General features: G+C 32.7%; 46 protein-coding genes. 14 read left to right on the top strand and 32 right to left on the bottom strand.

From position 1 onward, the window contains the following. Positions 1–752 (bottom strand): peptidylprolyl isomerase (locus tag AB8B52_RS01645; RefSeq protein WP_406024590.1); only part of this gene is annotated, 752 nt, incomplete at its 3' end. Between the two features lie 115 nt (positions 753–867). Here AB8B52_RS01645 and AB8B52_RS01650 point away from each other — a divergent pair. Continuing rightward, the gene (locus tag AB8B52_RS01650; protein WP_406024592.1) at positions 868–1317 is read left to right on the top strand and encodes a hypothetical protein; all 450 of its coding nucleotides are present in this window, start codon (positions 868–870) and stop codon (positions 1315–1317) included. Between the two features lie 249 nt (positions 1318–1566). Here AB8B52_RS01650 and AB8B52_RS01655 read toward each other — a convergent pair whose 3' ends face one another. Then, a complete protein-coding gene (locus AB8B52_RS01655; RefSeq protein ID WP_406024594.1) occupies positions 1567–3768 on the bottom strand; it encodes a RecQ family ATP-dependent DNA helicase in 2202 nt (733 codons plus the stop codon). Positions 3769–3856: 88 nt separating this feature from the next. Here AB8B52_RS01655 and AB8B52_RS01660 point away from each other — a divergent pair, with 88 nt between their 5' ends. From AB8B52_RS01660 to lptB, 4 genes are all read left to right on the top strand, one after another. Then, positions 3857–4822 carry an SIS domain-containing protein gene (locus tag AB8B52_RS01660; RefSeq protein WP_406024596.1) on the top strand — a complete coding sequence of 322 codons (966 nt, stop codon included), beginning with the start codon at positions 3857–3859 and terminating at the stop codon, positions 4820–4822. Beyond that, positions 4822–5670: a twin-arginine translocase subunit TatC gene (tatC, locus tag AB8B52_RS01665; protein WP_406024598.1), complete on the top strand. Its 849-nt coding sequence runs from the start codon at positions 4822–4824 to the stop codon at positions 5668–5670. Before AB8B52_RS01660 ends, tatC begins: the two co-directional genes overlap by 1 nt. A gap of 3 nt (positions 5671–5673) precedes the next feature. Then, the gene (locus AB8B52_RS01670) at positions 5674–6027 is read left to right on the top strand and encodes a carboxymuconolactone decarboxylase family protein (protein WP_406024600.1); all 354 of its coding nucleotides are present in this window, start codon (positions 5674–5676) and stop codon (positions 6025–6027) included. A gap of 76 nt (positions 6028–6103) precedes the next feature. Beyond that, positions 6104–6844, top strand: coding sequence for an LPS export ABC transporter ATP-binding protein (gene lptB, locus AB8B52_RS01675; protein ID WP_406024601.1), 741 nt, complete (start codon positions 6104–6106; stop codon positions 6842–6844). 463 nt (positions 6845–7307) lie between these two features. Here lptB and AB8B52_RS01680 read toward each other — a convergent pair whose 3' ends face one another. Both AB8B52_RS01680 and AB8B52_RS01685 read right to left on the bottom strand, forming a co-directional pair. Further along, complete coding sequence (locus AB8B52_RS01680; RefSeq protein ID WP_406024603.1) at positions 7308–8186, bottom strand: DUF808 domain-containing protein; 879 nt, start codon at positions 8184–8186, stop codon at positions 7308–7310. A 32-nt stretch (positions 8187–8218) separates the two neighbouring features. Then, positions 8219–8974 carry a CDP-alcohol phosphatidyltransferase family protein gene (locus tag AB8B52_RS01685; protein ID WP_406024605.1) on the bottom strand — a complete coding sequence of 252 codons (756 nt, stop codon included), beginning with the start codon at positions 8972–8974 and terminating at the stop codon, positions 8219–8221. A gap of 193 nt (positions 8975–9167) precedes the next feature. Here AB8B52_RS01685 and AB8B52_RS01690 point away from each other — a divergent pair, with 193 nt between their 5' ends. Both AB8B52_RS01690 and AB8B52_RS01695 read left to right on the top strand, forming a co-directional pair. Then, on the top strand, positions 9168–10238 hold the full coding sequence (locus tag AB8B52_RS01690) for a PorV/PorQ family protein (protein WP_406024607.1): 1071 nt from the start codon (positions 9168–9170) through the stop codon (positions 10236–10238). 8 nt (positions 10239–10246) lie between these two features. After that, positions 10247–11416: a DUF4105 domain-containing protein gene (locus AB8B52_RS01695; RefSeq protein ID WP_406024610.1), complete on the top strand. Its 1170-nt coding sequence runs from the start codon at positions 10247–10249 to the stop codon at positions 11414–11416. 17 nt (positions 11417–11433) lie between these two features. Here the strand turns inward: AB8B52_RS01695 and AB8B52_RS01700 are convergent, their stop codons facing one another. The 28 genes from AB8B52_RS01700 to AB8B52_RS01835 all read right to left on the bottom strand — a co-directional run bounded on the left by AB8B52_RS01700 (position 11434) and on the right by AB8B52_RS01835 (position 44283). Beyond that, a complete protein-coding gene (locus AB8B52_RS01700; protein WP_406024612.1) occupies positions 11434–12828 on the bottom strand; it encodes an exopolysaccharide biosynthesis polyprenyl glycosylphosphotransferase in 1395 nt (464 codons plus the stop codon). 57 nt (positions 12829–12885) lie between these two features. Further along, complete coding sequence (locus AB8B52_RS01705) at positions 12886–13893, bottom strand: glycosyltransferase family 4 protein (protein ID WP_406024614.1); 1008 nt, start codon at positions 13891–13893, stop codon at positions 12886–12888. Beyond that, a complete protein-coding gene (locus AB8B52_RS01710) occupies positions 13853–15208 on the bottom strand; it encodes an O-antigen ligase family protein (RefSeq protein WP_406024616.1) in 1356 nt (451 codons plus the stop codon). Before AB8B52_RS01710 ends, AB8B52_RS01705 begins: the two co-directional genes overlap by 41 nt. Before the next feature lie 77 nt (positions 15209–15285). Next, positions 15286–16092 (bottom strand): transglutaminase domain-containing protein, encoded by an 807-nt coding sequence (locus AB8B52_RS01715; protein WP_406024618.1) that lies wholly within the window; start codon positions 16090–16092, stop codon positions 15286–15288. 154 nt (positions 16093–16246) lie between these two features. Then, positions 16247–17380: a glycosyltransferase family 4 protein gene (locus AB8B52_RS01720; protein WP_406024620.1), complete on the bottom strand. Its 1134-nt coding sequence runs from the start codon at positions 17378–17380 to the stop codon at positions 16247–16249. A gap of 58 nt (positions 17381–17438) precedes the next feature. Further along, positions 17439–18392 carry a hypothetical protein gene (locus AB8B52_RS01725; RefSeq protein WP_406024622.1) on the bottom strand — a complete coding sequence of 318 codons (954 nt, stop codon included), beginning with the start codon at positions 18390–18392 and terminating at the stop codon, positions 17439–17441. Next, positions 18392–19837 (bottom strand): MBOAT family O-acyltransferase, encoded by a 1446-nt coding sequence (locus AB8B52_RS01730; RefSeq protein ID WP_406024624.1) that lies wholly within the window; start codon positions 19835–19837, stop codon positions 18392–18394. The genes AB8B52_RS01725 and AB8B52_RS01730 overlap by 1 nt, the downstream gene beginning before the upstream one ends. A gap of 25 nt (positions 19838–19862) precedes the next feature. Continuing rightward, positions 19863–20960: a glycosyltransferase family 4 protein gene (locus AB8B52_RS01735; protein WP_406024626.1), complete on the bottom strand. Its 1098-nt coding sequence runs from the start codon at positions 20958–20960 to the stop codon at positions 19863–19865. After that, positions 20957–22285 (bottom strand): glycosyltransferase family 2 protein, encoded by a 1329-nt coding sequence (locus AB8B52_RS01740; protein ID WP_406024628.1) that lies wholly within the window; start codon positions 22283–22285, stop codon positions 20957–20959. The genes AB8B52_RS01735 and AB8B52_RS01740 overlap by 4 nt, the downstream gene beginning before the upstream one ends. Beyond that, complete coding sequence (locus AB8B52_RS01745; protein WP_406024630.1) at positions 22285–23118, bottom strand: FkbM family methyltransferase; 834 nt, start codon at positions 23116–23118, stop codon at positions 22285–22287. Before AB8B52_RS01745 ends, AB8B52_RS01740 begins: the two co-directional genes overlap by 1 nt. A 93-nt stretch (positions 23119–23211) precedes the next feature. After that, complete coding sequence (locus tag AB8B52_RS01750; protein ID WP_406024632.1) at positions 23212–24111, bottom strand: hypothetical protein; 900 nt, start codon at positions 24109–24111, stop codon at positions 23212–23214. Continuing rightward, positions 24111–25538 (bottom strand): MBOAT family O-acyltransferase, encoded by a 1428-nt coding sequence (locus AB8B52_RS01755; protein ID WP_406024634.1) that lies wholly within the window; start codon positions 25536–25538, stop codon positions 24111–24113. The genes AB8B52_RS01750 and AB8B52_RS01755 overlap by 1 nt, the downstream gene beginning before the upstream one ends. A gap of 24 nt (positions 25539–25562) precedes the next feature. Then, positions 25563–26741, bottom strand: a complete 1179-nt coding sequence (locus tag AB8B52_RS01760; RefSeq protein ID WP_406024636.1) for a glycosyltransferase family 4 protein — start codon at positions 26739–26741, stop codon at positions 25563–25565. A 25-nt stretch (positions 26742–26766) separates the two neighbouring features. Then, positions 26767–27666, bottom strand: a complete 900-nt coding sequence (locus AB8B52_RS01765; protein ID WP_406024637.1) for a glycosyltransferase family 4 protein — start codon at positions 27664–27666, stop codon at positions 26767–26769. Between the two features lie 329 nt (positions 27667–27995). Next, positions 27996–29222 carry a glycosyltransferase family 4 protein gene (locus tag AB8B52_RS01770; protein WP_406024639.1) on the bottom strand — a complete coding sequence of 409 codons (1227 nt, stop codon included), beginning with the start codon at positions 29220–29222 and terminating at the stop codon, positions 27996–27998. Then, positions 29215–30453 (bottom strand): glycosyltransferase family 4 protein, encoded by a 1239-nt coding sequence (locus tag AB8B52_RS01775; RefSeq protein ID WP_406024641.1) that lies wholly within the window; start codon positions 30451–30453, stop codon positions 29215–29217. The genes AB8B52_RS01770 and AB8B52_RS01775 overlap by 8 nt, the downstream gene beginning before the upstream one ends. A 2-nt stretch (positions 30454–30455) precedes the next feature. Then, positions 30456–31247, bottom strand: coding sequence for a glycosyltransferase family 32 protein (locus tag AB8B52_RS01780; protein WP_406024643.1), 792 nt, complete (start codon positions 31245–31247; stop codon positions 30456–30458). Then, positions 31244–32473: a glycosyltransferase family 4 protein gene (locus AB8B52_RS01785; RefSeq protein WP_406024645.1), complete on the bottom strand. Its 1230-nt coding sequence runs from the start codon at positions 32471–32473 to the stop codon at positions 31244–31246. Before AB8B52_RS01785 ends, AB8B52_RS01780 begins: the two co-directional genes overlap by 4 nt. A gap of 6 nt (positions 32474–32479) precedes the next feature. Then, complete coding sequence (locus AB8B52_RS01790; protein ID WP_406024647.1) at positions 32480–33244, bottom strand: hypothetical protein; 765 nt, start codon at positions 33242–33244, stop codon at positions 32480–32482. A gap of 64 nt (positions 33245–33308) precedes the next feature. Further along, the gene (locus tag AB8B52_RS01795; protein WP_406024649.1) at positions 33309–34226 is read right to left on the bottom strand and encodes a glycosyltransferase family 2 protein; all 918 of its coding nucleotides are present in this window, start codon (positions 34224–34226) and stop codon (positions 33309–33311) included. Between the two features lie 5 nt (positions 34227–34231). Further along, the gene (locus AB8B52_RS01800) at positions 34232–35926 is read right to left on the bottom strand and encodes a class I SAM-dependent methyltransferase (RefSeq protein WP_406024651.1); all 1695 of its coding nucleotides are present in this window, start codon (positions 35924–35926) and stop codon (positions 34232–34234) included. Then, on the bottom strand, positions 35916–37181 hold the full coding sequence (locus AB8B52_RS01805) for an ABC transporter ATP-binding protein (protein ID WP_406024653.1): 1266 nt from the start codon (positions 37179–37181) through the stop codon (positions 35916–35918). The genes AB8B52_RS01800 and AB8B52_RS01805 overlap by 11 nt, the downstream gene beginning before the upstream one ends. Before the next feature lie 2 nt (positions 37182–37183). After that, positions 37184–38050: an ABC transporter permease gene (locus AB8B52_RS01810; RefSeq protein ID WP_406024655.1), complete on the bottom strand. Its 867-nt coding sequence runs from the start codon at positions 38048–38050 to the stop codon at positions 37184–37186. Positions 38051–38123: 73 nt separating this feature from the next. Next, positions 38124–39101 (bottom strand): SDR family oxidoreductase, encoded by a 978-nt coding sequence (locus tag AB8B52_RS01815; RefSeq protein WP_406024657.1) that lies wholly within the window; start codon positions 39099–39101, stop codon positions 38124–38126. After that, positions 39101–40396: a nucleotide sugar dehydrogenase gene (locus tag AB8B52_RS01820; RefSeq protein WP_406024659.1), complete on the bottom strand. Its 1296-nt coding sequence runs from the start codon at positions 40394–40396 to the stop codon at positions 39101–39103. The genes AB8B52_RS01815 and AB8B52_RS01820 overlap by 1 nt, the downstream gene beginning before the upstream one ends. Continuing rightward, positions 40393–40983, bottom strand: a complete 591-nt coding sequence (locus AB8B52_RS01825) for a sugar transferase (RefSeq protein ID WP_406024661.1) — start codon at positions 40981–40983, stop codon at positions 40393–40395. Before AB8B52_RS01825 ends, AB8B52_RS01820 begins: the two co-directional genes overlap by 4 nt. A 20-nt stretch (positions 40984–41003) precedes the next feature. Further along, positions 41004–43475: a polysaccharide biosynthesis tyrosine autokinase gene (locus AB8B52_RS01830; RefSeq protein WP_406024662.1), complete on the bottom strand. Its 2472-nt coding sequence runs from the start codon at positions 43473–43475 to the stop codon at positions 41004–41006. Between the two features lies 1 nt (position 43476). Then, complete coding sequence (locus AB8B52_RS01835; protein ID WP_406024664.1) at positions 43477–44283, bottom strand: polysaccharide biosynthesis/export family protein; 807 nt, start codon at positions 44281–44283, stop codon at positions 43477–43479. Between the two features lie 104 nt (positions 44284–44387). On the opposite strand from AB8B52_RS01835, the gene AB8B52_RS01840 reads away from it, so the two are divergent. The 7 genes from AB8B52_RS01840 (at position 44388) to AB8B52_RS01870 (ending at position 54000) form a co-directional block, all read left to right on the top strand. Beyond that, the gene (locus tag AB8B52_RS01840) at positions 44388–46250 is read left to right on the top strand and encodes an ABC-F family ATP-binding cassette domain-containing protein (RefSeq protein WP_406024666.1); all 1863 of its coding nucleotides are present in this window, start codon (positions 44388–44390) and stop codon (positions 46248–46250) included. Positions 46251–46368: 118 nt separating this feature from the next. Then, on the top strand, positions 46369–47139 hold the full coding sequence (locus AB8B52_RS01845) for an O-methyltransferase (protein WP_406024668.1): 771 nt from the start codon (positions 46369–46371) through the stop codon (positions 47137–47139). 149 nt (positions 47140–47288) lie between these two features. Further along, a complete protein-coding gene (locus tag AB8B52_RS01850) occupies positions 47289–47978 on the top strand; it encodes an ABC transporter ATP-binding protein (protein WP_406024670.1) in 690 nt (229 codons plus the stop codon). 409 nt (positions 47979–48387) lie between these two features. Continuing rightward, positions 48388–48963 carry a cob(I)yrinic acid a,c-diamide adenosyltransferase gene (locus AB8B52_RS01855; RefSeq protein WP_406024672.1) on the top strand — a complete coding sequence of 192 codons (576 nt, stop codon included), beginning with the start codon at positions 48388–48390 and terminating at the stop codon, positions 48961–48963. A 282-nt stretch (positions 48964–49245) separates the two neighbouring features. Continuing rightward, the gene (locus AB8B52_RS01860; RefSeq protein ID WP_008272287.1) at positions 49246–49467 is read left to right on the top strand and encodes a DUF2795 domain-containing protein; all 222 of its coding nucleotides are present in this window, start codon (positions 49246–49248) and stop codon (positions 49465–49467) included. A gap of 188 nt (positions 49468–49655) precedes the next feature. Next, complete coding sequence (gene secA, locus AB8B52_RS01865) at positions 49656–53012, top strand: preprotein translocase subunit SecA (protein WP_406024675.1); 3357 nt, start codon at positions 49656–49658, stop codon at positions 53010–53012. Between the two features lie 307 nt (positions 53013–53319). Beyond that, positions 53320–54000 (top strand): hypothetical protein, encoded by a 681-nt coding sequence (locus AB8B52_RS01870; protein WP_406024677.1) that lies wholly within the window; start codon positions 53320–53322, stop codon positions 53998–54000. Positions 54001–54134 lie beyond the last annotated feature (134 nt).

Consider the following 54134-nt stretch of genomic DNA (forward strand, 5'->3'; position numbering starts at 1 on the left):
AAATCTAGAGGCGAATTACGCTTGTATGACGAATCGAAAACCGTTCCATCAGCTAATTGCCCTTTATAATGTACGGATACGGTATTTCCTTTTTCAGCCTTTTTACCACTTCCTTTTTGAATAATTTGGTAACGTAAACCAGAAGCTGTTTCATCAAAACCTACAGCTAGTTTATCTAATTCTGCTCTTGCCGCTTCGCGCTCTGCTGCAATGCGCTTTTCGCGTGAACCTTCAAAAGTTCTAAATGCTTCAATTGCATTAAATTGTTCTGCAGCTGATCCTTCTTTTATAATTTCTATACTGTCTATAGTATCGCCTTGTGCTACAGCATCTACAATATCTTGGCCTTCAATAACTTTACCAAAAACCGTATGTTTATTATCTAACCAATCTGTTGCAATGTGTGTAATGTAAAACTGACTTCCGTTTGTACCAGGACCAGAATTTGCCATCGCCAATACACCAGGACCATCGTGTTTTAAATCAGGATGAAATTCATCATCAAATTTATAACCTGGATTTCCTGTTCCTGTGCCTTGAGGACATCCACCTTGAATCATAAAATCTGGAATCACTCTATGGAATTTTAAGCCATTATAATAAGGAGTGCCTTGTGGCTTTGCTGAATTTTCTAAATTCCCTTCTGCTAATGCCACGAAGTTACCAACTGTTCCTGGAGCTTTTTCGAATTCTAAATTTACTAATATTTCACCTTTTGAAGTGTTGAACTTTGCGTATATACCGTCTTGCATTGTATCTATTTTTGTTTGAAGGTGCAAAGATAAACAATGATTTACGATATACGAATTTAGATTGAAGATTTGAGAATTAGTTTAATAGCGTTAGATTTGTCAAAACTTAAATTTTATGGCATTTTCATTATCTAAACTTTTTGGTTCAAAAGATTCAAAATCACCATCTGGAGATACTATTGAAGCAATTATTACTGATGTTGAAAACCAACCTTTTGGAGTTTCTGACCATAATGTACTTTTTGCTGGTTTAAATGAATTAGGAGGTTATTTCTTTTTTCAAACCGTTATTGTTGGCCAGCTGAATGTAAAGTGTAAAAATGGTGCGCAATTATTTTTTATTGGCGATGATTTTAAACTACAATTAGAAGCCGATATGCCAGAATTTGAATCTGAAAGCTCACCTGTTAAAGGACGATACGTCACAAAGATTGATTTTCAGATTGAAGAAAGTGATGTCAAAAAATTAGAAAGTGCTGCACTTAAAACAATTCAGATTAAGGTTAAGAAACAAGAACTAATATTTGGTAAGTATGTTTCTGATGTTTTGGATGAAGAGGAATGATAATTATAGTACGTTCTCTATGAAAAGTGACACTAACTTTATTGCATATAACGCATGCTTCGCTCGATAAATTTGACACGGATTTCACGGATTTACACAGATTCTATGCAGTTTTGATACTTTTTGTAAAAACGCACTGCATCATATAATTCAATAAACAACGCCTAACAGTCTTGCTATTAATTTTGAATACCTGTATACAAACTTTTTCCCTCTGGGGAAACGTCTGCAAGACAAAGGGGCTTCTTTCTAATTAGCAACCTCACTCATAAACTTAATACGATACAAGCGAAGTTCTTCGTCATCATAATCACCATCAAACTCTTCAATAGCATCGTCTATTTTATCGCTTTCAGATTCCATGAAATAATCGTGAATTTCTTCCTGTTGATCTTCGTCTAAAAGGTCATCAATCCAATAATTGATATTTAATTTTGTTCCGGAGAACACAATCGATTCCATTTCCTTTATAAAAGCTGGCATTTCCATCCCTTTAGAAGAAGCAATATCTGTTAATGGTAATTTTCTATCGACATTCTGAATGATATATAATTTGATTGCTGAGTTCGTTCCTGTAGACTTCACAATCATGTCGTCTGGTCGCATAATGTCGTTTTCCTCAACATAATCTGCAATTAAGCCCACAAAATCTTTACCATATTTCTTCGCCTTACCTTCTCCTACTCCATGCACATTAGATAGTTCATCGATAGTAATCGGATATTTTAAAGCCATATCCTCTAATGAAGGATCTTGAAAAATAACAAATGGCGGCACTCCTAATTTTTTGGCATTACGTTTACGCAGATCTTTCAGCATTTTCATCAAATTCTCATCTGCAACAGCTCCACCTCCTTTTGCATTGGTGATAATATTGTCATTAGAATCTATATCAAATACATGGTCTTCAGCCATCATAAACGATTCTGGTTTACCTATAAAATCTTTACCAGTATTGCTGAGGCGCAAAACTCCATAAGTTTCAATATCTTTCTTTAAATAACGTGCAACGATGACTTGGCGAATTAAAGCCATCCAATATCTTGGATCCTTAGCTTTACCAACACCAAAAAAGTCTTGTAAATCGGTTTTGTGTGAAGAAATAAGCGCATTTGGATTACCTACCATCACTTGTACTAAATCCTTCGCTTTATATTTTTCATTTGTTTTTTCAACAACATCTAATAAAATCTGAACATCGTCTTTGGCTTCCACCTGCTTTTTAGGATAACGCACATTATCGTCCATGTCGCCACCTTCGCCAGTTTCATTATCAAACTCTTCACCAAAATAATGAAGAATAAATTTTCGCCTTGATACCGACGTTTCAGAAAACGCGACCACTTCTTGTAATAAGGCATGCCCAATTTCTTGCTCTGCAACGGGTTTACCTGCCATAAATTTTTCGAGCTTCTCTATGTCTTTATAAGCGTAGTAAGCTAAACAGTGACCTTCACCACCATCACGACCTGCACGACCTGTTTCCTGATAGTAACTTTCAATACTTTTAGGAATATCATGATGAATTACAAAACGTACATCTGGTTTATCGATTCCCATTCCGAAGGCTATCGTAGCCACTACAACATCTGTATCTTCCATAAGAAACATATCTTGATGTTTGACGCGTGTTTTTGCATCGAGACCAGCATGATAAGGAACAGCCTTTACACCATTAACTTGCAGTACTTGCGATAATTCTTCAACTCGTTTTCGGCTTAAACAGTAAATAATACCTGATTTTCCATCATTTTGTTTTACAAAACGCGTAATATCTGAATCTACATTTTTTGTTTTTGGGCGTACTTCGTAATATAAGTTTGGTCTATTAAATGAAGCCTTAAACGTAACTGCTTTTGGCATCCCTAAACTCTTCAAAATATCTTCTTGAACTTTAGGAGTTGCGGTTGCTGTCAATCCTACAATAGGAATGTCGTCACCGATACGTTTTATAATCGTTTTAAGATTTCTGTATTCTGGTCTAAAATCGTGTCCCCATTCACTAATACAGTGTGCCTCATCTACAGCCATAAAAGAAATTTTTACGGTTCTTAGAAAGTCCACATACTCTTCTTTAGTTAAAGATTCTGGAGCAACATAGAGTAATTTGGTTATACCACTGGTAATATCTGCTTTAACTCTTGCCACTTCTGTCTTATTTAAAGACGAATTGAGAACATGTGCCACACCTTCGTGCTCAGACACCGCTCTTATAGCATCTACCTGATTTTTCATCAAAGCAATAAGCGGAGATACTACAATGGCAGTTCCCTCTTTAATTAAAGCTGGTAGTTGGTAACATAACGATTTTCCGCCTCCTGTTGGCATAATAACAAACGTGTTGTTACCTGCTACGACGTTTTTAATAACTTCTTCTTGTAGACCTTTGAATTCTGAAAATCCAAAGTATTTTTTTAGTGAAGCGTGTAAGTCAATTTCTGCAATACTCATTAATCCCTATTGGTATTTTATATACATTTGCAACAAGTTTAAAGATAACAAATTCTTTATATCTAAGAAACTCAATAAATAATAAGTTTTGAACACTAAACAATCTATCTTAAAAACTGCGGCAACAACGATAAAATTAGAAAGTAAAGCTATTGATAATTTATCAGATTTGCTAACCGAAGATTTTGCAGATGCTGTAGAGTTGATATATCAATCTAAAGGCCGTGTTATCATTACAGGCATTGGTAAAAGTGCTATTATTGCCAATAAAATTGTTGCGACGTTAAATTCCACTGGTACACCTTCTGTTTTTATGCATGCTGCGGATGCGATCCATGGTGATTTAGGATTGATGCTAGAAGATGATATTGTAATTTGTATTTCAAAAAGTGGCAACACACCCGAAATTAAAGTCTTAGTCCCACTTATTAAGAATGCGAAGAATAAAATGATAGCCATCACTGGTAACACAGCATCTTTTTTAGGTCAGCAGGCCGATTATATTCTCAATGCCTATGTGGCACAAGAAGCTTGCCCTAATAATTTAGCACCTACCACAAGTACCACAGCACAATTAGTTATGGGAGATGCTTTAGCGGTTTGTTTGTTAGAGTTACGTGGATTTTCTAGCAATGACTTTGCGAAATATCATCCTGGTGGAGCCCTTGGAAAACGACTGTATTTAAGAGTTAACGATTTATCATCGCAAAATCAGAAACCACAAGTCGGACTCGACACCTCATTAAAAGAGGTGATTGTTGAAATTACGGAGAAAATGCTAGGAGTTACTGCTGTTGTTGAAAATGATAAAATTGTAGGTATTATTACTGATGGTGATTTAAGACGTATGCTAAGCAAGAGTGATGTGATTACGAGTTTAAAAGCTAAGGATATTATGAGTGATAATCCAAGACGCATCCAAGAAGAAGCCATGGCTGTTGACGCTAAAGAAATTATGGAAGCGTTTGGCATTTCTCAATTGTTAGTTGAACACAACGGCAACTATGCTGGTGTGGTACATCTGCACGATTTAATAAAAGAAGGCATTATATAATGGCAAAAACTAACATAGATGAGATGTCTTTTTTAGATCATCTCGAAGATTTAAGATGGCATTTAGTTAGAGCAACCGTCAGTATCGGAATTGCTGGCGTTATAGCCTTCATTTTTAAAACATTTATTTTTGAGGTCATCATTTTTGGACCAACGCATATGGATTTTCCCACGTATGCCGGACTTTGTAAAGTCTCGCAATTTCTGGGCATGACAGACACCACGTTTTGTGCTGAAGAATTTCCTTTTATCATTCAGAGTAGAACCTTTGCTGGTCAGTTTTCTGCGCACATTTGGACCTCTATTTATGCCGGTTTTATTGTTTCATTTCCGTATGTACTTTATCAGTTATGGAGCTTTATAAGTCCTGGTTTAAAGGTAAACGAGCGTAAAAACTCTAGAGGATTTATAATTATCGCTTCTATTTTATTCTTTTTAGGAGTGCTTTTTGGCTATTACATTATTACACCATTATCTATTAATTTCTTGGCTAATTATCAAATTAGTGATCAGATTCAAAATGAGTTTGATATTAGTTCCGTGATCGCATTGGTAAGATCTTCGTCTCTAGCCTCTGGCTTTGTATTTGAGTTACCTATAATTATTTACTTTTTAACTAAGGTTGGTCTGGTAACTCCAGAAATTTTAAAGAAATACAGAAAATTTGCCCTTGTTATCGTCTTAATCTTATCCGCAATTATTACACCTCCAGACATTGCAAGTCAGGTTATTGTAGCGATTCCGATATTAATATTGTACCAAGTGAGTATTTATATTTCGAAGATTGTCGTTAGAAATCAAAATCGAAAAACAGCAAGAGAAAACAAAAAACAACACGTTAAGCCCTAATTTATGTCTGATATTGTAGAAGAATTCAATGATTATCGTGCTAAAATGAACGATAAAATATTAGCCGATAATAACAAAATTATAAAGCGTATTTTTAATTTAGATACAAATGCCTTTCAGGAAGGAGTCTTAGATAAAAAGACGAAAGAACTTCTAGGTTTGGTCGCTTCCGCGGTGTTACGTTGCGATGATTGCGTAAAGTACCATTTAGAATCGTCTTACAACGAAGGCTTATCTAAAGAAGAAATAAGCGAGGCTCTTGGCATTGCAACCCTTGTTGGTGGCACTATTGTAATTCCACATTTAAGACGTGCGCACGAGTATTGGGAAGCTTTAGAGCAGCACCACTCTGACTAATAAACCTTTTATAAAAGCGTGTTAAAGCCTATGGAATCTATATGATTTTCTTAATTTTAACGTTCTTAGATATGATATGAAGTTACGAGCAGAACATTTAATGAAGTCCTACAGCGGACGAAAAGTAGTAAAGGATGTCTCACTTGAGGTTAATCAAGGAGAGATTGTGGGTTTATTAGGTCCGAATGGAGCAGGTAAAACCACCTCTTTTTATATGATTGTTGGGATCATTAAACCTAATGGTGGTAGCATTTATTTAGATGACACTAACATTACAAAATACCCAATGTACAAACGTGCTCAAAACGGCATTGGTTATTTGGCACAAGAACCTTCTGTTTTTAGAAAATTAAGCATTGAAGATAATATTTTAAGTGTGCTGCAACTTACCAAGTTGAGTAAGAAAGAGCAACATCTTAAAATGGAATCGCTAATAGAAGAATTTGGTTTAGGCCATATTAGAACCAATAGAGGTGATTTACTTTCTGGTGGTGAGCGCAGACGAACAGAAATTGCGCGAGCTTTAGCAACCGACCCTAATTTTATTCTACTCGATGAGCCTTTTGCAGGAGTTGATCCTGTGGCTGTAGAAGATATTCAACGTATTATAGCCAAACTGACAAAAAAGAACATTGGTATTCTTATTACCGATCATAACGTACAAGAAACTCTAGCGATTACTGATAGAACGTATTTAATGTTTGAAGGTAACATTCTTAAAGCTGGTAAACCTGAAGAATTGGCTAGCGATGAAATGGTACGAAAAGTGTATCTCGGTCAGAATTTTGAATTGCGTAAAAAGAAATTGGAGTTTTAGAGCTCTAATTCCTCCTTGTAGATAACTTAATTCGATTTTATCCTATTTCGTACTAATCATTTTTTTAATTACGACCAATACAAGGTAGACAAAAACAGCCTGTATAAGTACGTTTACAATCCAGTAAATTCCTATCATTACTAAATTATCTGACACATAGAATGGCAGATTAGTATTAATTAAACTCATAGGGAAACTGCAAATTACGAGAAGCACAGATGTCACTGAAGATAAATCCACCTCTGCCAACGATGATAAAATTTCAGTTAAAATAACAATAACTTGACCAACCATCACGAACAAGAAGACCTTGATAAAGTCTTTAAGCTTAAACTTTTTCATTCTATTTACTCATTTTAATTTAAAACTGCAAACCTTAAACGATTTATCAGTTTTTACCGATTACTGCTATTAATCAATTTAAATTCAATAAGTTGTTACAAATAAACGTTTATATTTTGTATTAATTTACGTTTTTCGATGAAAATATCATTTTAAGGGTTTTAACAATTAATAAACAAGCAAATCCAGCTGCTAAACCAGTTAAAAAATCCCTTAAAATCGATGGTATCTGTTCTAAAAAATGATGTAAGAATTCTATATTATGTACAAAAATACCACCTGCTACTAAAAGTAACGCAATGGTTCCGATAACCGATAAACTTTTAATTACCTTAGGTAAGGCTTGCACTAAAAAATTACCGACTAAGAATAAAAATCCTTTTTTACCACGACTTTTTTGAATCAATTTCAGTCCGAAATCATCCATTCTTACAATAAGTGCCACGATACCGTAAACGCCAATGGTAGACACTAAAGCAACAATAGATACTACAATAATTTGTGTCGTTAATAGTTCGTTAACAACAGAACCTAAGGCGATAATCACAATTTCTACAGATAGAATAAAGTCTGTGACTATGGCAGATTTTATTTTAGTTTTTTCTAAATCCAGCAATTGTTCTTCAGAGTAATCTTTTTTTAAATCAATCGTTATCTCTTTTGGATGTGGTACAAAAAATTCATAAATTTTTTCAGCACCTTCATAAGCCAAATACAAACCTCCTAGAACTAAAACTACAATAACTGCCCATGGTAAAAATGCGCTTAACAAAAATGCTAATGGCAAAATAATCAACTTGTTTAAAAATGAACCTTTGGTGATCGCCCACAACACAGGAATTTCGCGAGACGATACAAAACCTGAAGCTTTTTCAGCATTTACAGCCAAATCATCTCCTAAAATACCAGCTGTTTTTTTTGTGGCGATTTTGGTCATTGCGGCCACGTCGTCCATTAAAACTGCGATATCATCTAATAATGCAAAAAATCCTGAGGCCATGACTTAAAATTGAATGGTAAACATAAACAATGTTACTTAATTTGAGCACGAGTTAAAAGTGAAAGTATAATATACAACCCTATAATTATTGGTATTGCTGCAAATTGAAGTACTATTAAACAGACAACGCTAAGCACCAGAAAGATGTAACGTACCGCATTATCCTTGAAACCCCAATTTTTAAATTTTAATGCAAACAATTTGATCTTAGAATTTAATAAATAACAACTTAGTAAGGTGATACCAATTAAGAACCATTTATTTATTATAATAGCATTCATAATATCGCTATTCTGATATTCTAAAATTAGTGGTAAAGATAATATCACTAAAGTATTGGCTGGCACTGGCAAACCTTTAAAGTAGCTTTGCTGATCTTCATCTAAATTAAACTTGGCTAAGCGATAAGCAGAAGCTAATGCTATAAATAAGCCTATTAAAGGTAAAAGTGGCATTTTAAAGGCATCCCATTGCATGCCTGTACTCCAATCATTAGCGTAACTAAAATCTGAGGTGTCCGTCGCTAAGGCAATTAATTTAAACATTATAACACCTGGCACTACTCCACTAGTCAACAAATCTGCTAACGAATCTAATTGAATTCCTAGTGGACTTTGCACATTTAATTTTCGTGCTAAGAGACCATCAAAAAAGTCGAAAAATATACCTAAAAAAACAAAAAACGCAGCGGCAACAAAGTTGCTGTTCACTGCAAAAATTAAAGCGATACAACCCGAAAATAAATTGAGAAGTGTGACTAGATTAGGAATATGTCGTTTTATACTCATTGACTTAGTTTTTGTAAAAATATAAAAGTATTTGAGTCTATTCTTATATTTTCTTCAAATTGCAACAAACCAAAACAATAAGAACCTCTTTTTGCAGTTAAATAGAGTAAAGTTGTTTAAACTTTTCCCTTGGAAATAGGAAGTATAAACCACTTCAGAAAAATAATGTGCATCTTTGTAAAAAAAACTGTTGTTGAAAAGTTACGCTGTAATTCTATTAACATTTATAACGCTTATTTCTTCGGCACAAGCGACTCGAAAGTATTCGAATGAATTTATGAATATTGGCGTCGATGCTGCTGCATTAGGCATGAGTAATGCTGTTGTATCACAAACTGGCGATGTTAATTCTGGTTATTGGAATCCAGCAGGATTAGTGCACGTTGAAGACAACCAGTTAGCCTTAATGCACTCCAGTTATTTTGCAAATATTGCTAACTACAATTACTTGGCTTTTGCCATGCCTTTAGATACCCAAAGTGCCTTAGGTGTTTCTCTTATTCGGTTTGGTGTTGACGATATTTTAGATACCACGCAATTAATAGATGACCAAGGCAATATTAATTACGATAGAATTAGTACGTTTTCTACTGCTGATTATGGTCTTACATTTTCGTACGCGCGCAAATTACCCTTAGATGGTTTAAATTTTGGAATAAATGCTAAAATAATCCGCAGAATTATAGGCGATTTTGCCTCTTCTTGGGGTTTTGGCTTAGATGCAGGCATTCAATTTGAAAGTAAAACAAATTGGAAGTTTGGTATTATGGCAAGAGATATCACCACAACCTATAATGCTTGGTCCATTAATGAAGATCGATTTGAAGCTATTAGAGGTGCTGTTGAAGGAGAAAATCAAGATTTGCCAGAAACTACAGAAATCACCATCCCTAAGTTAGAATTAGGCATGTCTAAAAGATGGCTTTTCCGTTATGATTATTCGTTTTTGGCAGCAGCGAATTTAAATATGCGTTTTGCTCAGAATAATGATATTATTTCAACCTCTTTTGCAAGTATTAATCCTGCTTTAGGGTTCGAATTTGGATATACAGGTTTGGTATTTTTACGCGCTGGAGTTGGTAATTTTCAAAATGAACTTCAGATCGATAATTCTGAACAAGTTTCGTTTCAACCCAACTTTGGAGTTGGTTTTAACTACAAAGGCATTCAAATTGATTACGCTTTTACTGATATTGGAGACCAAAGTGCCGCTTTATATTCAAATGTATTTTCTTTAAAAATTGATTTCGGCTTCTTTAGATAATTATACCTATGAAATTAAGACTATTACTTTTTGTTTTCTTTTTTACAGCATATACAAGTGTTGCGCAACAATTTCAACTTTCACCTGAAGCAGAAGTTTCCGTCATTACCATTGGTCCTGGTACCTTATTGAATGATGCTTTTGGTCATAATGGATTCAGAATAAAAGATAAAAGCAGAGGAATTGATGCCGTTTACGGTTATGGAGCTTATGATTTTAAAGCCCCTAATTTCTATTTAAAATTTGCACAAGGGAAATTAAATTATCTTATCAGTAGGCATAACTTTACTGACTTTTATAACAGTTACAAAAGCAGTAATCGTACCATTAAAGAGCAGGTTTTAAATCTTAGTGCGACTGAGCGTCAGGAAATTTTCAATTATTTAGAAAACAACTACAAACCAGAAAACAGACGCTATTTATATGACTTTTTCTATGACAACTGCGCCACACGAATTAGAGATGTCACCACAAAAACTAAGGATGGCAAAATTATTTTTAATGTACCAGAAGGCTTAGAACCAGAAACGTTTAGAACACTTATTCACGACCATGTGGGCTTAAATACTTGGGGTAGTTTTGGGATTGATATTGCTTTGGGTTCTGTTATAGACAGACAAGCTTCTGTTTATGAACACATGTTTTTACCAGAATATATCCATACCTTTTTTGAAGATGCCACATTTAACGATGGGAATAATTTAGTTAAAACGTCTGCTACACTTTATGAAAAGAAAGCTACAAATTCTTCATCGAATTTTCTTTTTAGCCCTTTAATGGTGATGGGATTAATTGGAGCTATCATTTTATACATCACTTACAAAGATCATAAAAATAATACACGCAGCACATGGTTAGACCTTGCTATATTCAGTATTACAGGACTCATAGGGATTTTTGTTTTGTTACTATGGACTGCAACTGATCATTCTGCTACGGCTCAAAACTACAATTTACTTTGGGCTTTTCCACTTAATATTTTTATGATTGGTCAGTTATTAAGACCTCAAATAAAAAACTGGTTTAAAGGCTATTTGAAGCTGCTCGTGATATTATTAACACTTTTGACTTTACACTGGCTGATTGGAATACAGGTTTTTGCCATTGGCTTAATTCCTTTGCTCTTAGCCTTATTATTACGCTATATATTTTTGGTGAGATTTTTTAATCAGAAATAATTAGGTATCCAACACTTTTACTGACCTCTATAGTAAAGAATTGTACTTAGTGTTTTTATAGTAATGCTAAAGTCTAAAAATATACTTCTGTGCTTAATGTAATACAAATCGTATTGTAACTTGGTAAGACTGTCGTCTACTGAAGAACCATATCGTGTGCTTACTTGTGCCCAACCTGTTAAACCTGGTTTTATGATATGACGTGTTTCATAAAAGGGAATTATTCGAGATAGTTCGTTCACAAAAAACGGACGCTCTGGTCTTGGTCCAATAATACTCATTTCGCCTTTAAGTACATTGTAAAACTGTGGGATTTCGTCTAATCGCGATCGTCTTAAAAACATACCAAATCTCGTTATTCGATTGTCGTTCTTTTTAGCCCATTTTACACCATCTTTTTCAGCATTGACGATCATTGTCCTGAGTTTTATAATTTTAAAACTCTTACTATTTTTACCTATGCGCTCTTGAAAATAGAACAAAGGCCCTCTATTTGCAATAAGATTACCTAATAAAACAAGTGGTAATAATAGCGTTCCTAAAACTAAACCAATTATAGAAAATATAATATCAAAAGCACGCTGAAAAAACATATAAAGCTTGTTTTCATTACTTCGACTAAACGGAAAATATTTGTAAAAATCTTTACCGACGTATTGAATCGGTACTTTTTGAAGTAACTCTTCATAAACCTGAGTATAATCCCTTATTTTAAAACCACGCTCTAATAATAACATTAAATCGCGATAAACTTCTGAGGTTATAGCTTCTGTATTGAAGCTGGCAACTAGAATTTCTGAGATTCTTTCACGATCAATAATTTGCAAAAAATCAGTAGGTTCAAATTCTTTTAAACCTGTAAACTTGATCGCTTCAGGCATTGAACGTTCACTGTTTATAAAACCGATTATTTTATAGTTCGGATCTGACGCATCCAAGGCTTTGACTATACCTTCAATATTAGAAACTTCACCAACTAAAAGGACACGTTTATAAAAACGAGGCGATTCAACTAAATTTATATAAACAAGTCGCCACAAAAAGATTGATACAATAATTGTTAAGTATAGATAGACAATTTGCATCCGCTCTAAAGGTAAAAAGGGAGATAAAACTGGCGTTAATAAATAAAACAAAACTACTATTGAAGCCGTTATTACAATGTTTTGAAAAGTACTGTCTAATCTACTTGCTTTTTGTAAATCGTACAGCTCAAAAATACTTCCAAAAACGGCCACATACGCACCTAACAAAATTAACGCAACACTATTGTCCCAGCTAACAACGATATATTCGAAATCAAAGCAAAGACTTAAGGCATAAACTCCTAGGTACACCATAACCAAGTCTAAAATTCTGAGAAGAATTTTACGTTCAGAAACTTCGAAATGAATACCTTTTTTCGTTGCCATTATTAAATAATAATTGAGGGTAAAGATAATAAGTGTCGTGGATTTTTTAACAATATTTTAGGATAAAAGCTCGACCCATTTTGGCTTTACTGCCTTCCAAGCGAAACTTTCTGCCTTAAGACGTGCGTTGTGCACTAATTTAGTTCTAAGGTCTTCGTTTGATTTTAATTTAATTACAGCATCGACCATTTCATCTACATTTTTAGGCGCTACAAGTATACCATCTTCATTATCTGTAATTAGAAAAGGAAGACCACCTACATTTGTAGAAACTATTGGTAATCCCAGTGCCATCGCCTCTATAACGCTAACAGGTGTATTATCTAAATTGGTGGTGTTGATAAAAATATTGGATTCTTTAGAGAGCGCTAACCAATCTTTTTTTGACAGTTTCCCGGTAAAGTTTACTTTTAACTTCTTTGAGTTTGCTAATATTTGCACCTTCTCTAATGAACCATCCGTATCTGGTCCGATCATAGTGAGTTCGGCTTTATAATTTCGCTGTAATAATTGTTCTAAAACTAAAACGGCGAGCGAAGGATTATATATAGACGAAAAAGATCTTACCCACAATAATTTAATAGCAGTAATACGCCTATTATTAAATTCATAATTTTCAATTTGTATAGAATTTGGAATAAAGATCACGTTTGTATAGCCATATTTTTCAAACACGGTTTTTAAAAAATAAGATGGTGCCACTAGCTCATAGGCATTGTTAAAAATAAGATGGCTTAATTTAGGGCTATGTTTTAATCTGCTTTCAAGATTCCCTCCATGAAGGATATTTATATATTTTATATTTAAAAATCTACATAATTGACTTATTATTAGTGCATAATAAAAATTTATAGTACTATAAGTGTCGATTAGTACCATGTCTGCTTTTATTCTATTTTTTACAACTAACTTTATCATATCTAACAAACGCAAAATTTTATTAGATTTTATGGATGCAACTTTTACCTGATATAACGCACTTAAATGAGAACTTAAAGTTTCAATTACAGTAGTTGTACTTACTTTATTGGATAGCGCGTTTCCTATGTATAGGATATTTTTCATTAGTTACATTTAAAAGAGCTAAAGCGTAGATGAATGCTGGTGCTGCTATACGCATTGATGAATGATTAATTGTCGCAAACCAAAAACATAAGAACGCATAAAAATAATAATTGTTTTTATTTTTTGATCTCAAATCTAATGGCTTTAAAATTAGGATAACTAAAATAATAACACCCAACATTCCGTGCTCAGCCAAAATTCTACTTACTTCATTATGTGATGTGACCCCCTGCCCATCTTGCTCTATACGCTCATCTTTTGCTCTACTCGATCCTATTCCAAAAAATGGATTTGTAATAAATCCTTCAATTTCTTTTTGAAATAATTCACCTCTCCCAGTTGATATATCTTGCTTCTCTCTTCCGAGATGATCTTTATTTGCATATCTCAAATCAATAAAGCCATTGGTTTGATTTGAACTCACAAACCAAGTTATTGATAAGCTTACACAAAAAAGAAAAAATAAAGTCACAATATTATTCTTTTTCTTCCTTGAAACTACAGAGTAATAAATAACTAAAAATGCCAATATCGTAATCATAGCTGTTATGACACCTCCGCGACTAAATGTTACAAATGCTCGAAAACCTATTGCAGAAAAAATAACTACATTTAATATTTTTAAGCCAATTGTAGGTGATTTTGAGAACAGTCTTGCTGCAAAAATAAACATCCCAATTCCCAAAACTGTTGCTACTTGATTTGCACCCCAACCCCCTGATGTTGCCCTATTTGATCCTGTGTTAGACAATACTTCCTTAACACTAGGGTTATAAAAAAAAATATAAACTGTGTGCGATATTATAGGTAAAGCCATATATAACAATAGAGAATGCAATTCTTTAATACTCACTTTTTTATCGTAACAAAATAGAGCGGCTATCCCTAAACAGATAGGACCACTCAATACAAAAGCGATATTTGTTCTAAAATTAGCATCAAAACTTAACGTTGTAGAAGCTACAAAAATTGAAGGTATTAAAAGTAATATATAGATAAAATAAGGGTAACTATTTCCCGATAAGCCTTTATAAAACATTCCTATTAACGAAAAAAGAATTATTAAATACTTTATACCTTCATAAGAAAACGAACCACCTGTCATTCTTAAAAGCACCTCAGCGCCCACAAAATATGAACATGCATATAAAACCTGAATAGTTTTCTTGTTTTTTGGGGCAAGAATTATACGATACAAAAAATATGCAAAAACTATAAAAAAATATATTTTAGAAAGACTTTCGTTAAAAAAAATGAGTATTCCAATGATCACATGTAATACTAAAGCACTTATATATGTAATATTAGTTTTCAATTATTGAGGAAAAATATTGTTAAAAATTCAAGAAATCGATATTAAGATTTCATTTACAAGAAATAAACTAATATTGTTTAAGAAAATATTCTTTTGTAATCATCTAAAGGAAACTTATAATTATAACTTTTAGCAACTAAATAGATTACAAAATGAATAATAAAAATAGGTAATACAGATCCTAAAACCTTCAAAAAAGAATCATACGTTTTATTAGAATAGTTGTCAATGAGAAATGGCACATTATTAGGGTTTAGATAATTCTTTTCAATGCTTTTGTCATAAACTTGTTTTGTTCCATTAAAAAATTTATAACTAATATTTTTACCTTCTCTAAGAAATTTATAAAATTCCATTGTAGATAATGGTTCATCTGTTTCAGAGTAAAATAAAGAACAATAAGACACATCAATCATAATCCACTTATTTAATTCGTTAATAAAAACCTCATTGTAAGAGTGACCACCATAAATTTTATTGAATGGTGCTCTAGTTACTCCCCATTCACGTACCTTAATATCATTAATAACACAAAAATTATTAAAAACCTGCACCATATCACTACACACGCCCCCTTTTCCTGCGAGCATAATTTTCAAAGCTTCTTCTGATGCAACACTTAGACCTTTTCCTCCCTTAATATTATTTATTAGCCAACTGCACAGTTGTTTAACTAAATCAGAATCAGAATTAGGTCTACCATCTTTAAATATTAGAGCATTAATCTTATTAAAATGAAGAGGTATGTCTTGTTTACAATTTACTAAATTATAATAATAATCGTTTATTTCATTTTCGTTAGAATTCTTAGACAATAGTCTAAATCTAGCCAAATACAAGGAAGGATGGCGCTTTAGCGTCCAAAGTATTTTTTTAAAAATCATAAAAGATTATCGCATTTCGACATATATAGGCTAAAAATAGTATTTTTTTTATTTACACCTAATAAATCAGTCTATTCCATGAAAAAAGATTAATTAAAAGTCACTAGCAGATCAATTATTTATAGTATGTATTGATTATAAACAAACCAAATTCTTACCTTCCTATTAATTCATTAATAACTCTTTTATTGTAGTAATTGAAAGTGAATTTTTCGATACTATCTCTTCTAAAATTCAACATTTTCGTATAATCTTCTAAAGATAAATTCAATACAATTTGTAATTTAACATCTATACCCTCAACCGAAATAGTATCTAATAAAAAACCATTTTTGCCATCTTTAACGTAATTAGAAATTCCTGAAACATTGGATACAATCGGCAAGCACCCAAAATTTAAAGCTTCAGCAATGACCTTAGGAAAACCCTCTGAAGCAGAGGGCAAAACAATCACATGAGATTTAATATATATATTATGAACTGCTTCTCTTGATAAAAAGCCATGAAACTGAAAATTTAACTGCGACTCATTTACTTTGGCTTTGTATTTATTTATACTTATCCCATCACCGACAATATGAACATCTCCAACTTTAGACATTTCATTTTTACTTAAATTTTTAAACGCATCTATGAGCAAACCAATTCCCTTCTCTTCTTCAAGCCTGCCTACAAAACAAAAATTGATACCATTGTTACTAATGTTTTTATCTTTAATTATAAGATTTCCTTCTTCTATATCATTTGTACTCAAACAAGGATTTTCAAAGGTTAAACATTGCTTTGGTTGGTCTGTCCACAAACCATTAATGGTAACATATCGTTTTTGATTTTTTAATAGCCACTTTTGAAATCGGTAAGCGAAAGGTGCATTATTCTGATTCCAATTTCCTGCATATTTAAACCAGCCCTTTTTAGAACTAAAAAACATTAAATATGGAATTACATAAACTCCGATACCTGTAGGTGCTCTAAACTGAAAATAATCACTTCGTTTTAATGCTTTCCTTACCACATTGAGCACTTTTGGTGCTTGTGATATAACTGAAAACTTATCAACCAACTTTTGACCTCCTACTGCCTTAATAGGAATAAGTTCTATACGTTCTGAAACATAAGGCAAAGCATTCGCAGGAGCGCCTATTGTGTGTAGCATTGCTACATGATAAATTTTATCGAAAATACTTAAAAGATGGTTTAATTCCGTTACAGTAGAACCCAAACCAACAATGGCTCCGTTAGGCAACTTATAATGTTCTGTATGTGAAATTATGGTTAGTGTTTGCATTGGTTACTTAGCAATTATCTTAAGGGATATTAAAAGGCGTTTTCAAATTTATGTCTTATTATTTTAACATTTCGGCTTTAATTTTTGAGGCCAACTTACTTGTAAAAAGCTCAGAACCTTTTTTATTCATGTGCCTTGCGTTATAAAAATAATCTTTATTATGACAGATGTCATCATTTGTAAAATCGAAAAATTTAAAATTAAAAGTTTCGGCAAAATTGATATACGTCTGTTTTACCGCCTCTTCATTCTTTATAAATTCCTGGCCTTTAATATAAACAGGTGCATAAACTAAGACGACTTGAATACCATCAGCTTTACAGGCTTTAAGGTAGTTATCAAATCTTTGTTCGAGGTCTTTATCAATACTCACATTATAGCTTTTCATCCTTTTTTTAGCCGTATCAAAATCTTTATTCCATGTTCTGTCTTGCCCTTGATAACCTCTCACTCTATTCTTTTTACTATTCTGAGACTGAAAACTCATTTTAAATGCAGTTGAAATTGCTGCTGTTTTACTATAATACCTTAATAGCGGAAGCTTATAATCTAGGAAGCTATAAGACGTATAATTTGAAGTGAATTTTTTAAAATCGGCATTCCAAAGCATATAGGGTAAAATCTGTTCTGAATTAAAGAAATTTCCCTTTTGTAAAGTTGTAGCATCGACAGAATGAATCACCATTTTAGGTTTTTTATTATATTTTAATGCCAACTGATGTCGCAATTGCTGCATATTAAAAGTATGTCCATCAACTCCTAAATTGAAAGCTGATAATTTCAAGCTATCTTGTAAAATTTGAGGGTCAAAATGCACCCAAGCCCTAGAACTTCCATGAATTAAAATTTCAGCATCTAAGTTACCTTCTAAAATATCATTCCAAATAGGATATTCTTGATGAGCAAATGTATTTGATTTTCTTAGATTAGTCGATAAATAAATATCAAGGCCATAAGCCAATACTATGATTGGAATTGTAAAAATTATTATTTTATAAAAGAACCTCTTCATTAAAATTGAAAGTAAATAAACTCTTGATTAGAACCTGCAAAAACAAAAATTAAAATCACGATAAGATAATAAAGAAACCATTTTAGTATGTTGTGTTTATAAAACATAGATTCAATTGCATATTTATCTTGTCTTCCAAACCATTCAATAATTAAGAAAAACACAACTAATACGGCTGTTGGTAGCGCTAAAGTACCATTTTCAAAGTATGGCATGGAAAAAAGTGACTTTGAAAAAATTTTCGACGTATAACTGAACGCATGTTCTATGGTTTCTGCTCTAAAAAAAATCCAAGCAAATACGGTTAATATAAATGTACCACTCATTAATGTAAACTCTTTAAAACTCGGCAAATATTTACCTTTTGCTATTATTTCTATATGATTTCGATTATTTTTAGTTAGTAATATAGGTAAAAAGTAAAGCGCATTTAATAGTCCCCAAATAATAAATGTCCAGTTGGCCCCATGCCAAAAGCCACTGACAATAAAAATGATAAAAACATTTCTAATAGTTTTTAATATTCTACCTCTACTTCCACCTAATGGAATATAGAGATAATCTCTAAACCACGTTGATAATGAGATATGCCAGCGTCGCCAAAACTCAGCAATATCTCTTGAAAAATAAGGAAACGCAAAGTTCTGCTTTAAATTAAATCCGAACAATCGCGAAGCACCTATAGCAATATCTGAATACCCAGAAAAATCACCATAAATTTGAAACGTAAAAAAAACAGCACCTAAAACCAACGTACTTCCGTTTAAATCGGCGGAATTATCAAAAATATAATTGGCGTATTTAGCACAATTATCTGCAATCACTACTTTTTTAAATAAACCCCAAAGTATCTGTTTTAGACCATCAATTGCGTCTGAATATTTAAATCGTCTACGCTTATAAAACTGAGGCAGTAAATTAGTGGCTCTCTCTATAGGGCCTGCAACAAGCTGAGGAAAGAAACTTACAAAAGCGGAAAACGCAACAAAATCTTTGGTTGGCTCTAACTTGCGTTTATACACATCAATAGTATAACTAAGCGTCTGAAAGGTGTAAAAACTAATACCTACTGGTAAAATGACATGAAGTGAATTAAGATTAATAACTTGTCCTAAAAATGAAAAAGCTGACACAAAATTCTCTAAGAAGAAATTGTAATATTTAAAAAAACCAAGAAACCCCAGATTCACCAAAATACTTATCCATAATAACAAACGTCTTTTTAGAATTATGGTTTCATGTGCTAATGCTCTACCAACCGCATAATCTACAAGTGTACTAAAAAGTATTAGAGATAAAAAACGCCAATCCCACCATCCATAAAAGATATAGCTTGACACCGCCAACAATGCATTTTGAAGCTTTAAACATTTATTGGTTACAAACCAATACAGCACAAAAACGATTGGCAGGAAAACAGCAAAATCTAATGAGTTAAAAAACATTAATTATAAGTACTTAATAATTATTTTACAATAATTCTTGATAGCGTTTGATAACATGAGACCAATCGTGAGTGTTTGCCCATGTCTTAGCTTCCGTTTTAAATTTGGATGCATTTTTAAGAATTTCAGTAACACCATCACTAAATTCTTTAGTATTATTCGCGTCGATTAAAATTCCAGATTTACCATCATTAATAGCATCTTCAATACCACAACCTGTTGCACCTATTGCAGCAACTCCCATAGCATTAGCTTCTAAAATAGCAATTCCGAAACCTTCAACATCACCAGTTACACTTTCTGTGCTAAGCATCACAAAAACATCTGTAGCCTCAAGCGATTGCTTTAGTTTAATATCATCTACACTTCCATGAAATGTAACATGAGCAGCAACTTTTAAGGATGCGGCAACTTTTGTGAATGCATTAGCTTCTGTAGTAATACCAATACAATGATAGTGTAATTCTGGAAACCGATTTATCAATTCTGGTAATTGTTTAATGACATTTAATTGTCCTTTTCTAGCACTCACACGACCTACGGTTGTTAAAACCGGATAACCTTTGAGTTTTATTTTTTCTTTTGGATGCTGCCATTTTGAAATTGTAATTCCGTTAGGAATCACAACAACAGTTCTATTTAAGTGAATGATTAGGCTCTTTGTGTAGTTCGAAACAGCAACTATAGCATTAAAACGTTTCAATGAAAAATCAATAGACTTTCGTATTAAAGTAGATTTAAAATTAACTTCGGTTCCATGTACAACAGCAATTGTTTTTGTCTTAAAAAAGAAACTACAAAAAGCTACATTCCATAATGAAAATTTCCCTGTTGCTAAGCAATGTGTTGCGTTCTTAGCATATTTAAACGTGTATATAATTCGTTTTAAATACATTATAAACCGAAAATTATACAATTTAATACGCTGAACAGAAAACGGTAAAGCTGCGTCAAAAACGCTTTCTTCACCTCCTGTTTTAGAACGTTGGTCTGCTATAACTCTCACGTTATGGCCTTGATTGGATAAGTGCACAGCCAAATGATAGGCATGGTTCCCAATACCACCAGGTTGTGGCGGAAATTCAGAAGTCACTATTAATATATTTGGCTTTAATATATTCATACCAATGGCTCAATTAAAGCTCCTTGTTTTAATTTTTTACTAGCTAACTTCCATGATTTCCAAACCTGAAATACTACAATTGGTAAAATTAAAATAGTCACGATTAATCCGATGAGCAATAAGGGTTTGTTTTTTTTGAATTGATATGGAAATATCGATATTGGCACTGTTCTCAGTAATACTAATCTTGAAGCTGTATTCCCATAATATTTTCTAAAATAATACAAGACGCTAGGGATTGGTCTTGGTGCAAAAAAATTAGATGGTCTAAAGGCATCCCAACTTCCCATTTCTCTTAAACCACCAGTTCCTGCCTTTACGTCTACACAAGATGCTAGCGGATTTGAAACACTTTTTAAACCTTCTAAATAGAGCCGCATTCCAAATTCGCCGTCTCCCATACGTTGTTTTTCAAACTGTCTATCAAATAAACCAACCTGCTTAAAAACGGTTTTACAAAGCATCGCGTTTCCTGTTGCAAACTGCGAAGCTATGGCAAAAAAGGAGCGCGATTTTGGTATGTGCTGACCTTCTGGATAAAAGACACCAGCAGAAACTTTAGCGTCAAAAAAATCGAGACACTTTAAATGCATCCGAATCCAATCGGGTTGAATTCTAACATCATCTTCTGATAAGGCAATATATTCACCTTTACTTGCTTTAATGGCTGTATTTCTTGCTAACCACAAGGCTTTTTCCTTTTGATTAATGATTTGAAAATTAAGTTTATAATCGTCGTAAAAGGCTTTATTAAAGTCATCTGACTGATCTACGATAATCACTTCAAAATTAGAATAATCTTGTGCTTCTAAATCTTGTAAAACGTCTTTCAAGTATTCATATCTGTTTAATGTAGGAATAATGACACTAACAAGAGCTTCTTCATTAACTAATTGAGATTGAAAAGATTCCCAATCTTTATAAAAAACAGAATACTTACTTTCTTTTAGCTGATTCACTTTTCTGGTTCTCAGCCAAGCTTTTACTTCTTTAAATGGATTATGAAATGATAGTAAGCGCAACAAAAACACAAAAAACACCCATGCTGAATGAAAATTTTTACTAATAAAACGATAGTCGTCTTTTAGCGGTAATTTTGAAAAACTATAATATGTTTCCGCATTACCAATATATCCTAACTGAATCGCTTGCCAAGACATATCGTAATATTTTGCCTCTTCTGAAACATAGCTATGATCTGGTTTTAACTGATCTATTATATGGGCTGGTAAAGCCTCTACCTTAGGATATATAGATTGACTCGTTTTAGTAAAGCGCTGAAAATAATGGGTTGGTTGTAAATATTTTAAGAAACTGAACAGCATTAAATTGATTTTGGGAGCGAACTATTTTGTGCCAAACCTTTTAGATAATCTGGGTAAGGTAATTCTTGTGGTAATAAAAGTAAGTGGCACTTCCCTCTAGTCGCTATTGCTTTTCCTGAGGTTATTACTTCTTGTGCTTTTAAATACCAAGCTTTATAATTGTTCTTGATGCACCAATCAACCATCTCATCTCCAGCTGCTTCCATCCCTAGACCTTCAACCTTATGCATTTCTATAAAAAAGGTACACCTTGTTTCCTTTGCTAATTTTGAGGCAGATTTCATTACTAATGTTTCTGCACCTTCAACATCAATTTTAACTAAATCTGGCTTTATTTGATAGAAATCGTATAAATAATCTAAAGTCACCATTTTCACTTCCATAAATGAATTCATAGCAGAAGCTGTTTCGGCATGCGATGCGTGCATGCTGCCTGCTGCACCAGAACCGACAGTATAAAATTTTACCGTATCATCTAATTTGTCACCAACGAAAGCCGACATATATTGTACTCTACTCCCCATACCATTATTTATAATATTCATTGCTGCGTGTTGCAATGCCAAGGGATTAGGGTCTACTAGCAAAATCTGTTTTTTAGGATCCTGTATTAATGCCAATAAAGCTGTATAACCAATATTACAGCCTATATCATAAATAGTACTATGGTGTTTTGTTAGATAAAACCACCATGTATCATCTTGATCTACTTTTGTTCGTACTACACCAGGTAAAACACTTAATGGAACACCACACAAGTTTACCTTAACGAAATTTGTCTGTTTAGGTTTAATAGCATAGTAAATCTTTTTTATTGTATTCTCGAAATTCATTAGTCAGCTGGATTTGATATAAAATAAAACTGCAAGTTAAATATAAAGATTATAATTGAATAGAAATTCTTGATCTGAAATTATACACTAGTTTCAATTACTAAAATAAGGACTTAATTCTTCTGCAAAATATGAGCTTATCACCTCGCGACCTAAGCTATTGACATGAACATTATCAAAAAAATATTCAATATTCTCTAACTTATCACTGTGATTAATAACGTTATAATCTGAATTAGAAACTTCAACTATGTCTTCCTTCATTGGTGAAATATAACAAATCAGTGTGATGCCTTCTTTGTCGCATAAATCTTTAATCTTTTTTAATGCTAAATTCTCAAATTTAAGCGATATAAGCTTACGACTTATTATATCACCGAACCTTCTATTTTGAACTGGATACGTATAATTACCATTTTCATCAAATCGATTACGTTTATTTGGATAAACCAAACTTAATAATGCCGGATAAAACACCTCTGCATTGTAATAGGAAACAGCAGTTATTGGAAAATACTTACTCTTAGCTAAAATGTTCGCCTCACCACTTGAAAAAGATTGAAAATAGCCCAAAACATAAGAACGGTCAGTGAAAGGTAAAAACCTATAATCATTAGCGCTAATTGATTCATTTTGCTCTTTGTAAGAAGTTATGCTTGATGCAACCACACAGATCGATGTTGTTTTACCCTCTGCTAAAAAATGTTGCAACATAAGGTACTGACTAGATAGGGATGTATCATCCATAGATAGATTAATACCTTTTCTACCATTTATGGTATCAATTAGTTGAGTGTTTAAAGTTGTTAGACCCGTACTCGCACCTATAACTACATAATCAAAATTCCTTTCTAAAACTCCATTTACTAAAAATGAAGGTTTATAAAAACTACTCTGTTTTAATGAGCATAGACTAGCATAAGCTAGCCCATTACATATAAGAAAACCACTTAGTAATAATAGACTAATTTTTTTAAGAAAAACACTCATCATTAAAATTGAAAATAAATAAATTCCGAAGGATTTTTAAAAACCCCCATAAATACGATTAATAAAACAATAAAAATCGCTGAAAATTGATTTAACTGTACTTCGCTTTGGTTGCGCTGTAATGTTATAAATTCAAAAATAAGCATCACAAACAAAGACGTTAAAATAATACTACTAAACAAGATCATCTTAGAACTTTTGTAAAACAATATCAAACTCGATCCAGAAAATGATAATATATCCGCTATATAATTATAGGCAATAGTAACGCTGTCTGCTCTAAAAAACACCCAAGCAATTGTTACCAGAATAAAAGTCAATAGCATATTCGGCAATTGCCTCCATATTACACGCGTTTCTGAAACATGAATTCTGTTGGTTTTGGTAAGTAGTAATGGCATAAATAAAATTCCATGAATACATCCCCAAATTATAAAGGTCCAATTGGCACCATGCCAAAATCCACTAATTAGGAAAACAAGCAGTATATTTCTTATTTGATTAAATCGGCTGCCCTTTGATCCACCTAGAGGAATATATAAATAATCTCGAAACCAAGTTGATAGTGAAATATGCCATCGTCGCCAAAACTCTGCAATATCCCTTGAAAAATATGGAAATAAGAAATTTGTCATTAGTGAAAACCCAAATAATCGCGCAACACCAATAGCGATATCTGAATAGCCTGAAAAATCACCATAAATCTGAAAACCAAAAAGTACAGCACCTACTAATAATTCTAAAGATGAATAACTTGCAGATGAATCGAATATTTGATTTACAAAAAATGCGCAATTATCTGCGACTACCACTTTTTTAAAAAGTCCCCAAACAATTAAATATATGCCACTCATTGCAAAATCACTATTGAAAACCCGTGCTCTTTGAAATTGTGGTAATAAATTTTTGGCGCGTTCAATAGGACCAGCTACCAACTGAGGAAAAAATGATACATAAGCCATAAACTGAACTAAATTTGATGTGGGCTCAAGTTTTTTACGATACACATCAATTGTATAACTTAACGTTTGAAATGTGTAAAATGAAATCCCTACTGGTAGAATTACATTTAACGTATTAGACTGTATGTCAATACCCAAAATTTCAAAAGCAGAAATCCAACTATCAATAAAAAAATTGAAATATTTATAGAAGGTGAGAAGTCCTAAGTTGGTGATAATACTAATAGCTAAAAATAATTTTCGTCTAAAATTTTGGCATTCTTTTTTTAATGCATTTGCAACAAAATAATCTACCAGACTACTAAATATAATTAAACCTAAAAAACGCCAATCCCACCATCCATAAAACAAATAACTCGCTCCTAAAATTAAGAAGTTTTGAAGTCGTAGAGATTTCTGAAACAAAAACCAATATAGTATAAATACAAGGGGCAAGAATATGGCAAAATCTAATGAGTTGAATAACATGTATTCTAATTTAATATAATTAAGCTATGCGCTTGCATAAAACTTTATAAACTGTACTTGCTGGTCTTTTATATTAAATGAATTTTTTACTCTAAGCTTGGCATTTTCTGATATTTCATTTTTTTTGCTTTCAGGTAAGTTAATGACCTCTAGTATTTTTTCTGATAGTAATTCTGGTAACCTTTTTGGTACTACCCAACCTGTTTTTTCATTTACTATATTTTCAGACAAAGCTCCTCCATCGGTTACAATGCATAACAAACCTAGTGCCTGTGCTTCTATAACCGCATTACAAAAGCCCTCTTGTATGCTTGGTTGCAAATAAATATCAACTGCTTTTAATTTTAACAAGGTTGCTTGGTGAGATAATTTACCATGAAAACTAACGTAATCATTCAATTGATTTTGATCTCGTTGAAATTTATAACGTTCAAATTCTGTTTTTGTACCAGAACCAATAATGTGGTATTCAAAGTCTAGACCTTTGTTCTTTAATAGTTTCATTGCGTCGAGAGCTAAATCTAATCCTTTTATCCAATTTAGTCTTGCGATGGTTAAAATTTGAATTTTCTCATTAGCAACTTTAGTATCCTTTATATCGATAAACTTAGACATATCTGCAGCTGGCGTAATAATATCATAAGGCATATTTTGACTAAGACCTAAACCATAGGCTTTTTGAAGTAAATCTTTAGAAATACTATGTACTTTATCTACATGGTTCCAAACCAAATCATAACAAGTGGGATATTTCACAGGGTAAACATTAATGTCAAAACCTCTAAAACTAACAGCCATTTTTGCTTTTATGGCTTTAGCAACTAACTCGCTACCTATAGCTTGAGTTACAAAACCAAAATGTAACCAATCTAATTTTTGACTCAGCAAATGCGAATTGATATATAAATTCTTAACTAAACGTCTTGTTTTAATTGGTACATTCTTTTCTAATTTAATGTAATTAATTACTGCTTTCAAATTGAATAGAAGCTTTAGAAACACTAAAATCATTGACATCATCTGAAGAATGCTATTTTTATAAACTTTAGGGCCTTTTACAACAGGGCATAAGGTAAAACTCGGATCAACTTTCTGAACTAATAAGACAACGTGAAAACCGTGCTCTTGAAGTCCTTTGATTTTTGAACTAAAAAAAGTTTCAGAATATCCAGGTGTTGAAGCAAGAACTAATCCTATTTTCATGGCTTTCAGCACTTTATAGTATCATTTAATTTTTATAGAAATCACCAAAAGCACGTTTAAATGTTGCCCAATTATGCTGCTGTGCTATCTTTTGCAATGCATTTTCAGACATGTTTTCTATATCTTTTTGTGGCATATTATTAAAATTCAATAATTTCTCAACTAGGTCATTTATACTTCTATTATCGTACAACAATCCTGTTTTATTATGGGTTATCAATTCTGGCATTCCTGCTGCATTTGTACTAATAATAGGTAACCCTATAGCCATAGCCTCAATAGCCACATTTGCAACACCTTCAGATACACTTGGTAAAAGTAAAACATCTGCTGTTTGCATTGCTGTTAAAACATTATTATAATTCATGTAAGGTGTCAAAATGAGGTTATCTTTAAGGTCTAAGTAATTACCAGAACAAATGATTTCCTCAGAATTTGAAACACCTATTATTGTATATGTAGCTTTAATATTTTGCTTGAGTATAATACTAAAGGCCTCTAGGGCATAATTATAGCCCTTATTCCAATGATGTCTGCCGACAGAAAGGATCTTTAATTCATCACCTCTAAAATAGTTCTTCTTTTTTAATGGCTCAAAACTACTTAAATCAACACCAGAATAAATCACTTTTATGTTATCCTCGACTGCACCATAAAAAGTAGCCAGAGTTTTGATATGCTCAGAAACAGCGTGAAACAGATGCACTCTTGGAAAGGTTTTTCGATATAAATTTAATAAATCATCGTCTGCGACAGGTGCTATATTAATTAAACTCCCTCTTAAACTAACCATGATTTTAAAATACGTTGTATCTAAAATTTCTTCAAACAAATAAATATGAGAAGCCCATTGGATATGAACAATTTCAGCTCGGCATGAAATAGCCTTAGACCAAATAAGAAACTGCTTAAACCTAGTTCTCAAAGGTTTTTTTGAATGGCTTAAAAGTGAGACAAAATGAATACATTTTTTCGGATAAAAACAAAAAAAACGAATAAGTTTTAAAAATATTTGAGCTAATAATAAAAACTTGTTATTGGCATCTGTTGGTACAAAAGATACATCATTTTTTTTATATGTAAGTAGCTTAGATGACGTACCAAAAACTAGAGTCTTATGCTCTTCATTAACAACTTTGGCTAACCTTAGAACAAATGTTGTAGGCTTTAAATTCCCATTATAGATGACGACATTCATTAAGCTTATTAAATTAATTTTATATTATTTAACATATTTTATTTTTTATTGAAGTACTATAATTTTTTTATGAAGTTATTAAATTTATCTACCATTACATAGTTTGTATGGTTTTGTTTAATATAATTTAAAGCATTCTCTGACATATTTTTCAATTGAACCTTATTCTTTATTATCTTTTCTATTTTAATGACAAGTTGTGCTGTCACTTCTTTAATCTCAATTAAAAATCCGTTTTTTTCATCTATAATTATTTCGAGGTTACCACCAATACTAGTGGCTATAACAGGTTTTCCCATTGATAGTGCTTCCAATAAAAACATTGAATTACCTTCACTATACTTTGATAACAAAACACCTATATCGAGCGCATTATAAAATTTATATAATTTTTGATTTGGCAACCACCCTAGAAAATGAACTTGAGACCTAATATTTAGTTTTACAAAACTCATAATTTCATTATAATAAGCAGTATTCGGCGTGGATTCATTTGCTATGCTACCCGCTATTAATAAATGAACAATACAGCCACTATTCTTTAGATGTAGTATTGCTTCTAATAATTCTAAAATGGATTTTTCTTCACTAAGCCGACCTGCATAACCTATAATAAAATCTCGCTCGGTTAATCCGAGACTTTGGCGATAACATTTAGAACACTCTGAACTTATTTTATCTGTGAAATCTGTCAATTTAATAGAGTTATATATAGTTTCCTTTGGAAAATCACAATTAGACATCAGCGTTTGAAGCTCAATAATTGGAGACTTTGTATTAGCAAGAAAGCCGCTAGAGTTATTTACTAAAAACTCAATATTGTCAGTTCCTAATCGATATTTTAAATCAGTACTTCTAAAAAAATAAACATGCTTAGCCTTAGGATATGCAAGGCATAACTTTTTAAACAATGCAAAATGCATGAATGTTATTACAATATCCGGTTTATCTTTTTTAATTAGACGCCTAATACCTTCATAGTAAACTATGCGGTCTACCAAAGTATAGCCAAAAACATATTTGCGAAACCTTTGAGGTGTGTAACTTAAGAGACTTTCAAAAAAACGATTCCATAAAGTTGGCTTTATATGAAGATACTTACCCTTATTGTAATCTTGGAATTGAAGACTACAATCGTATTTACTTACAACTTTATACGTTGCAGCAATTGTATCATTAGCTGAGAGTGTTTCAATGATACGCGGCACTCCAGGACTTTTTTGGTTAGGAGGAACCGTGTGCCTTGAGCCAGAAACTAAATAAATAACTTTAGTCTTACTCATTAAAAAAGTTTATTGCTTTCAATGCTTCCTTAAAAGTTCTATTATATGACTCGTAAGAATGATTGTCCAAATACGATGTATAAGCCGATTTTGACAACTTTTCATAGAGCTCTTTGTCTGCGCTAATTTTCAACATGGCTTCGGCAAGTTCTTCTATATAGGGATTTGATCTTACTAAAAAGCCATTTTCATTGTTTTTAACCACTTCAAAATTACCACCAGAGTTGGTTGCGATTATTGGTTTACCGATTGAAATCGCTTCAATTAGGCTTAAAGGCATACCTTCTTGATAAAGCATATTATCTGTAGATGACACAACAACATCTACTTCTGAAACTACTTTTAAAAGTTTATCATTTTCTACAAAACCTCGAAATTTGACAGGAATATCATTTGACATGGCAAAATCGTGACATTGTCTTAAATAATCCGTTGTGATATTGTGAGTACCTCTTGTACCAGCTGCTCCAAAAACTACAAGATGCATATTTTTATTTAGGCCATAAACCTTTTTAAATGCTTTTAATAAATTGAGAACCCCTTTTTCTATACATATTCTTCCTGAGAAAGCAAATACAAAGTCATTTTTACCATAATGCCTGTTTTTATAAAAATCAGTTGCTTGTTTTAATGTCACTTTTGGTATAATAGCATTAGGAATAGTGAAATACCTCGAGGAATTCAGTTGATTCTTAAAGGTCTCATTTGCTTTTTGTAATGCTATTTTATTCACTGCAAAAATGGCTTTACTATTTGTTATTAGCGCTTTCCATTGTTCTTCACTGTATTTACTATGCAGCGATGTCCCATGATGATAGAACACAACCTCTCGATTTGGAAAAACTAATTTAATCATACTTACCAAACCCACACTAACATGCACAACTATTTTCTTATACCTATTAAAAACTAAAAATCGACAAACAGAAATAAAATATAATAAACCGAAATCTGAACCAGTAATAAATTTTTTTTTTCGCCTTTTGTATGGGTATAAAATCTTTAATACAATTAAAGCAAAAGAATCAAAAATATTAGATTTTACATGCTTAAAAGTAGTCTTATCATAAGTACAATCATCTAATTTAGGATTGTAGTTAGATAGTACCTTAAAGTTACTTTCTTCTGCGGTTAATACTGTTTCATAAATAACTTTTGCAGGCGCTGCTCCCTCAGGAGATGGAACTGAGTTTAAAGAGCCATAAATTATTAAAATATCATTGTTAATCATCGTTACTCTAAAATAGAGGCTTTAATTGTAGAAAGTAATCTACTATAATATTTTTTTTTCTCAAATTTCATTTTATTTCCGTTTTGTAACATAAGGGATAATGCCTTAAAATATCTTTTTTGCCTAATTAGTTCAAACTCACTAAAGCCTATCCAAGATCTATCCCATAAATGTACGGCAAAAGATGCTTCGGTAATATATTGTAAATATTCATTATCCTTTCGTCTTACATTTGGGTTTGGGTTTGGATATGGATAAAAACTGTTAACGTCACAAACAACAATATCATCATAACGTTTTGCACTTAATTTTTCAGAATTATTATAATGTGCTTTAAAAACGGAGGTAAATATCTTCGGAATAATTAAAACCTTATAGTCAATTGGATTTAGTACATCAACCTTATCATAATACCTAAGACAATTCGTTATATAAGAATGTCCTTTTTGAGCACCAATAACACCACAACTTATGTAACGATCAGATTCTATGCCAACAAAGCATTGGTGATCTAGCAATTCAGTAAAATCTCTGAGCACTAACATATCCGTATCTAAATAAACTCCGCCATAATCATAAAGAACTTTTAAACGCACATAATCCGAGACAAATGCCCATTTTTTATCTTCATAAGCTTTTTTTACAAATGGATGCGTAAACTCAAAGTTTGTTTCATTCCAAAGCTTCAACTCAAAATCAGGCAAGTTAAATTTCCATGACTCTATGCATTTAAGTATTACTTTAGACATTGGATTTTTTCCAAACCAACAATAATGTATTACTTTAGGTATCATCCTAGTTGCTTATAAATTTTAATATATTGATCAATTAATTTTAAGTTATCAAAATTTTGGAATGCGTGCTCCCTTGCGTTCTGCCCCATTTGTTTAAATTGCTTAACGTCCTTAGTTAAGGATATAACTTTTTGAACCATGGCATTAACATTCCTATCTTCCACCAAAAACCCGGAATAACCATTAACAATTGTTTCTGAAACACCTCCAGTATCAAAAGCAATTACCGGCAAACCACAAGCTTGCGCCTCTACTGCAACTAATCCCAATGCTTCTTCTCGTTTTGTGAGATCCTCTTGAGTAGATGTCATTAGAAATAGAGACGAAGTTAATAATATTTTTTTTATCTCTTCTTGAGGTTGGTATCCAGTAAATATTACATTTTTTTCACAATTTTGTTGTATAACTTCAGCGATTAATGTTTTCTTGAATGTTTCTCTGCCATCACCAACGATAGTGTAGCTTGCGTTGTAGCCCATATCTAAAAGTTTCTTTAAAACTCTTATCCCATACTTGTGACCTTTCAGCTGAATTAGCCTTCCTACAGTTACTAAGCGAATATGGTCGTCTTGCTTGTTGAGCTTTTGACTTAAATCAGTAAAAGCATCAACATCAATACCAACAGGTATTACATGAATTATTGACGCACTCACACCCACACTTAACAAGTGTTTTTTTATATAATTTGAATTTACGGTAACTGCTTTTACATGATTAGTATAAAATTTAGAATACGTTTTGTGATAGACTTCTTTAGTTAGTCTAAAGGCATCGTAACCATGAAAAGTAATAATAAGTTTTTTAGGATTTAAATAACCTATTTCCGATAACTCTATCAAAGGTTTTAGTGAAGTATTAAACTGTACATGACATAATAAATCTTCCTCAAAATCTCGGTAATTATATAAATGATAAAATGGCTCCAAGCTCCACTTTAACTTTAATCTGTAAAATCTAAATGCAAACTTTAAAATCTTAAAATTACTTATTATTTTAAATATTTGTAGGACTTTTGGAAGCTTTGTATTTAGTTTAAAATTTTTGTGTACTAGGCTATCGATATCGTACTTCTTTAACTTTTCTGGATTTTTAAACGCCTCAATACCTCTGTAATAATTAGTGTAAATTTTAGGACAAATACCACGATTTATTAACCCAATAATATGGCTAATTATAAAGGTCTCTGTAGGTTGTGGAAATAGTCGTATTTTTATATTTATTTTCACTATCCCTTAGTTCAGTAACATTCTATATAAAATATTACTTTTAATAAAATATGAAGTTTTTGATATGTTTATGTTACTAATTTTCCATAAACACAATGCCTTATCAGGGTATTTTAAAGCACTATTTTCAGTAATAATTAATTCTGGTTCTTTAAAATTAAAAGGTGTTTTTCTGAAATTTAAGGGTCGCCAATCTCCAGTATTAATATCAAAGTTTTGTTTTTGATCTATAAATGATGTAGTGAGTAAATAAGTACTATTACTTTTCTTTATATTAATAAGTGCACTGTATATTTCTTTAAAAGACAAATGCACTAAACAATCCCTACAAAGCAAAATATCAACTTTTGGAAGGTTATTATTTGTTATGTCCAAAAGCTCAAAACTTAAATTATCCGATTGGTAAAGCCTGTTATTCTTTTCAACTAATGCTTTAACAATATCACCACCTATATATTTAACTGAAGACAAGTTAACATGTTGCATCCAATTAAAATCTCCGCAAGGAATATCTGCAAAGGACTGAGTATTGAGCGATAGTAAAAGCTTTTCTAATTCAGTTTTTAAATACTCAGTAGACCTATTATCTGAACCATTTCCTGAAACACTCTCAGTATTACTCCAAAAATTATCATCATGTATTTTTTGAAATATTTGCTTTGAGTCTTCAGCTTTATAGCCACGAGTTTTCTTAATTATAATTTCTCTTTTATATAAGACTTTCCATCGTTTTGGTATAATTTGTTTTAGAACTGTTTTTAGTCTATTCATTCTGATGATATTAAATAAAGGTATAAAAGTAATTGATGTGCATTTCTTTAAGTTAAAAATATCATTATTTTATTTTTAAAAAAAAGTGTTCTAACATTTTTGAATAAAAAGCAACCAAAAAATTGAAAGATAAATTAGGAAAAAGATAACTTCTTTTTAAATAATTTTGATTCTTAAGTATTTCTTTCAACCAAAAATTCGAAAGCCAGATGTAATTTTTATTGTAAGATACTTTCTCGCCTAATAATTTTGAAATGTCATTTATAACTTTAACTATCTCATCCATTCTTCTAGGTGAATTTGTCTTTTTAACACTAGTAGCAGAACTATCATGGACTCTTATGTAATTCAATGCCTTAGAACTATAAGCCACATCACCAAGGTTAAATACCTGAGCCCAAAACCACCAATCGCCACAATAATTATAGTTAACAGGAATTTCTAAATTAACAAGTATGTTTTTTCTTATTAAAGCCGAACTAACATTTATTACAGGACATTTGTACTTTCCATAATCCCTAAGTAACGATCTTCCATCCTTTATAAAATCGGAATCCCAAAGTGGTGAATTAAAACTAGTCCACCAACTATTGAGTTTAGTTATGTTTGTGTTCATGTAATAATTATTACTTATACAATGAGCCACAACAAGATTGTTGTTTTTAAATTTTGGCACTAAGGTTTCTAAAAAAATAGGATCTGCCCAGTCGTCACTCTCGGCAATCCAAATAATATCACCTTTGGCCAAATCAAATCCTTTTTGCCACATTCCAAAAGGACTTCCACTGTTCATTTCATTAATTAATAAATGTGACACTTTAGGATGATTTTTATAAAGTTCTAAAACGTAATCACTTCCGTCATTAGAAAGATCATCTAAAAGAATAACTTCAAAATCTTGGTAAGTTTGATTCAGTACGCTATCAATGCGTTGTTTCAAATAATTACTATGATTATAATTTGGTATAATTACAGAGATCATTTGCGTTATTTTAGTCGCTTTTGAAGGCGATAAGGAAGATATCTTTTAATTAATTTTTGAATTCTACTATTCTTCGATAGTACCTTTTTATTAATATAAGGTCTTCTAAAAACATTGTTTTTAAGAAAAATATTGAGCACTTCCAAATCATAAATTTCTTCATCCGTAAGTATGGGTAACTTAAAATAAGTTAAGACATCATTAAGAAATACGTCTGTTCTTTCTTTTTTAATAGTAAGGAGCCATTCAAAATGTATTTTATTACTAATAATATACCTGCTTGCAACTTGGCTTACAGAAAGTGATTTAGATGATTGCCATTCATCTATATCTATAAATCGAAGTTCATTATTTAAATCTACTATTGTATTAAAAGGCATCATGTCGAATGCATTGATGCTCTGCTTTTCTATGGTTCTTTTCAAAAAAACTAACCAATCTGCAAATAATTTATTATAAGCTTCTTTATCATTTAATAAATAGTAATTATCTAAATTAATGTGAACATTATTACCTTCAATAAAATCAGATGTTATCTTCCCTTCATTAACCAGATTCAAAACATTATTATTTGTAGCTTTTGCATACCATTCCTTTAAAACTTTTATTGAGTTAACATTTTTAAAAAATCTGATTTCATTAGCATATTCATATCTCCTGTTATTGGCAAAATAATAAACAAATGGCTCAATAATAGCTTCTTTTTTTTGTTTTCTAGCTATTAACAAAAATGAATTACTTATAACATCTAAGCTTTTATCGTTAATAAAATTAGCAAGAATTCTACCTTCATGAATATTTTTTGTACTTAATCCTGAATAATTTTGAGACTGGCAATCATAAAGCAAGTTAGTAATTAGATTGGAGCCTTGTTTAGAATATATTGCCTCACAGTCTTTAATTATAACATTGGGTAATTTATAATCTGGAAATGGAAAATAATAATTTACTGAATTAAAATTAGCACCGCTTAATTTTGCCGTTAATTCGGCCCTAGAAAATGTAGTTACATCATTCTTTTTATAAAACGACTGTGGTCCATAATATGCTTTGGCATTATGATCTTCTTGATAGCCCAAAAGGTATTTTAATCCAATTTTATTTTCTATCGCAATGATCAGTTCACCATCTTTTTTTACTAATTTATTACATATTTTCAGGAGATTAACTATGGGGTTTTCTTGATCGGAAAATTTAGGAACATATTCCATGACACCTATAAGTGTTATCTTGTCAAATGAATTTTCACCAAAAAGACTTAGCATATCTAACTCAAGAAAATTTGCAACAACTATGTCTATATTATTATAATATTTACATCTGGCAGCTACAGATTTTGCTCTATTCAACGTACCTTCAATAGTAACTAATTTCTTAACTTTATTACAAATGTATTCTGATAAAATTCCAGTACCGCCTCCAAGTTCGAGTACACTATCATCAGTATTAAAATTTATGGGTTTCAAAATATTAATTCTTTCCCAAGTAAAGTGATATTTAGTAGGCCAATCGACAATAGCGTTTTCTAAAATACGATACCTTTTAAATTTATCATCGGGTAAATTATTTAATTCATTAAATATAACTTCTTCAATATCTCCATCAGAATAAGGAACTTGATCTTTATTATTTAAATATAGGTTTTTATATAAGCCTTCATTCAAATACCCTAAGTCGTTTAGTTTTTGATTAAAGTTCATTGATTGTCCATTTTGATTTTTGTACTACAACACCTTGAAAATTTGAGTTAGGCAACTTCCCTGTTTTATAAAAATCAGAACCGAGAATTTGTAAAGCAAATACATTTCCATTGTTGTAAAAGGTATAATTTTGATTTTCAAAAAGTGATACTTCAATATTATAGGTTCCGTTAATTAAGATAATATCATCTACGGTACATATTATTTCTGTCTTGTCTTTTATATTAATAGTCTTTGACACCTCATATTTTGTATGATAAGTAACAACTCTAGTCCCTCTAAGTGTATTAATTCCTATTCCTATATTAGCAAATGGAACTTCGACATTAAAATTAAACAAAAATTTGAGATGCATTTTCTCCCCAATCTTAAAATCTAAACTTGGCTCTAAGTTAGAATTTAATAATTCAATTTGACAATCACCATGTTTTGTATTCGCCATAAATTTTGGCGACGTCCCATCATTAGAAATAATGTAAGAATTAATTATCGTCGTTACATCTCCTTCTTGTTTAATTTTACCATCTTCTAAAAGAAGACACCTATGACATAAGTTCTGTACTGCTGTTAAATCGTGGCTCACAAATAAAACGGTTCTGCCCTCTCCTTTAGAGATATCTTGCATTTTTCCGATGGCTTTTTTCTGAAACTCAGCATCTCCGACAGCCAAGACTTCATCTATCACCAGAATATCTGGCTCTAAAAAAGCAGCAACAGCAAACGCTAATCGAACTCGCATACCAGAACTATAGCGTTTAACGGGAGTTTCAATATAACGTTCACAACCAGAGAACTCAATAATTTCATGTTCTTTTGCTTTGATCTCCGCTTTGGTCATTCCGAGAATAGCACCATTAAGATATATATTTTCCTTACCTGTAAGTTCTGGGTGAAATCCTGTACCTACTTCTAACAAAGATGCAATTCTTCCTCTAGTTTTTATAACGCCCGAAGTCGGGCCTGTTACTCGAGATAAAATTTTCAATAAAGTAGATTTACCTGCACCATTTTTACCAATAATACCTAATATTTCACCTCTTTTAACCTCAAAACTTATATCTTTTAACGCCCAAACGTAATCAGTCTCACCTTTCTTACTTCTATTGTTTACATCACCAATCTTAAGATAAGGATCTTCTTTACCTCTTATTTTATGTGACCATCGTTTTAAATCATGACTTAAAGTACCTGTACCAATAACTCCTAGACGATATTGTTTGCTAATATGTTCTGCTTTAAGAATTATATCTAACATATCTAAACTGTATCAATAAATGATTTTTCTGTTCTATTGAATATAATTAAACCTAATAAAAACAAAAGAACACTAATTACAACAGTGTACAAAAAACGTCCTAAGTCAAAATCTCCTGTATTCAATAATATATATCTAAAGCCCTCAATAACCTGACTCATTGGGTTAAACTCTACAAGTTGAGCAACTAAAGGTGGGAATTTAGCTTTTGCCTCTGACATTGGATAAGGCACAGCAGAAACATACATCAATAATTGTACGGCAAAAGTTAGCAGAACAGTTAAATCACGATACTTTGTAGTTAACGACGATAGAATCATTCCTAAACCTAAACCTAACATACCCATTACTATCACATATAAAGGGAACAGTACCAAATTAGAGTTTAAATTTAAATCGATTCCCAAAAACAAATAATAACAATAAAAGCCTATAAAAATCAACAATTGAATACCAAACTTTAGTAGGTTCGATATCGTCACTGACATTGGCAAAATAACTCTTGGAAAATATACCTTACCAAAAATATTTTGGTTTTTAGTGAATGTGCTTGATGTATTGGTTAAACAATCTTTAAAATAATTCCAAGCTGTTATACCAGCGAGGTTAAAAAGAAATGGTGGTATTCCATCTGTCTTAATACTTCCTAAATTATTAAATATTAATGTAAAAATTAATGCGGTAAACAGGGGTTGTATTAAATACCAAAGAGGCCCTAGTATAGTTTGCTTATACAAGGTAATAATATCTCTTTTAACAAATAAAAATAAAAGATCCCGATATTGCCAAATCTCTTTAAAATTAAAGTCAACAAGTTTTCTCTTATTAGAGATTACATAAAGCCAACCGTCATCTTTTTTAGCACTCAAATTGATTCAATTAAAAATACGTGCGAATATACCAAGATATTGGTAATTCAACCAAAAAAGTATCATCGTATTCTTAATTAAAATAATCCCAAGTAATCTTTAAACCCTCCCTAACTGTATACTTTGGCTTATAACCTAATAGATTTTGTGCTTTAGAAATATTAGCTAATGAATCTCTAACATCTCCTTGACGTTCTGGCCCGTAAATTGCTTTCAATTCTGAATTTGCCGCAATTCTTAAAGAATCCCATAAATAATTCACGGTAATGCGCTCTCCACAAGCGACATTGAAAACTTCATTTTTTGCATCTTTTGACGCAAAAAACCCTTTAACATTGGCTTGTACTACATTATCTATAAACGTGAAATCTCTTGTTTGCTCACCATCTCCGTTAATTTTTGAAGGCTCGTTGTCTTTAAGCGCTTGCATAAATAAAGGAATTACAGCTGCATAAGCTCCTGTTGGACTTTGTTTTGGCCCGAATACATTAAAATATCTTAAACCAATAACATCTGTATTATAAGTAGTACCAAAAACATCAGCATATAATTCATTTACGTATTTAGTTACTGCGTAAGGAGATAGTGGTTTCCCAATAGTATCTTCAACTTTAGGTAATGCCTTACTATCGCCATAAGTAGAGCTCGATGCTGCGTAGACCATACGTTTTACTGTAGGACTATCTTTTAAGGCAATCATCATATTTAAAAAACCGGAAATATTTACTTCGTTAGTTGTTGCTGGATCATTAATAGATCTCGGCACAGAACCTAAAGCTGCTTGATGAGAGACATAGTCAATGCCTTCCATAGCTTTTTTACACGTTTCTAAATCTCTGATATCTCCTTCCATCAGTTCGAAAGCAGGGTGGTTCATAAATTCAGTTAAGTTTTCACGATGTCCGTTAGAAAAATTATCTAAAACCCTTACTTTTTTAGCATTATACTTCAGTAAGTATTCAGTAAGGTTAGAGCCAATAAAGCCTCCACCTCCTGTGATTAAAAAACTTAATTTAGATAGGTCAGTTGTGTGATGTGGGTTTGAGTACATTATAATCTTGCGTCTATGGCGTCTAATGGAAGTAATGATTTAACATCAAATACAACACCTGTTTGTGATTTTAATTTTGAAATATCTAATTTTAAAAATTCGTTATGCGAAACCGCTAAAATAACAGCGTCATAATCAGCACCTAACTTTGCAAAATCAGTAATTAAATCTAGTTTATACTCGTGCTTCACCTCTTCTTGTGAAGCCCAAGGGTCATAAACATCCACATTTACGTGGTATGTTTCTAATTCTTCAATAATATCAATCACTCTAGAATTTCTAATATCAGGACAATTCTCTTTAAACGTAATGCCCAATACAAGAGCCTTAGAACCTTTAATAGTCGCCCCTTTTTTAATCATCATTTTTACAGTTTCAGTAGCGACATAGCTTCCCATACTGTCGTTCATTTTACGACCAGCTAAAATAATTTCAGGGTTGTAACCAGATTCAATAGCCTTCTGAGCTAAGTAGTAAGGATCAACACCTATACAGTGACCACCAACTAAACCTGGTGAAAATTTTAAAAAGTTCCATTTTGTTCCTGCTGCTTCCAAAACATCTTTCGTATCAATATCTAATAATCTAAAAATTTTAGATAATTCGTTCACAAAAGCAATATTGATATCACGTTGAGAGTTCTCAATAACTTTAGCCGCTTCCGCTACTTTTATTGAAGGTGCTAAATGTGTACCTGCTGTAATGACTTTTAAGTATAAATCGTTTACTTTTTTTGCAATTTCAGGAGTAGAACCTGAAGTTACTTTTAATATCTTAGTAACTGTATGGTGCTTATCGCCTGGATTAATGCGCTCTGGTGAGTAACCTGCAAAAAAGTCTTTATTATAAATCATACCAGATACTTCTGCCAAAATTGGTACACAGATATCTTCTGTTGCGCCGGGATATACAGTTGATTCATATATAACAATATCATTTTTAGACATTACTTTACCAACAGTTTCACTAGCTTTTATTAATGGCGTAAATACAGGTTTATTTAAGGCATCAGTTGGTGTAGGGACTGTTATGATATAGATATTAGTTGCAGCCAGAGCTTCTGGATTATCGGTAATAAACAGGCCTTTATCAGCATTTAAATCCGTAGTTAAAACAGATTTTAGATTATCATTTTCAACTTCTAACGTTTTATCTAAACCAGTATTTAATTCGCCAATACGTTGTTTATTGATATCAAAACCAACAACAAAGAATTGCTTTGCGAATTCTACAGCAAGTGGCAAACCAACATAACCTAATCCTATGATTGCAATTTTATCTTTTGAATGTGTCATTTTTTAAAAATAGTTTTTAAAATAAGCTTCAAATCTAAGTAAAAAGTATAATTCATTACGTACTTTTTATTGATTTTCACTTTATCTACCCAAATAATCGCTCTATTGTAGTGATCCGGATCTTTTTGCCGTTCTAATACACGTTCTTCATTTACATATTTCAGAGTTGCAGAACCCGTAATTCCTGGTTTAACTTTTAAAATAATACGATCTTCACCTTTCAATTTATCAGCAAAACCGATTAAATCAGGCCTTGGGCCAACAAAACTCATGTCACCTATTAAAATATTATACAGTTGAGGCAATTCATCTAACTTACTTTTCCTTAGAAATTTTCCAATTTTAGTAGCATGCATGACTAAACTACCCAATCGATGTTGCCCCTCTTTTAAAGTTCTTATCTTATAGATTTTAAACACCTTAGCATGTTGCCCAACACGGTTTTGCGAGAACAGACCAAATTGTCTTGTTTCAATAGAAGAAATCAATATTAAAATAAAAATTGGAATTACTAATATCGGTAAAAATAAAAGTACCGTGACTAAATCAAACGCACGTTTGAATTGAAGTTGGCTTTTAGTAATCAAGATTTAAATATTAGGAAAAGTTATGCTTTTTTAAAAAAATTTCTAATTTTTTTAATAAATGAATTATTATCTTTTTCATGATAGCTATTGCCATAAACACCATATCCATAACCGTAGCCGTAGCCATAACCGTAACCATAATTATGGTTATTTTTATGTCTGTAGAAGTTAAGCACAAAACTAATGTTTTTTAGTTCACCTGAATGATATTTTGCATTAACTAGCTGTAGCATACCCTTTTTAGTATAGTCTAAACGCACCATAAAGATAGTCGCATCGGCATACTGCACCAATTCTAATGCATCTGTCACTAAGCCAAGAGGCGGTGTATCTAAGATAATCATATCATATTCTTCCTTAAGAGTGGTTATGAGCTCTCTTAAATTATCGCTCATTAATAACTCTGATGGATTAGGAGGTATTGGTCCTGACGGTATTAAATCTAAATTTTCAATATGAGTATGGGTAGTCACCTCATTCAAAGTACTATCACCAATTAAATAATTTACAACTCCTTTCTCATTAGTTATATTAAAATCATCAAAGATTTTTGGTTTACGCAAATCTAGCCCTAAGAGAATTGTCTTTTTTCCAGAAAGCGCATAAACTGTCGCAGTATTAATGGATGTGAAAGTTTTCCCTTCACCACTTACCGAAGACGTAATCATTAATGTGTTCGCCCTTGTTTGTGATGTGTTTTTTTTGAAAACAAATTGTAAACTGGATCTTATAGCTCTAAATGATTCTGCGACAGCTGATTTCGGCTTCTCATAAGCGACTAAATTATTTTTATAACGGTACTTTCCTATTAATCCCAGTATCGGAATTTTCGACATTCTAGCAATCTCGTCAGAACCATGGATAGTACTATCTAATAAGTATACAACAAAAATTAAAGACATAGGAATGAAAAAACCCATCATCAATGCCATCATATAATTTAACGATTTATTAGGTCCAATCAATCCGCCGCCAATATCTTTCGCTTCGTCAATAACTGTAAGATCAGAAATATTAGCAGCTTTTACAATTGCCGCTTCACTTCGTTTAGCGGTATATATGTTATACGCTTCCTGACTGATATCTAATTTTCTTTGAATCTTTAGAAATTGCTGTTCGTCCTCTGGTAAACCACTTAACTTGCTCTCTAAATTTGCAATATTTCTATTTACAGTGGCTATTTTTATAGAAATAGTCTTTTTTGTAGCATCTAAAGTTTCTAGTAGTACATTTTTTTCTGAATCAATACGACGATCTATTTCTTTAAAAAGTCCGGATCCTTCTTTGGTGGTATATTCTAAATTTTGGCGCTCGGCAGCTAACTCTACAATTTTAGAAACACTATTTAAAATATTCATTTCCGTTATTCCTGCACTTGTTGGTGCCGCTATATTGGTATAGTCTGTTTTGGTATTTAAATATACCTCAAGAGTATTCAAGTAATCTAATTTTGATTCTTCATCTTGCTTTGCTAGATCAAATTGTCTTAGCTGATCCGCAATTTGAGTCATTTCATTTGTAACGTCAAATATCCTGTTTTGCTTTCTAAATTTATTCATCTCATCAGTAACATTTTTGAGATCAGAATTTACAGCCATAAGACTGCTATCAATAAATTTAATGGTATTTGTTGCGTATAAGTTTTTTACTTCTAGCTCTGTTATACTTAAAATTGAAGATGTTGCATTGAGATAATCAACAATTTTATCTTTATTATTACCAGACAATTGTAATTTCAAGATTGAAGGTGTAGATGTAGAAAAAGCTCCTATGATAATTCTGGATCTGTAACTATTCACTACAGCATCAAAATTACTAAATTTCAGAAAAAACTCACTACCTGGAGGAATATCATGTAAATCCTTAATTACAACTTTACCATTAATAAAAGGTAAGTTAATAATATCACCATTTTTGTACGTTTTTGTAAATACTGCTTCAGGCACCTTAACTCTAGATATTGATTGATCACTATACTTTTGAGCCGAGACACTTGAAGTTTCAAATTCAGTAAACACTTGAAATTCATTGGAATTGAGAAATCGCAAACCAATGGGATAACCAATAACTTGATTTTTAGTCTTATCTATAATAAATTCAAATGGCGCTTTTTTGTAGATATCCTCTTTTCGATATTTTCCCTCAATCAAATATTCCATGTAATATTGAAGAGAATCTACAACCTTTTCATTGTGTGTTCTCGTTTTAATAGCCGTAATTATCTTACCAACTTTCCCAGAAGTTCCACCCCAGTTAAAAGATATACTCGTGTTTGCTGTAAAAAAAGGGTTTTGATCGTTATCTACAGAAATCAATGAATCTAATTTATAAACATTTTGTTTTCTAACATTTATAAAGTAAGCAATAAGCATAGCAACACCTATACAGAGCAAAAAAAACTTCCAAAGGTTTAATACTTTAAAAAGATAGCCTCTGAAGTCAAAACTGACACGACCAGATTCTTCGGTATCTAAGTAATCTTGATTTGACATATTATCTCGAAGTCCTTTCTATTAATAAAATCGTTGTTGTTAGCAAAGTGATTATGGAAACGACTGTAGCCAGTGTTTCTCCGCCATTTGTTCCTGTTCCCCATGTTTTCTGCTTCAATGGTTTCACATAAATTATATCATTAGGCTGAATATAATAATATGGAGATTTCATAACATTAATATCGGTTATGTCTAAAGTATGTATTCTTTGACCTTGTGGATACTGCCTTATGATTTGAATCTCTTTTCTATTTCCTGTTACTGGTATTTCACCAGCATTGGCGATGGCTTCAAAAATGTTCACACGCTCTTGAAAAAGGGTTAAAGAACCTGGTGCCCCAATTTCTCCATTAACCGTAAAACGCAAACCAGCTAATTTAACCGTTACAAAAATATTTGCAGCCTCTTTAAATTGCTCTTCTAAAAGCTGTTTTTCAATGCGCTTTTCAATCTCTTCGCATGTATACCCAAGTACATTAATCTTTCCTAAGGTTGGAATTCGTATATTCCCATGAACGTCAATAGTAAAACCATCAAAATAAGCTCGTTCTGCACTTTCCGCATTTAAATTTTCTTCACCTGCAGGATTTAAAATGGAAACCGTTTCTTGATCTAAAGCTTTTACCCTTACATTTAAGATATCATTAATCTGTACTCTGTAAGGCTTCTGAATTTCATATAGATTATTGGAGATTGTGTCAGTAGATGAACCTTCCTTATCCTGCAGATACACAATATCTTTATGAGGAATACAAGACGAAACAATGACACAACTCAATACAATAATCAAAAGCTTTATACGCTTCATATTTACAATAGATGTTAAGAGACAAATATAAGGCATCAATAGTAATAACAAAACTATTGGTATTCTTTTTGGTTTATTTACGTTCTTTGTAAAAAAAATTTAGTTTGAATTACCTCAACGTAGAAAATATATCTAAGTCTTATGGAGAGCTCATCCTCTTTAAAGATCTATCTTTTAGTATCCATAAAGATCAGAAAATTGCTTTTGTAGCAAAAAACGGAAGTGGAAAAACGTCTATCCTGAATATTTTAGCAGGAAAAGATGCTCCTGATGATGGTCAAATAGTAGTAAGAAAAGGACTCCGTTTAGCCTTCCTAGATCAAGAACCCGATTTAGACCCTAAACTCACGCTCGAAGAAACCATTTTAGCATCAGACATTCTTGTTTTAAAAATCATTCAAGCTTATGAAAATGCTTTAAAAAATCCTGAAGATGTCGAAGCTTATCAACTCGCTTTTGAAGGTATGGATCGCTATAACGCTTGGGAGTTTGAAACGCAATATCAGCAAATACTTTCGCAATTAAAGTTATATGATTTAAGCCTAAAAGTAACGGCACTTTCTGGTGGACAAAAAAAACGTCTTGCCTTGGCACAAGTGTTATTAAGCAAGCCTGATATCTTAATTTTAGATGAACCTACCAATCACCTCGATTTAGAAATGATTGAATGGTTAGAGGATTATTTTGCCAAAACACAGCAAACGCTCTTTATGGTAACACACGATAGGTATTTCCTAGAGCGTGTCTGTAACGAAATCATAGAATTAGACCATGGCGAATTGCATACCTATAAAGGCAACTATTCGTACTATTTAGAAAAAAAAGAAGCACGCATAGAAAACCAAGCTACCGAAGTTGGTAAAGCCAAACAACTTTACAAAAAAGAATTAGACTGGATGCGTCGCCAACCAAAAGCACGTACCACAAAATCTAAAAGTAGAATTGATGATTTTTCTCAAATTAAAGAAAAAGCACACAAACGCAGAAACGACCATAAAATTGAATTAGACATTAATATGGAACGTCTGGGAAGTAAAATCATAGAATTCCATAAGGTCTCTAAATCATTTAAAGACAAAACGATTTTAGATGGTTTTGAATATACATTTAAGAAAGGAGAACGTATTGGCGTCATTGGAAAAAATGGAACAGGAAAATCTACATTTCTAAATCTTTTAACACAAAGCATGGAGCCAGATAGTGGCAAAGTGGTACTTGGTGAAACGGTTAAAATCGGCTATTATACACAAGGTGGTATCAAAGCAAAACCAAATCAAAAAGTTATTGATGTTATTAAAGAATTTGGCGATTATATTCCATTGGCCAAAGGCAGACAAATTAGCGCTCAGCAATTACTCGAAAAGTTCTTATTCGATAGAAAAAAGCAATGGGATTTTGTTGAAAAACTAAGTGGTGGAGAACAAAAACGTTTGTATTTGTGTACCGTTTTAATTCAGAATCCAAATGTGTTAATTCTCGATGAACCTACAAACGATTTAGATATTGTAACACTGAATGTCTTAGAAGATTTTTTAATGGATTTTCCAGGAGTACTTTTAGTGGTATCTCACGACCGTTATTTTATGGATAAAATTGTAGATCACATGTTTGTATTTAGAGGCGATGGTGTTGTGGATGATTTCCCAGGGAATTATTCAGATTTTAGAGCATATGATGCCAGCAAACCAAAAGAAATTGAGCCCGTTGTAAAAGTGGATAATACTAAAGCCGAAAAACAAAACGAAGCCAATAAACTCGATTATAACGAACAAAAAGAATACAAAAATTTAGAATCTAAAATCAGATCCTTAGAATTAGATAAAACCAAATTAGAAGCACAATTTCTAAATCCAGAATTGTCCCAAGACGAAATTACGCAGCTTTCAGAAAAACTTCAAAATATTATCGATACTAAAGAAGAAAAGGAAATGCGTTGGTTTGAATTGGCTGAGAAGCTAGAAGGTTAATCTTCAGTTTTCAGTCGCAGTAGGCAGTTTAGGTTTATTAAAATTAAATGCCTCTAATTTAGAGCACAAAAAGTAATCAAAAGCTTAAGCCAATAGCCAATAGCCAATAGCCGAGATAATGTACCAAATCATAGCATACCTAAAATTCTTATTTACCTCCACCAACCAACACGGAGTGCACTCCCCTTTTGTCTATAATTTTGTGACTAGATGTTTGTATGATAAAACCAAATACGAAGCCTATACAACACTCGGTAACTACCGAAACATATTACAAAAATCCGATGTTGTTCTAAAAATTCAGGATTTAGGTGAAGGCTCAAGAGTTTTAGATGCTGATACTCGTAAGGTGAACCAAATGGTAAAAACTTCAAGCAGTTCTAAAAAAGATACTGAATTATTGTATCGTGTTTCAAAATATTTCAAGTTTAAGAATACTTTAGAATTAGGAACATCTCTAGGTATGGGAACCTTGGCTTTCGCTTTAGCAAATCCGAATTCCGAAATTATTACAGTCGAAGGTTGCCCAAACACATCCAAATTTTCAAAATCAAAATTAAAAAATATAGAGGTAAATAACGTTCAATTTACGATCGACAATTTCACAGATGCCATTTCTAATTTAAACGAAAATCAATTTGATGTCGTGTTCTTCGATGGGCACCATAATAAAACAGCAACCATTCAATATTTTGAATCCTTATTATCAAAAGCTCATAACGACACTGTTTTTGTTTTTGATGATATTTATTGGTCCAAAGGCATGACCGAAGCTTGGGAATATATTAAAAACCATAAATCAATTAGCGTAACTGTAGATTGCTTTCATTTAGGTTTCGTATTTTTCAGAAAAGAACAACGAAAAGAACATTTTAAAGTAAGACTGTAACAAGCCAACAACTTTAACGTCTTATTTGGTGAACCAACTTTTTATTTCTGTTATATTGCAGAAGATTTTGACAATAACCCCTTTAGGATTTGGGCAATATTGACAAAATCTTTTCAAAATACAACACTGACTAATTATAAAAATTACACATGAGCGGCAACGTCATTGAAATTAGAAATATCATTAGAGATTTTAAACTAGGGCAAGAAATTGTACATGTTTTAAAAGGCATTGACTTAGACATTAAAGTCGGTGAATATGTTGCCATAATGGGACCATCTGGTTCTGGTAAATCCACACTCATGAATTTATTAGGCTGTTTAGACACACCAACGGCTGGCTCTTATAATTTGAACGGAAAAGATGTGAGCCAAATGACTGACGACGAGCTTGCTGATATTAGAAACACAGAAATAGGCTTCGTTTTTCAAACCTTTAATTTACTACCAAGAACTACTGCCCTAGAAAATGTAGCATTACCAATGGTGTATGCAGGTGCTTCGAAAAAGGAACGTCAAGAGCGTGCCTCAGAAGTATTAACAGATGTGGGCTTAGCAGATCGTATGGATCATAAACCTAATCAACTTTCTGGTGGACAACGGCAACGTGTCGCTGTTGGCAGAGCTTTAGTTAATAAACCGTCGATTATCCTTGCTGATGAGCCAACAGGTAACCTAGACTCTAAAACAGGAACCGAAATCATGGCACTCTTTGATGAAATTCACGCCAAAGGAAATACCGTAATTATGGTAACACACGAAGAAGAGATTGCAGCACATGCTAAACGTGTTATTCGTTTGCGTGATGGTGTTATTGAGAGTGATACAAGGAATCCGTAAAAAGCCCCTTTACCTAATTGTGGCTATCTAAAAGTTATTGAAATTCCCCGGAGGGGAAAAGACTAACACCACCTTTAACGAGTTATAACATTTTACTACTTTGCACCTATTTGCTAGAAATTTTAGTTCAAAGTTCAATATTCTAAGCTCTTTTGTCTAAGGTCTTTTGTCTATTCTCTTTGCTATCAAATTGTGTCGTAAAACACGCTGTGCATATCTGTGGAACGTCCACGAATCTCTGCATTATCATTTCTTTAAGCCTTTGAGTCTTCGCAAGAAAAAATAGTCTGCTAAATTTTACGCTACAATCTTCAAGCTTCATACTTCCATCTTAAAACCAAAGCAATTAACTTCAAACTTTTCAACTTTCACTTATAACTTCTAATTCATAACTCTTAACTTTGTTTCCATGAAAGTATACACAAAAACAGGAGACAAAGGCACAACAGCACTTTTTGGTGGCACACGTGTTCCTAAGCACCATATAAGAATAGAAAGTTACGGCACTATTGACGAACTTAACTCGCATATCGGCTTAATTAGAGACCAAGATATTGACCAATTGTATAAAAATACCTTAATGGATATTCAAGACCGTTTATTTACGGTTGGAGCGATTCTGGCGACAGATCCTGAAAAAGCCACTTTAAAAAATGGTAAAACACGTTTAAATATTCCTAAAATCTCTAATGATGATATTGAGCGCCTAGAAAAAGGAATGGACCTCATGGAAGAAAGCTTACCACCAATGACACATTTTGTGTTACCAGGTGGTCATACAACCGTGTCATTCTGTCACATAGCACGTACAGTTTGCCGTAGAGCCGAGCGTTTAGCCTCACATCTTAATGATTTAGAACCGTTTCAACCCGAAACGTTGATGTACATTAATCGCCTTTCTGACTATCTTTTTGTATTGGCACGGAAGTTGTCACATAATTTACAAGCTGAAGAGATAAAGTGGATTCCTAAAAAAGAATCTTAATCACTTGCCATTACCAGAACATCGTTTAAGTAAAGCAATATTTTCAGAATAGGACTAACAATTGCGATAGTTAATCCGAACTAAAAGTTGACAATTACACGTTCTTTTTATTAATGATGAAACATTTATAAGTGAACTTTGAATTATTCAAAAACGCTTTAAGATAAATGTTTAGTGAGACCGATAAATGAATATATTTATTTTACGAACTAATTAATTTGATTTTTTCTTGAATTGTTCAACTAAAAAATTATTTTTGCAAAAATTAAATTTACAACGCAAATGTATTGGACATTAGAATTAGCATCTTATTTAAGTGATGCACCTTGGCCGGCAACAAAAGATGAGCTTATTGACTACGCAATTAGAACAGGAGCTCCATTAGAGGTTGTTGAAAACTTACAAGCAATAGAAGACGAAGGTGATTCTTACGACTCTATCGAAGAAATTTGGCCAGATTACCCAACTGATGAAGATTACCTCTGGAACGAGGATGAATATTAGCATATAATATAATCACAAATAAAGTCTCTTGCGTTATTATAACTGAGAGACTTTTTTTATTTTCGAAGGCTCGTAATTTAAAATACAAATAGACACAGATTGTTCCCTTGAGGGGACTTTAGTGGTGTTTTAAAAATAGAAACTAAAAACACACAGGTTAACAACCAACCTGACCAAAATATAAGAATATGACCTTTTTAGATAAAGTACTTAAAGTGTTTGTTGGAGATAAATCCAAACAAGATGTAGGTGCTATAAAACCAATTGTAGATAAAATTAAGACGTTTGAAAAAGCCTTAGAGAATTTATCGCACGATGACCTTAGAGCAAAAACTGTTGCATTTAAAGCACAAATTGCCGAAGCAAGATTACCGCTTAACACTAAAAAAGAAGAACTTTTAGCAAAAGCCGCAGTTACTGAAGATATTGATGAGCGTGAAGACATTTATCTTGAAGTTGATAAAATTGAAGACGAAATTTATAATGTTACAGAAGGAGTTTTAAACGACATCTTGCCTGAAGCCTTTGCAGTAGTAAAAGAAACAGCAAAACGTTTTGTACACAATACACAAATTCCGGTAACAGCAAGTGCCTTTGATCGTGAAATTTCTGGAGCTCATGATTATGTGACTTTAGAAGGAGACCAAGCCATTTGGGCAAATTCTTGGGATGCCGCAGGTAAGCCAATTACTTGGGACATGATTCATTACGATGTACAATTAATTGGTGGTATTGCCATGCACCAAGGTAAAATTGCTGAGATGCAAACTGGTGAAGGTAAAACGTTGGTAGCAACGCTTCCTGTGTACTTAAATGCCCTAACTGGTCGTGGAGTACATTTGGTCACAGTAAATGATTACCTAGCCAAACGAGATAGTGCTTGGATGGCACCAATATTTCAGTTTCATGGTATGAGTATCGATTGTATCGATTATCATACTCCAAACTCTGATGCACGTCGCAAAGCCTATAATGCAGATATTACTTACGGAACCAACAACGAATTTGGTTTCGATTACTTACGTGATAACATGGCGCATTCGCCAGAAGATTTAGTGCAACGTCCACATCATTATGCTATTGTCGATGAGGTCGATTCGGTTTTAGTCGATGATGCACGTACACCATTAATTATTTCTGGTCCTGTTCCTAGAGGTGATGAGCATGAGTTTGATGCCTTAAAGCCTAAAGTAAATGCGATCGAAGAAGTACAACGCAAATATTTAGTAGGCGTTTTAGCCGAAGCTAAAAAGTTGATTGCTGCTGGAGACACTAAAGAAGGTGGTTTTCAATTATTAAGAGCCTACAGAGGTATTCCTAAAAATAAAGCGCTGATTAAGTTTTTATCTGAAGAAGGCATCAAGCAATTACTTCAAAAAACGGAAAACTTCTACATGCAAGATAACAACAGAGAAATGCCAAAAGTAGATGCAGAACTCTATTATGTTATTGATGAAAAGAACAATCAGGTGGAGTTATCTGATAAAGGTATTGAATTCTTATCTGGTGAAGATGATCCAAACTTCTTCGTAATGCCAGAAATGGGAACTGAAATCGCTAAGATTGAAGCCCAAGGCTTATCGTCTGAAGAAGAAGCCAACCTTAAAGAAGATTTATTTAGAGACTTCGGAATTAAATCTGAACGTATTCATACACTCAACCAATTATTAAAAGCTTACGCCTTATTCGAAAAAGACAACCAGTATGTTGTTATGGAGAATAAAGTAATGATTGTCGATGAGCAAACCGGTCGTATTATGGATGGTCGTCGTTATTCTGACGGTTTACACCAAGCGATTGAAGCTAAAGAAAATGTAAAAATTGAAGCGGCTACACAAACATTTGCAACGGTAACCCTTCAAAATTACTTCAGAATGTACCGTAAACTTTCTGGTATGACAGGTACTGCGGTGACGGAAGCTGGGGAATTCTGGGAAATCTACAAATTAGATGTGGTAGAGATTCCAACCAACAGACCCATCGCTAGAGATGATAGAGACGATTTAGTTTACAAAACCAAGCGCGAAAAATACAATGCCGTTATTGACGAAGTCACCAATTTGTCTCAACAAGGCAGACCAGTACTTTTAGGAACAACCAATGTAGAAATATCAGAACTTTTAGGGAAACTTTTAAGTGTTCGTAAAATATCGCATAACGTACTTAATGCAAAACAGCACAAAAAAGAAGCAGACATTGTAGCACAAGCAGGTAATGCAGGTCAAGTTACCATTGCCACCAACATGGCTGGTCGTGGAACCGATATTAAATTAAGTGACGAAGTTAAAGCTGCTGGTGGTTTAGCCATTATTGGTACAGAGCGTCACGATTCGCGTCGTGTCGATAGACAGTTACGTGGTAGAGCTGGTCGTCAAGGAGATCCAGGAAGTTCACAATTCTATGTGTCTTTAGAAGATAATTTGATGCGTCTCTTTGGTTCTGAACGTATCGCGAAGATGATGGACAGAATGGGATTGAAAGAAGGCGAAGTGATTCAGCATGGTATGATTTCTAAGTCTATTGAGCGTGCACAGAAAAAAGTAGAAGAAAATAACTTTGGTGTTCGTAAGCGTTTATTAGAATATGATGATGTTATGAATGCGCAGCGTGAAGTCGTTTACAAACGTCGTAAAAACGCTTTGCATGGAGAACGTCTTCGTGTGGATTTGGCTAACATGATTTTTGATACCTCTGAAGGCATTGCTAACAACAATAAAGATGCTAACGATTATAAAAACTTTGAGTTTGAATTGATCCGTTACTTCTCAATGGCCTCACCTATTTCTGGAGCCGACTTCGGAAAACTAAGTGCTACTGATATTGCTGGTACCATTTATAAAGCGGCTTTTAAGCACTATCGCGAAAAGATGCAGCGCAATGCAGATTTAGCATTTCCTGTTATTGAAAATGTGTACAATACACAACGCGATCGTTTTAAGCGTATCGTTGTACCATTTACAGATGGTGTAAAGAACCTACAAGTGGTTACCGACTTAGAGAAAGCTTACGAAACAAAAGGAACACAGTTGATTAATGATTTTGAAAAGAACATTACATTAGCCATTGTTGATGATGCTTGGAAAGTACATTTGCGTAAAATGGATGAACTTAAGCAATCGGTTCAGTTAGCGGTTCACGAGCAGAAAGATCCATTGTTAATTTATAAGTTTGAATCTTTTGAGCTGTTTAAAAGCATGATTGATCAAGTGAATAAAGATGTGATTTCATTCTTATTTAAAGGTGAAATTCCACAAGAAACCGCAGATACAATACAGGAAGCCAAAGCCAGACGTCAGGAAAAATTAGAGACCAAGAAAGACGAGATTCCTAATTTAGACGAACGTTCTTCTCAAAACAGAGCTGCAGGACAAGGAGCTTCGCGCCAACAGCAGCAAGTGGTTGAAACTATCGTTAGAGATCAACCAAAAATTGGTCGTAATGATAAAGTAACGATTAAACATGTGATGAGCGGTGAAGCTAAAGAAGTAAAATATAAGCAAGCGATTCCTTTGATTGATAAAGGAGAATGGGTGCTTGTTGAGTAATTAATTCCTGCGAAAGCAGGAAATCGAAGATTCAGCGAAGCTAATCTCATTAAAATAATCTAAAATCCTGATGCAACCCATCAGGATTTTTTGTTTACATAAATCACTTCAAGTGTTCCAACTTTTTCGTTGAAATATATCGGAAAGTATTCCATTAAGCGTGATCTAAATGCTTTAGACCTAAAAAGTTCTCGATAGATATCTCGCTAATTGTACACAAGCGACAGGACGAAATAGCAAATAATTTCATTATATTTAAACGAACATCACAACTTAGCATCACCTAATTTCTTAAAACCAATACTGCATGAAATCCATCATCACCACATTAGTCCTTACAGCACTATTCGTATCCTGTAATTCCTCAGACAAAAACACGAGCACACCAGACGTCACTACCGAACCGGAAACCGTCGTAGAAGGTGCATTAACTGACACCAACAAAAACCTTAAACCGATTGACTCAGACGCAGCTCTAATCGCCACAGCCTTAATGGCAGCTCCAGAAGCCAGTAGAGCCGATTGTAAAGTTATTGGTTATAATATGGCTGGCGACTTTGTAACGCTACGAGAAGGCACTAATGAATTTATTGTCCTTGCAGACGATCCTAAAAAAGACGGCTTTAGTGCAGCCTGTTATCATAAAGATCTCGAACCCTTTATGGCAAGAGGACGCGCGCTGAAAGCAGAAGGTAAAAAACACCAAGAAATCTTTGATATCCGTGAAGAAGAGGTAAAATCTGGACAACTGAAAATGACCACAGGAACCACCTTACACATCTACTACGGCAAAGAAACACTATACGATACCGAAACCTCTAAAGTAGCAGGTGCAAAACTACGCTACGTGGTATATATGCCATTTGCAACTGCAGAGTCAACAGGTTTGCCAGAAGCACCGGCAGCTTCTAACCATCCTTGGATTATGAATCCTGGGACACACAGAGCACATATTATGATTTCGCCTTTAGCGGAAGCTGATAAGTAAAACAATTTAAAATAATAACACACTTAGAAATCCTGATACATCTATCAGGATTTTTTTATGGTTTTACGGAAAACCGCACAAATCAATATCGTAACTACCTTATTTTTATTGAAATATACGTATAACTACGTATA

The sequence above is a fragment of the Winogradskyella sp. genome, from assembly GCF_045105575.1.
Lineage (GTDB): Bacteria > Bacteroidota > Bacteroidia > Flavobacteriales > Flavobacteriaceae > Winogradskyella.

Coding starts and splice junctions, on each gene's coding strand:
- AB8B52_RS01650 (WP_406024592.1), top strand. CDS start 868: ATGGCATTTTCATTATCTAAACTTTTTGGTTCAAAAGATTCAAAATCA.
- AB8B52_RS01655 (WP_406024594.1), bottom strand. CDS start 3,768: ATGAGTATTGCAGAAATTGACTTACACGCTTCACTAAAAAAATACTTT.
- tatC (WP_406024598.1), top strand. CDS start 4,822: ATGGCAAAAACTAACATAGATGAGATGTCTTTTTTAGATCATCTCGAA.
- AB8B52_RS01670 (WP_406024600.1), top strand. CDS start 5,674: ATGTCTGATATTGTAGAAGAATTCAATGATTATCGTGCTAAAATGAAC.
- lptB (WP_406024601.1), top strand. CDS start 6,104: ATGAAGTTACGAGCAGAACATTTAATGAAGTCCTACAGCGGACGAAAA.
- AB8B52_RS01680 (WP_406024603.1), bottom strand. CDS start 8,186: ATGGCCTCAGGATTTTTTGCATTATTAGATGATATCGCAGTTTTAATG.
- AB8B52_RS01685 (WP_406024605.1), bottom strand. CDS start 8,974: ATGAGTATAAAACGACATATTCCTAATCTAGTCACACTTCTCAATTTA.
- AB8B52_RS01695 (WP_406024610.1), top strand. CDS start 10,247: ATGAAATTAAGACTATTACTTTTTGTTTTCTTTTTTACAGCATATACA.
- AB8B52_RS01700 (WP_406024612.1), bottom strand. CDS start 12,828: ATGGCAACGAAAAAAGGTATTCATTTCGAAGTTTCTGAACGTAAAATT.
- AB8B52_RS01705 (WP_406024614.1), bottom strand. CDS start 13,893: ATGAAAAATATCCTATACATAGGAAACGCGCTATCCAATAAAGTAAGT.
- AB8B52_RS01715 (WP_406024618.1), bottom strand. CDS start 16,092: ATGATTTTTAAAAAAATACTTTGGACGCTAAAGCGCCATCCTTCCTTG.
- AB8B52_RS01720 (WP_406024620.1), bottom strand. CDS start 17,380: ATGCAAACACTAACCATAATTTCACATACAGAACATTATAAGTTGCCT.
- AB8B52_RS01725 (WP_406024622.1), bottom strand. CDS start 18,392: ATGAAGAGGTTCTTTTATAAAATAATAATTTTTACAATTCCAATCATA.
- AB8B52_RS01730 (WP_406024624.1), bottom strand. CDS start 19,837: ATGTTTTTTAACTCATTAGATTTTGCTGTTTTCCTGCCAATCGTTTTT.
- AB8B52_RS01735 (WP_406024626.1), bottom strand. CDS start 20,960: ATGAATATATTAAAGCCAAATATATTAATAGTGACTTCTGAATTTCCG.
- AB8B52_RS01740 (WP_406024628.1), bottom strand. CDS start 22,285: ATGCTGTTCAGTTTCTTAAAATATTTACAACCAACCCATTATTTTCAG.
- AB8B52_RS01745 (WP_406024630.1), bottom strand. CDS start 23,118: ATGAATTTCGAGAATACAATAAAAAAGATTTACTATGCTATTAAACCT.
- AB8B52_RS01750 (WP_406024632.1), bottom strand. CDS start 24,111: ATGATGAGTGTTTTTCTTAAAAAAATTAGTCTATTATTACTAAGTGGT.
- AB8B52_RS01755 (WP_406024634.1), bottom strand. CDS start 25,538: ATGTTATTCAACTCATTAGATTTTGCCATATTCTTGCCCCTTGTATTT.
- AB8B52_RS01760 (WP_406024636.1), bottom strand. CDS start 26,741: ATGAAAATAGGATTAGTTCTTGCTTCAACACCTGGATATTCTGAAACT.
- AB8B52_RS01770 (WP_406024639.1), bottom strand. CDS start 29,222: ATGAGTAAGACTAAAGTTATTTATTTAGTTTCTGGCTCAAGGCACACG.
- AB8B52_RS01775 (WP_406024641.1), bottom strand. CDS start 30,453: ATGATTAACAATGATATTTTAATAATTTATGGCTCTTTAAACTCAGTT.
- AB8B52_RS01780 (WP_406024643.1), bottom strand. CDS start 31,247: ATGATACCTAAAGTAATACATTATTGTTGGTTTGGAAAAAATCCAATG.
- AB8B52_RS01790 (WP_406024647.1), bottom strand. CDS start 33,244: ATGAATAGACTAAAAACAGTTCTAAAACAAATTATACCAAAACGATGG.
- AB8B52_RS01795 (WP_406024649.1), bottom strand. CDS start 34,226: ATGATCTCTGTAATTATACCAAATTATAATCATAGTAATTATTTGAAA.
- AB8B52_RS01800 (WP_406024651.1), bottom strand. CDS start 35,926: ATGAACTTTAATCAAAAACTAAACGACTTAGGGTATTTGAATGAAGGC.
- AB8B52_RS01805 (WP_406024653.1), bottom strand. CDS start 37,181: ATGTTAGATATAATTCTTAAAGCAGAACATATTAGCAAACAATATCGT.
- AB8B52_RS01815 (WP_406024657.1), bottom strand. CDS start 39,101: ATGTACTCAAACCCACATCACACAACTGACCTATCTAAATTAAGTTTT.
- AB8B52_RS01820 (WP_406024659.1), bottom strand. CDS start 40,396: ATGACACATTCAAAAGATAAAATTGCAATCATAGGATTAGGTTATGTT.
- AB8B52_RS01830 (WP_406024662.1), bottom strand. CDS start 43,475: ATGTCAAATCAAGATTACTTAGATACCGAAGAATCTGGTCGTGTCAGT.
- AB8B52_RS01835 (WP_406024664.1), bottom strand. CDS start 44,283: ATGAAGCGTATAAAGCTTTTGATTATTGTATTGAGTTGTGTCATTGTT.
- AB8B52_RS01845 (WP_406024668.1), top strand. CDS start 46,369: ATGTACCAAATCATAGCATACCTAAAATTCTTATTTACCTCCACCAAC.
- AB8B52_RS01850 (WP_406024670.1), top strand. CDS start 47,289: ATGAGCGGCAACGTCATTGAAATTAGAAATATCATTAGAGATTTTAAA.
- AB8B52_RS01855 (WP_406024672.1), top strand. CDS start 48,388: ATGAAAGTATACACAAAAACAGGAGACAAAGGCACAACAGCACTTTTT.
- AB8B52_RS01860 (WP_008272287.1), top strand. CDS start 49,246: ATGTATTGGACATTAGAATTAGCATCTTATTTAAGTGATGCACCTTGG.
- secA (WP_406024675.1), top strand. CDS start 49,656: ATGACCTTTTTAGATAAAGTACTTAAAGTGTTTGTTGGAGATAAATCC.
- AB8B52_RS01870 (WP_406024677.1), top strand. CDS start 53,320: ATGAAATCCATCATCACCACATTAGTCCTTACAGCACTATTCGTATCC.